The sequence below is a fragment of the Nocardioides sp. AN3 genome, from assembly GCF_054653495.1.
On the sequence record NZ_BAAIGC010000036.1, the window covers coordinates 1 to 49,573 of the forward strand.

Here is a 49,573-nt window from a genome sequence, read left to right on the forward strand (position 1 = left end):
GGGCCAGGTCGACACGGACGGCGAGCGGCCGGCATCCCGCAGGAAGCTGTTCACTTGCGCCTCTCCAGTCGACGCTGTCGCGAAGCTCGAGTGTCTCGACGGTGCCGCCGTACGAGGTGACGGTGAGGGCCCAACCGGCGGCGGACGGCGAGGCGCCCGCGATCATGCGCACCGGGCGGGAGCGTCTCCGAGGTGCCGTGACCGGCGGCGCCGCTGGCTCGTTGATCGCGGCGATCTCTGCTCGGTCCGCCAGCACGGTGATCGTTGCCATGTGGCTTCCTCCTTCACGGTCGTCGGGCTAGCTCACGACGCGTGGTCCGAGCCGCGACTTAATGTGAACTATGCTTAACGTTAATGGGCTTAATGTCTGCTATGATTTGCACTAACGTCGAGGAGGGGACGATGCCAAAGCGGCCACCACAGGCCCGTCTCGTCCGTGCTGGCAAGCAGTTGGGCGGTCAGGTTGCCGCCTGGCGCAAGCTTCAGAATCTCACCGCTGAACAGCTCGCCGAACGCGCAGGCATCTCGCGTCCCACGCTCAGCAAGCTCGAGTCCGGCGACCTCGGAGTCACTCTCGCGACCTACCTGAACGTGCTACGCGCCCTCGGCCAGATGGACCGAGCCGTTCAGGCCATCGACCCTTATGAGACCGACCTCGGTCGCGCCCGCGCTGACGAGGTGCTGCCGAAGCGGGTTCGAGGACCGGGCCGATGAGCATCACCCGCCCCGACGCACTCGACGTACACGTCGCTCTCCCAGCGCGCACCGTGCACGCCGGCACCGTGACCTTCCGCTACCGTGGCGCGACGACGACCACGGAGTTCACCTACTCCGCCACGTACCTGGCCACCCGTGGTGCTTACGCCGTCGACCCCGCGCTTCCGCTCGCCAGGGCTACGGCCATCGTCGAGGGTCTCCCCGCGGCGTTCTCCGACTCCACGCCGGACTGGTGGGGCCGTCAACTCGTGTCCAGGACGCTTCGCTTGGAGGCGTCCGCGGCCGGACGACAGCCACCACTGCTCACCGAGCCCGACTACCTCGTCGCCGTCAGTGACCAGACCCGACAGGGCAACCTGCGGTTCGCAGCACCAGGAACGACCGCGTTCCTTGACCCGGGCGCGTCGATTCCGAAACTGGTCAGCCTGCCCGAGCTTCTCGAAGCCTCCGACCGCGTAGCTGCCAATGACGACGCCGGGGCGGCGGACGCTCTCAAGATCCTCCTCGCCGCCGGGAGCGCCACCCTCGGCGGTGCCCGCCCCAAGGCGTCCGTGCAAGACGAGGGCCAACTCCTCATCGCCAAGTTCCCCTTCCGGGAGGACGAATGGGACGTCATGGCCTGGGAGAAGACGGTTCTCGACCTCGCCGAACACTGCGGTATCGACGTGCCAGAACGTCGGCTGGTCGACGTCAGCGGACGGCAGGTGCTGCTCGTCAGTCGCTTCGACCGGGACCCAGCCGGGGGACGGATCGGCTACGTCAGCGCGCGCACCCTTGCCGAAGTCGGCAGCAGCGCGAGCAACGACTACCTCGACCTGGTTGCTGCCATCGAGGACCACTCGTCCAACGCCGTCGATGACCTACACGCGCTGTGGACCCGAATCGCGTTCACCGTCGCCACGAACAACACCGACGACCACTTCAACAACCACGGCTTCTGCCGCGCACGCGGCGGATGGACGCTCGCGCCGGCATTCGACATCAACATCAACCCCCAACTGGCCCAGCCTCGCACGAGCACGTTGGCAGGAGCTGACAATCGCGAGAGGACGCTGCAGACCCTGGTCCGTGAATCGGCCTACTTCGGCCTCGCTGAAGGCGAGGCGCGGGATGGCCTGCTCCACATCAGCGACCGTTTGAACGGCTGGCGCGACGTCGCACGGGCAAACGGCGTACCGGACCGAGAACTCGACACGGTGGGGTGGGTGCTCGACGACTATCGCGACAGGGTTGCTGCCCACCCTCGGCGCGGTCGGTAGTGCTGCCCAGTGGTCATCGCCGTTGATTCGTCGTCGGTCTCCGCGGCCCGGGCACGCACAACGCTGTGTTGGCGTCGCTCGACAGGCTTCCAGCCTGCCAGCGCTTTGCCGCCTTGCGCTGCACGCACCTGTTCCACGCATACCCCGACGAATCAAGAGCGATGACCACTCCGTCGATCCGCAGGTTCTCGGTTGGCTCGGATGGGTGTGGCTTTGCCTTGATCGCCCCTGAGGCTCTGATGCATCGCCCGCCCCGCACGCCCATCGCACCGCAGACGGCCGCTGGCCAGGCGAGGTCCGACGAACGGTCGATGAGGCGGTCCCATCGGACCGCGGCGTCCGTCGGGAAGGGAGCGGCTCTGCGGGTGTCCATGTCCACGTGCACCGCCAGGATCTCGAGCGTGTTGGCCAGCCGCTCGTTGCTTCGATCGAGCGGATACGTCAACAGGTGGACGGACTTGTCCGAGCGCGCCAGTAGACGCGGGTGCACGGAGAACGTCTCTCCCTCGCGCCTCTCATGCATGTAGCGCAGGTGGAGCTCGACGGTGAAGACCCCCAGCCGGCGGGTGCGGCGGTACTCGTCGTCGATGCCGACCTCACCGCACAGGGCGTCGGCGCTGATCGCGCCGTGCCCCAGATAGTGCCGGATGTTCATGTGACCGTTGATGTCGATGAAGTCCGGGCTCACGCGCGCCTCGAGAGCGCTCGGAATCTCGAGGACCTGGTCGTACAACGGCGGAGCGATTCGTATGGCGGCTCCTCGTCGGAGCGGTTCAGGAATCCGGAGGGCGAGGCCCGCGACACGAGACGTGTCGCGGGCCAGCACTCTCCCCGGGTCCATCAGGGGCGGCTGATCATCGGGGGATGAGCAGCGCGAGGACGGGGGCGACGCAGGCGGGCTTGTCGATGCAGGTTGCCCTCTGGTCCTGGGCATCGCGGTCTCGGACTCCACGACCGGCGCGTTCGCGACGGTGGGCGTGCTCGCCGCGCTCCTGGAGCGGGAGCGGACGGGCAAGGGGACGACGGTCGAAGCCTCGCTCCTGCAGTCGACGATGGGGATCATCAACTACCGGGCGCAGATCGCCCTCTGCACGGGTGTGGCACCGGGCCGCAACGGAAATGACCATCCGATCCTCTTCCCGCAGGCACCTTCAAAGCGGGGTCGTCCGCGATCACCATTGCCTCCGGCAACGAGAAGATGTGGCGCAAGCTCTGTGCGGCACTCGGCCTGGATGAGTTGGCCGAGGACCCGCGCTACGCCGACAATGCCGGGCGGATGCATCACCGCAAGGAGCTCCGCCGCATCATCGAGACGGTCCTCGCGACTCGGCCGGCGACCGAGTGAATCGAGAGGATCAACGCCGCCGGCGTCCCGGCCGGACCGGTCCTGGACCTGCGCGAGGCGCTCGACCACCCGACGACCCGTGCGCTCGGACTCGTCCAGCAGACCGAGCATCCGCGCTTCGGGCAGATGGACGTCGTCGGCAAGGCCGTCACCGTCGGGGATGACCCCCGCGACATCGACCGGCACGCGCCCTTGCTTGGCGAGCACAGCGCCGAGATCCTCGCCGAGATCGGTGTGGCGGCGGATGTCGTCGAAGCGCTCGTCGCGGAAGGGGTCGTCGTGCGCACTGAGGAGGTCGCGCCCGTGTGAGCGTGCAGGTCGACCGGATCAGCTCTCGGCCAGCACCCCGCTGAGCGCTTCCAGCGACGGCTTGCGCCCGCGCGCAACATGCGCGAACGCCAAGGCAGCCGCGACGTCCTCGTCGCCGTCGCGGATCGCCTCGAGCAGCGCGTGGTGCTCGGTGCGCTGACCGAGGTCGGCGCGGAAGTGGGTCAGCTGGAAGAGCCAACGCACGCGACCAGACACCATCCGCATCAAGGACTGCAGCAGGTCGCTGTCGGTGATCTCCAGCATCACCTCGTGGAAGGCCGCGTTGGCGGCCGCTATCGCGCGTTGGTCGCCGCAGCGGTAGGCGTCCTCCGCTGCCGACAGTGCCTCCTCCAGCCTGGCGACCCCGTGCTCGGAGACGTGGCGTGCGGCGAGCCGGGCGACGAGCACCTCCAACGACTCGCGGACGTCGAACAGCTCTTCGACGTCCTTGAGAGTCAGGTGCCGGACGGTGGCGCCCCGGCGCGGCAGGATCTCGACGAGCCCGTCGAACTCGAGTCGCCGCAGAGCCTCGCGGACCGGCACCCGTGAGACGTCCAGCAGCGTGGCCACCTGCGCCTCGCGCAGTCGTTCGCCGGACCTGAGGGTCCCCGCGAGGATCCGCTCTTGGAGCTCGGCGTGGATGCGGTCTACGACGAGCCGATCCGGGATCTCGGTGTCGGTGTCCATCTGGGTGTCGTCCTTGCCTCGCGATGCCGGGTCGTCTGCTGTCCGGCGAACCGGACTCCTCTTCTACACCACGTTGACCCGCAGGCAGAGCTTGTTGAGCTCCTCGACGCCCTCGGCTGTGACGAGGACCGTGCCGCCGATGCTCACCCGGGACCGGTCGAGGCAGGCGTTCGGCTCGAAGGCGAACGCGATGCCGGGAACGATCTCGAAGTCGCCGTCGCGAGGCGACGTGTGTGGAAGCGGCACGCCGGCGAGGCCCGCCTGCTCATCGAGCCCCACATGGGTGGCGCCGTTGAAGATCACCGGCGAGACGGTCTGCACCACCGGTCCCATGTTCCACGCTCCTGCGGCTCGCAGGGGCGCCTCCATCACCGCGCAGAGCTCGGCGAAGGTGCCGCCGGTGCGCAGATACTCGACGCCGCGGCTGTAGGCGTCGACGGCGATCTCCTCCAGGCGACGGTGCACCTCGTCGGGACGGCCGATCGAGATCTCGATCTGCTGCTGGGACTCGAAGCCGCCGTAGAAGGTGAAGAGCTCAGCGCCGAAGACGTCGCCCTGTTCCAGCGCCCGGCCGCCGCCGCCCATCCAGAGCCAGTCCGCGCCCGCCCAGCCGAGCCGTTCTGCGCCAGATCGCTGTGGTCCGTTGAGCCAGAGCCCGCCGCCTGCGGCTGTGGCGTGCATCCCGGCGCCGATGATCTCGGACTCGCGCACCCCCGCCGCGGCCGCGTCGATCATCGCAGCGCATGCGGACTCCCCGATCCCGGCGGAGAACCGGATCATCTCGAGCTCCTCGTCGCTGTGCACCAGCATGAGCTGCTCGAACTCGGCGTGGAAGTCGACGAAGGTGGCCGAGGGGAGCCGGTCGAGCACCCGCTGCCAGGTGCCGAACGGGATCACGCCGGCGGTGCTCGCGGGTGCCCGGCTTCGCAGGCCGACGACTCCGATGTGCCCTTGGCCGAGACCGAGCTCGTCCAGCACCTCGCCGAGCTGGTGCCCGGGCCGGGTCAGGCGTTGATCGGCGACCCATCGCTCGTAGCGGCGCCCGGGCTCGTCGTACCGCCCGAGTGTGACGTTCCCGGTCGGCACCACGGAGACGGGGTCGCCGTGCCGGGGGAGCACGCAGTAGCTCCGGGTGCCCTCGTTGGTCAGGTAGCGGTCCAGCTGGTCGCGACCCAGGCCGGCGACGAGGACGGCGTCGAGACCCGCCCCGTCCATGAGTGTGCGCAGGGCCGCATACCGCCGGTCACGCTCGGCCGTGGTGAGTGTCGGGAAGTCGTTCACGGGGTTCTCCTCCGGGCATTGACGATGTTTAGTATACCGAGCGCATCGAACTGGACTGATGCGAAATGAGACGTTCCGGGCTGAACAAGGTGGGACTGTACGCTCAAATTACGCTTGAGCCAGAAGATTAAGCCATAAAAAGATTAGGTAGAAGGCTTGTCAGGAATCAGTGGGATCTGCTTGTCTGGTATACCGAGAGCGTGATCTGGTTCACGTCTTCGCCCCCAGCAGAAGGAGCACGGAGTGAGAAGGATGAGGTGCAACACCCGCACGCGCTTGGCCGGCGTAGGTCTCGCTGTCCTCGCGCTCGGCGGAGTCGCCGCCTGTGGATCGAACCAGGGGTCGCCCGGGTCCGGGGGTGAGACGACACTGACGTTCGGGGTCGACGGCACGGTGCCCAACATCGACCCGGTGCTGGCGGACAACAGCACCGTCGACGAGTCGGTGGTGCCGATGTACGAGCCGCTCGTCGACTACGACCCGGACGGCACCCTGTCCGGTCGCCTCGCGGCCTCGTGGACGGTGGCTCCCGATGCCAAGTCGATCACGTTCAAGCTGCGTGAGGGTGCCGCGTTCCACGACGGCGCCGCGGTCACTGCCAAGGACGTCAAGTACACCCTCGATCGGGCTAAGACGCTCGGTGTCGGCGTGGCCCAGTACCTCGCCGACTACGACGGCACCGAGGTCGTGAGCGACAGCGAAGCCGTCGTCAAGCTCAAGGACGCCTCCTCGCTCTTCCTCGGCGGCCTCGCGAAGGTCTACATCGTCAACTCGGCTCTGGTCGAGAAGAACGCCGGCTCCGACCAGGGCCAGAAGTGGCTCGCCTCGAACGAGGCCGGCAGCGGCCCGTACACGCTGGCCGACTTCAAGCCGAACCAGCAGATCATCTACAAGCTGGACCGCGGCTTCACCGGGCAGGTGAACAAGGATGCCCCCGACAAGATCGTCTACCGCCTGATCGCGGAAGGCTCCACCCAGCGTGAGGAGATGCTCGCCGGCAACATCGACGTCTCGGACGGCATCGAGTCCCAGGATCTCGACACGGTGCTGACCGACGATCGGTTGACCTCCGTCGAGCTCCCCAAGCCCCAGGGCATCTACGTCTTCTTCAACACCCAGCGGGCGCCCTTCAACGATCCCAAGGTTCGTGAGGGGATCCGGCTCGCCTACGACTACGACGCCCACCTGAAGACCATTCTCGGCGGCCACGGAGCTGTCGCGACGGGGGTGACACCGGCCGTCATGAGCTGCCGCCCGGACATCGCGCCGTTCGCCCAGGACCTGGGGAAGGCCAAGGAGCTGCTGGCGGGAGTCGCGGCCAGCGGCCGAACGCTCCAGCTCGCCTACCAGTCGTTCGCGTCCGAGTTCACGGACGCGGCGACGGCGCTGCAGTCGACGCTCCGCGACCTCGGCGTGAAGGTCAAGCTGGTGACGGTCGACTATCCGACCTACATCGAGGACCTCAAGTCGGTGGAGACCACACCGGACATGGCAGTGGTGTGGGACAACCCGCCGACCCCCGACGTCGGCAGCCTGCTCACCACCCGCTACGGCACGGCGTACCAGGGGACGTCGACGAACTTCGGCCAGTATTCGAACCCCGCGGTCGACAAGCTGCTCGCCCAGGCCCAGGCGACCGGCGACGACAAGGCTCGCTGCGACCTCTACAAGCAGGTGCAGCAACTGCTGGTGGACGACTCGGCCAGCATGCCGATCGCCGATGAGGTGACCACTGTCGTCATGCCGAAGACGGTCACCGGCGTGGAGCTCTATCCCGCCCACGTCGGCTACATGCCGCAGACCTACCACATGGCGGGCTGATCGGACGATGTCTCCTCTGCAACTCGCCGCGTACGTCGGCAGACGGCTCGTGCTGCTGCTCACGACCTTGCTGGGCGTCGTCACCATCGTCTTTCTCATGGTCAAGGCGATCCCGGGCGACGAGGCGCAGGCAGCCGCCGGCGTCACGGCCACCCCCGAACAGGTGGAGGCCGTGCGCCAGCGGCTGGGACTCGACGAATCGGTGCTTCGCCAATACCTCGCGTACCTGGGCCGGATCCTCCACGGCGACCTCGGCACCTCGATCTTCACCTTCCAGCCGGTGGTCGGGGACCTGGCGAGGCTCATCCCCTACACCTTGGAGCTGGTCGGCCTCGCGATGGTGATCAACCTGAGCGTCGGCATCCCCGCAGGCATCTGGGCCGCGGCCCGGCATCGGTCCCGCGTCGACGACTCCATCCGCCTGCTGGCGATCTTCTGCGGTGCCCTTCCGACCTTCTGGCTTGCGATGATCGCGCAGTCGGTGATCGGGCGACGCATGGGTCTGGTGCCGATCTCCGGAGTGCAGTCCGTGGGGACGCAGATCCCGCGCGTCACCGGCTTCCCCACGATCGACAGCCTTCTCGCGGGCGACGTCGCCGCCTTCGTCGACGTCTTCTCCCACCTCGTCCTTCCCGCCGCGGTGCTCGCCATCCCCTTCATGTCCTTCGTGATCCGGGTGGTCCGCTCGTCGATGATCACCGCGCTCGAGGCCGACCATGTGACGGCGGCCCGAGCGAAGGGCGTCCCCGAGCGCCAGGTCCTGATCCAGCACGGCCTGCGCAATGCGATCGCGCCGGTGAGCACCCTGATCGGTCTCCAGGTCGGCTGGATGATGGGTGGCGCCGTCCTGGTCGAGACCGTCTTCAACCGGCCGGGGTTCGGCAGCTACCTCACCGAGGCCGTCTCCCACCAGGACACCTTCGCCGTCCTCGGCATGGTCCTCGTGATCGGCGTGATCGTCACCTTCGTCGGACTTGCGGTCGACATCGTCCAGCTGGTCGCCGATCCCCGGGTCCGCCAGCTCGAGGCCAGGAGGGCCGCATGACCACCGCCCCTGCCACCATTGCGCCGCATCACCAGGTCCGCATCAAGCGGCGCCGGCGCCGGCTCCCCGTGATCGACCGGATCGCGTTCATCGCGGTCGGCGTTCTCCTCCTGCTCGCGCTCATCGGCCCGCTCCTTGCCCCGCACGACTCCTACGCCGTCAAGCTCAGTGATGCGCTCCAGCCGCCGTCGGGCGTGCACTGGCTCGGCACTGACGGCCTCGGCCGCGACCTGCTCAGCCGGATCCTCACCGGCGCCCGCCCCTCCATCCTCGGCGCGTTGATGGCGGTCAGCGGCGCCGCCGCGATCGGCATCGCGGTCGCCGCGATCGCCACCATCGGACCCCGTTGGCTCGATGACCTGCTCATGCGGATCTGCGACATCACCTTGTCGCTCCCAGTGATGGTCATGGCCCTCGGCGTCGCCGTCGCCCTCGGGCCGAGCCTGCGGTCAGCGGTGATCGCGATGATCGTCGCCTGGTGGCCCGGCTTCGCTCGCCTCGCCCGGGCCGAGATGCGCACGGTGCTCACCTCGCCCTACGTCGAGGCGGCCCGCGTCCTCGGGGCCAGGAGGAGCAGGATCATGGTCCGCCACGTGCTGCCCAACTCCCTCGATGGCGTCTATGTGCAGGCCACCCTCGAGATCGGTGGCGCCACCCTCATCATGGCGGGTCTCTCGTTCATCGGGGCCGGCGCCCAGCCGCCCAGCGCCGAATGGGGCGCCATGGTCGAGAACGGCGCCCGCTACCTGAGCACGGCATGGTGGATCTCCACCTTCCCCGGCCTGATGATCACGCTCACTGCGCTCGCCTTCGCGCTCAGCGGCGACTCGCTGCGCACGCGCAACAACGCGGATGCCACGCTGACATGAAAGGTACCGACACTGTGCGCTCCCGCGCGGACGCCCGCCTCCATGACCCCCGTCCAACGACCACCGGCCCCGTGCCGCAGGCTCCCGGCCACACGCCCTTGCTCGAGGTGCAGGCCCTCACCGTCACCTATCCCGGGCCGGAGGGCCCTCTGGAGATCGTCTCGGACTTCGACCTGACGGTCGGACGCGGTGAACGGGTGGCCCTCGTCGGCGAGTCCGGCTCCGGCAAGTCCGTCACTGCGCGAGCGGTCATGCGCCTGGACCGCCGGGCGACGACCACAGGCCGCATGCTGCTCGACGGCACCGATCTGCTCACCCTCGACGCGGAGACGATGCGCGGCTACCGAGGCCGGCGGATCTCGCTCATGCTCCAAGATCCGATGACCACCCTCAACCCGGTGCACACCATCGGCAGCCAGGTGATGGAGTCACTCCGAGTCCATGGCGTCGGCAAGGCCGAAGCGCACCGTCGCTCGGTCGAGACGCTCGACATGCTCGGGATCCCGGACGCGGCGCGCCGCATGAGGGCCTACCCCCACGAGTTCTCAGGCGGGATGCGACAGCGGGTCTGCCTCGCCATGGCCATCATCGCGAAGCCGGACCTGCTGATCGCCGACGAGCCCACCACAGCGCTTGACGTCCGAGTCCAAGAGCAGGTCCTGACCCTGATCGACTCCCTGGTCGCCGACCTCGGCATGGGCGTCCTGCTGATCACTCACGACCTCGGCCTGGTCGCCGGCTTCGCCGAGCGCGTCGCGGTGATGTATGCCGGGCGAGGTGTCGAGACCGGGCGCGTCGATGACCTCTACCGCAACCCCAGGCACCCCTACACCGCCGGACTGCTCGCCGCGGTGCCGCGCATCGACCACGACGTGCCGCTTGCCCCGATCCCGGGCAGCCCCGCACTGCCGACCGCGCGTCCCGGCGGATGCGCGTTTCACCCGCGCTGCGGGCGCGCCGAGCTCGACTGCGCCGAGGTCCGGCCCCACAACCGCCGGATCGGGTCTCTCCGAGTCGCCTGTCACCACCCGCTCGCAACGGAAGGGGAGAACCAGTGAACGCCGTACCGCTGCTTGCCGCCCGTGGACTGACCAAAGCCTACGGACACCGCGGGAGCGGCCACCGAGCCCTCGACCGTGTCGGGTTCGAGGTCGCGGCCGGGGAGATCCTCGGCATCGTCGGCGAGTCCGGCTCCGGGAAGTCGACCACGCTGCGCTGCGTCGTCGGCCTGGAGACTCCCGACTCAGGCGAGGTCCTCTTCGACGGCACGTCGCTCGCCGAGGCCGACCGAGACGTCCGCCGCCGGTTCCGCCGCGACGTCCAGATGGTCTTCCAGGACCCCTATGCCAGCCTGAACCCGCGGATGACCGTCGAGCGAGTCGTCGGTGAGGGTCTCGACATCCACCACATCACGAGGACCAAGTCCGAACGCCGCGACCGGGTCGTCGAGGTGCTCGAGCTGGTGGGACTCGACTCCGCCGTGCTCGACCGCTACCCCCGCTCCTTCTCCGGCGGCCAACGGCAACGGATCGCGATCGCTCGTGCGCTTGCGGTCGGACCCCGAGTGCTGCTCTGCGACGAGCCGGTCTCCGCGCTGGACGTCTCCGTGCAGGCCCAGGTGGTCAACCTGCTGCTCGACATGCAGCGCCGGCTGGGGCTCTCGATCGTCTTCGTCGCTCACGACCTGGCACTGGTCCGCCATCTGTGCCACCGGCTGCTGGTCATGCAACACGGCGTCGTCGTCGAGGATGGTGCCTGCCGGCGGGTCTACGACGACCCGCAGGCCGACTACACCCGCAGCCTCCTCGCTTCGATCCCGATCCCCGACCCCGAGCGCGATCGCGCTCGTCGGGTCGCCGCCGCAGCCGAGCGGAGGTCCGCGTGAGCATGGCGACCCGGGTCCGGGTAGGAGCCGACGTCAAGCTGCCCTCGCCACACCGCGAACTGAAGGGCACTGTCGATCTGCCCTGGACCGACGTGCTCGCGGACACCGCCGCCCTCGGCTTGGACGGCGTGCTGATCCGCACTCTCTACGAGCTCTCGCCGACACTCGATGCCGGTCTGCTGGCCGAAGTTGCCGCAGCCGCGCGCGATCTCGGGCTGTCGGTCGAGATGGGCGTCGGCAAGGTCAACCCCTACATGACGGCTGAGCTGCCGGAGGTACGCCGGCTCGGGCACGGCAGCTATATCGCGGGCATGACCCGGATGATCGAGGCAGCAGCGGCGATGGGCTGCCACGAGCTGTGGACCGCCACCGGGAGCTTCCATCCCGGGCTTCCTGGCATCCACAAGAACGACCGCTACCGCCGAGACGCCCCGTGGGCCGACCAGCTGGCGGCCACCGAGCGACTCCTGCGCCAGCTCGCTCCGGCGCTGCGCGCGACCGGCTCACACCTGAACATCGAGACCCACGAGGAGATCACGACGTCGGAGGTCGTCGGGCTCGTCGAGGCCGTCGGGCCCGACGTCCTCGGGATCACCTTCGACACGGCCAACGTCTACGTCCACGGCGAGACGGCTGAGGCCGCGGCCGCCCGCGTCGCGCCGTACACGCGCAGCTGCCACCTGCGCGACGTCGCCATCATCGAAGGCCCCGAGGCGCCGGACCGCTACCTGCTGCCCTGCGGTGACGGGGTCATCGACTGGGCGCAGGTGCTCGACCTCCTGCTGAGGTCCAACCCCGACCTGATGCTCACCATCGAGCCGGCCGGGCCACACCAGCCGGCCATGCAGATCTGGCACGGGGACCCGCGCTGGCAAGCGCTCCACCCGGACCTCGACCCCCACGAGCTAGACGCGGTCCTCGACTGCGTCGGTGCCGACGTGCACCACGTCCGCTCCTTCGACCGTCCCGACGCAGCAGCGCTGCGGGCGGGCGGGCTGTTCACGCGGGAGGAATTCCTCCGCCGAAGTGCCGGGCATCTCCGCAGCGTCACGGCTGCCGGACACGACACCCACCCCACGAAGGAGAGCACCCGATGACCATCACCGCGAACACGCCGAAGTCGGACATCGCCGGTTTGAAGAGCCATGTCTCCTGCCCGGTGATCCTGCCGGGAGAGAAGCACTACGACCTCCAACGCCACGTCTGGAACGCCGACATCGACCGCAACCCGGCAGCCATCGTCTCCTGCCGCACCGCCGAGGACGTCTCCCGTGCTCTCACCTGGTCGCTGGACAACGGCTACGAGATCACCGTCCGCGGCGGCGGTCACAACCTCGCCGGCACCGCCGTGATCGACGGGGCCGTGCTGCTCGACACCGGGCCGATGAAGGAGGTCTCCTTCGATCACGACGCAGGCACCGTGACGGTCGGTGCAGGATGCCGTCTCGGCGACCTCGACCGAGCCTGCGCCGACCACGGCGTCGTGGTCCCAGCGGGCACCGTCTCGCACACCGGCGTCGCTGGGCTGACTCTCGGCGGCGGCACCGGCTACCTGTCCCGGATGTACGGGCTGACCACCGACCACGTCGCGTCGGTCGAGTTCGTGGTCGCCGACGGCCGCATCCTCACCGTCGATGCCGAGCACCACCCCGAGCTGTTCTGGGCGGTCCGCGGCGCCGGCCACAACTACGGGATCGCCACCAAGTTCACGTTCCGCTACCTGCCGTTCGCGCTGAAGGCCAACATCCGGCAGGCCTTCTACGTGGGCGATGACCGCAAGAAGGTGCTCCAGCACTTCCGCGACTGGAGCTACGACGCCCCGGACAACGTCGTCACCTATGCCCGCACTGTCGAGGTCCCGGAGTTCTGGACGGTCGTTCCATCGCAGTACCGCGGCCAGCAGGTCGTCTCCGTGGCCACGGTGCACTGGGGCGACCCGGAGGAGAGCCTGAAGCTGACCGACGCGATGATCGGCGCCGGGTCACCGGTCTGGCAGACCAGCTATCGGACGCCCCACGTCGAGCTGCAGCGGGCCTGCGACGACGACTTTCGCTACGGAGTCCGCCGCTACTGGAAGAACGGGATGCTGAACGACTTCCCCGACGACGCGATCGACACCGTCCTGAAGTACTCCGACGCCTACCCGGGGCGGCCGCTGCAAGCCCGCTCGACGATCGCCCCGCACTTCGCCTGCCCCTACCAGCTCTACCCCCGCGGGGGTCAGGCGGCACGAGTCGACCCGATGGCGACCTCGACCAGCGACCGGACGACGGCCAAGTTCATGGCCAGCGCCGGCGCGGAGTGGGAGTTCGAGTCTGAGGCACCGGAGCTGATGGACTGGGTCACCGCCTTCGACGAGGCGATGGACCCGTTCAAGAACGGCACGTACATCAACTTCACCAGCGTCGCCGGCGACGAGGCCACCGCGCGCTACGCGTACGGCGACAAGTACGACCGGCTCGTGGCGGTCAAGCGCGAGTACGACCCGCACAACGTGTTCCGCCGTGGCCTGGTCGACCTCTCCGACCACGACGGTGACGTGGATGAGGACTGACACCGACTTCCGGATCGGGACCGACAGCTCGAAGTTCCCGACGCCGGAAGGCGCCGGGGCGTCGTGGCTGCTCGAGCACGCGTCCGCTGCGGGTCTCGAAGGAGTCTTCTTCCGATCGGCGCTCGAGCTCAGCCCGACCCTGGATGTCGAAGAGCTGACCGCCCTCCGGCAGATGGCCGACGACCTCGGCCTCTACCTCGAGGTCGGCGCTGCGAAGATCAACCCCTTCGCCGCGCCCGAGGCCCCCGAGATCCGGGTGCTCGGGGACGGTGACTACCTCGCCGGGATCGAGCGGATCCTCGCCGCGTGCTCGGCCGCGGGCATCCATGAGATCTGGTCGGCGACGGCGAACTACAAGTTCGACATCGCCGGTCGGATGGCGTGCGACCGGTTCCGCAGCGACGTGACATGGTCCGAACAGCTGGCCGCCAGTGCCAAGGTGATGACCGTGCTCGCGCCGGTGTTGCGCGAGCACGGCTGCCACTTGAACATCGAGACCCACGAGGAGATCACCACCTTCGAGCTGGTGCGGCTGGTCGAGGACGGTGGTCCCGATGCCTTCGGGATCACCTTCGACACCGCGAACGTGCTGATCCGAGGTGAGGACCCCGTCGCAGCAGCGCGGCGGGTGGCGCCGTACACCCGGCAGACCCATGTCCGCGACTCCGCCCTCTTCTTCACTCCCGACGGCCTGTGCCGTGTGCTTGCTCCGTGCGGTCAGGGGATCATCGACTGGCCCGGCCTGCTCTCGGCGCTGAGCAGGGCGCCGCGCAAGGCACTGTCGATCGAGGGCATCATGGGCCGGCGCTTCCAGCTGCCGATCCCGATCTACGACCCGGCGTGGCATGCGGGACAGCCCGACATGACGGCACTGGAGATGGCGGTCCTGGTCCGGGGCGCCGACGAGTACGCGGCCGGCGTGGCCGACGGCACCCGCCGGTCCCGCGAGTCGCTGGCCGAGCCGGCCGATGACCATGAGCGCGAGCGGTTCGTCCTCGACAGCGTCGCCCACCTGCGCCGCGTGGTTGCCGAGCTTCGCGACGAGGCGGCGGCATGAGTAGCCTCATCCTGAGCCGCGGAGACATGGTCGATCTGGTCACCCCCGGCGAGGTGCTCGCGTTGGTCGAGCAGGCACATGCCGACCTCGCCGACGCGTCGTCGTTCCTCGCCGAGCCTGCGGCGATGCCGTTCGCCGGCACAGACCACGGGTTCATCCCCATGGGAGCGGTCAGCGGCCGGTATCGGCTCGCCGGTGTGAAGCTGCTGGCCGACATGCCCGGCAACCGGGCTCGTGGGCTGGCCACCCAGCGCTCGACCGTGCTGCTCCTCTCGGCCGACACCGGGGAGTGCGTCGCCGTCCTCGACGGACGGCTCCCCACCCAGCTGCGGACCGCGGCCACCAGTGCGGTGGCCACCCGCCATCTTGCCCGTCCGGACGCAAGCGTGCTCGGTCTGATCGGGGCGGGTGCCCTGGCCGTGCAGCATGTGCGTGCGATCCGACTGGTCCGGCAGATCGGCACGGTGCTGGTCTGGTCACGCTCGCTCGAGACAGTGGCCCGGTTCCGGACGCAGGTGGCCGACCTCGACGTCGAGGTAGTCGCGATGCCGACCGCCGCCGACGTGGTCAGCGGCGCCGAGATCCTCTGCACGCTCACCCCGGCCCGCGAGCCGGTGGTCGAGGGAGCCTGGATGACGGCCGGCCTGCACGTGAACGCGGTCGGCGCGCCGCCGCGCCCGGACCACCGCGAGATCGACACGGTCGGAATGAAGCGCGCCACCGTGGTCGTGGACAGCCGGCTCACCCGCACCGAGACCGGGGATCTCATGATCCCGCTCGCCGAGGGCGCTCTCACGGACGACGACATCGACGTGGAGCTGGGCGACGTGATCACCGGGCGCCGTGCCGGCCGCGTCTCCACCGACCAGATCACGCTGTTCAAGTCCGTCGGCATCGGTCTGCAGGACGTCGTGCTGTGCCAGTTGCTCGTCGAGCGTGCGCGTGCCGCCGGCGCCGGCCTCGAGGTCGACCTCTCCCTCTGAGCGGCCCTCGCAGGCCCTCTCCTTCCCGAAAGCGAGTCCACGTGTCCCAGCCCAGCCCCGGATACTCGATCACCGTCCGGCTCGAGGCGCCCCCCGACCGCGGCGCCACCGGCATGATCGTGAGCGCGGTGCACGAATCGGGCGGCGCTGTCACCGCTCTCGACGTCGTCGAGTCCGGCCCGCGCGCCCTCGTCATCGACATCACCTGCGACGCCGTCGACGCTGCACACTCTGCGCGGATCGCCGACGTCCTCGGCGCCCAGCCCGGCGTCGTGGTGCGCAAGGTCAGCGATCGGACCTTCCTGATGCACCTGGGCGGCAAGCTCGAGGTGATGCCCAAGGTCACGCTCCGGCACCGCGACGACCTCTCCCGCGCCTACACCCCGGGGGTGGCGCGCGTCTGCGAGGCGATCGCGGCGAACCCGGACGACGTCCGCCGGCTCACCATCAAGCGCAACACCGTCGCCGTCGTCACGGACGGGTCCGCCGTCCTCGGCCTCGGCGACATCGGCCCCGCTGCCTCCCTCCCCGTGATGGAGGGCAAGGCCGCGCTGTTCAAGCAGTTCGCCGACGTCGATGCGTGGCCGGTCTGCCTCGACGTCCGCGAGGTCGACGAGATCGTCGCCGTGGTGAAGGCGATCGCGCCGTCATACGGCGGCATCAACCTCGAGGACATCGCCGCCCCGCGCTGCTTCGAGGTGGAGCGCCGGCTGCGCGAGGAGCTGGACATCCCGGTCTTCCACGACGACCAGCACGGCACGGCGATCGTCGTGCTGGCCGCGCTGGAGAACGCGCTCGCGGTCGTCGGGAAGAAGCTCGAGGAGATCCGTGTCGTGGTCAGCGGCGTCGGAGCCGCCGGACACGCGATCATCCGGTTGCTGCTCACCCAAGGCGTGGGCGAGGTGGTCGGCTGCGACCGGAGGGGAGCGGTGCACCGCCGACGCGAAGGTCTGATCGGCGAACGGCTCTGGCTCGCCGAGAACACGAACCACGACGGTCGCACCGGCTCGATGCGCGAGGTGCTCGCCGGAGCCGATGTGTTCATCGGCGTCTCGGCGCCCCACCTGCTCACCGGCGAGGACGTGGCCAGGATGGCCGACGACGCGATCGTCTTCGCACTCGCCAACCCCGTCCCCGAGGTCGACCCGCTGGAGGCTGCCCAGCACGCCGCTGTCGTGGCGACCGGCCGCTCGGACCACCCCAACCAGATCAACAACGTGCTGGCGTTCCCCGGTCTCTTCCGCGGGATGCTCGACGCGGGCGCGCGAGAGATCACCGACGACGTGCTGCTCGCGGCCGCGTCGGCGATCGCGAGGTCGGTCATGCCCGACGAGCTCAACGCCAGCTACATCGTCCCCTCCGTCTTCGACCCCGATGTGGCGCCCGCCGTCGCCGCCGCGGTGCAGAGCGCCGTCTCGCCGAGCAGGCGCACGCGCAGCGACACAGAAAGGAACCTCGCATGACCATGGAGCTCACCGCGCCGGCCGAGGGCAGGTCACGTGACATCCTCACGCCCGAGGCGCTCGACTTCGTGCTCGCTCTGCATCGCGGCTTCGCGACCACTCGCAGCCAGCTGCTGCGCGCCCGCGCCCTGCGCCGCGAGGAGGTCGCCCGGACAGGGCGCCTGGACTTCCTGGCCGAGACCGCTCAGGTGCGCAGCAGCGAGTGGACAGTGGCGCCGATCCCCGCCGACCTGTGTGACCGCCGAGTGGAGATCACCGGGCCGACCAGTCGGAAGATGACGATCAACGCCCTCAACTCAGGAGCCAAGGTGTGGCTCGCCGACCTGGAGGACGCCAACACCCCCCACTGGGCCAACGTCCTCGACGGTCAGGTCAACCTCTATGACGCTGTCCGCGACCAGCTGGCCTTCACCTCGCCGGAGGGCAAGCGCTACACCGTCACCCGCGCTGACGTGCCCGTGACGGTCGTCCGCCCGCGCGGCTGGCACCTCGACGAGGTGCACCTGCGGATCGACGGCCGGGCAGCTGTCGGCGCCCTGGTCGACTTCGGACTGCACTTCTTCCACAACGCGACCGAGCTGGTCGCGGGCGGCACCGCGCCCTACTACTACCTGCCCAAGATGGAGAGCCACCTCGAGGCGAGGCTGTGGAACGACATCTTCGGCTTCGCCGAGCGCACACTCGGGGTCGCGCCGGGCACGATCCGCGCCACCGTCCTCATCGAGACCATCCCGGCCGCGTTCGAGATGGACGAGATCCTCTATGAGCTACGCGACCATGTCGCGGGACTGAACGCCGGGCGTTGGGACTACCTGTTCAGCATCATCAAGTACTTCCGCGACTGCGGCGCGCAGTTCGTGCTCCCGGACCGTGGCCTGATCACCATGGACGCGCCGCTCATGCGGGCCTACACCGATCTGCTGGTGAAGACCTGCCATCGTCGCGGGGCCATGGCGATCGGGGGCATGGCGGCGTTCATCCCCAACCGCCGCGACCCCGACGTGAACCGGGTCGCCTTCGCCAAGGTGCGCGAGGACAAGGAGCGAGAGGCACGAGCCGGCTTCGACGGCTCGTGGGTCGCCCACCCGGATCTGGTGCCGCTCTGTGCCGAGGTCTTCACCTGTGCCCTCGGCGACGCGCCGAACCAGCTGGACCGCCGACGCGGCGAGGTCGACGTCACCGCCGCCGACCTGCTCGACGTCGCCTCCATCCCAGGCGCGGTGACGGTCGAGGGACTGCGCGGCAACGTGGAGGTCGCCTTGCGCTACCTGGAGGCATGGCTGCGGGGCAACGGTGCCGTCGGCATCCACCACCTGATGGAGGACGCCGCCACCGCGGAGATCTCGCGTGCGCAGGTCTGGCAGTGGCGGCACAACCAGACGAAGCTCGACGACGGATCGATCGTCACCAACGCGCTCGTGCGAGCACTCCTCGAGGAGCAGCTCGCGCAGCACCAGGACCGCCTCGGCACGGCGTACGCCGAGAGCCGGTTCGACGACGCCGCTCGGCTGTTCGCCGAGGTGGCACTGGCCGACGAGTTTCCTGACTTCCTCACGGTGCCCGGCTACGCAATGGTCGCCCATGGGTAGTCCGGCGGCGCCGAAGATGCCCGGCGGGGAGCTCGCCGAGCTCTCCGCACGTCTGGATCACCTTCTCGCTGATGTCCGAGCACGTCCCCGCCCGCGTCGGCTGGTGCGTCAGCCGGTGCACACCGTCTACGTCCCTGCGGACCAGGTGGCCCCGGGGCTTCCGGCAGCATGGGGCCGGGCTGCGCTGGAGCTGGCCGATCAGCATCTGCCTGACGATCGCGCGCTCGCGGCGGTGCTCGGTCGAGGGTCCGACACCCTCGCAGGCCTGCTGACGAAGGTACGAGACAAGCTCGCCCGCGAGCCGGTCGAGGACCTCCGCATCGACCTCGAGGACGGCTACGGGCACCGCTCCGACATCGAGGAGGACGCACACGTGCGGGCGGCGGCGGCGATGCTCGCCGACGACCTCCACCGTGGCAGCGCGCCGGCTCGGCACGGGATCCGGTTCAAATGTCTCGACTCCGAGACCCGCGAGCGGGGACTGCGCTCGGTGGCGCTCTTCGTGGCGGAGCTCAGCTCCCGCGGGGCGGTGACGCCGGGCCTGGTGCTGACCCTGCCCAAGGTGACGTCGGTGTGCGAGGTCCAGGCCATGGTGCAGATCTGCGAGCACCTCGAGCGCCGGCATGCGCTCGCCGCGGGAAGCCTCCGGTTCGAGCTGCAGATCGAGCTGCCTGAAGCGATCGTTGACGACGATGGCCGCCACCCGGCCGGCGCGATGGCACGAGCCGGAGACGGCCGTGTCGTCGGACTTCACTACGGCACCTACGACTACTCCGCCGCGTGCGGCGTGGCGGGCCCGTTCCAGGCCGCTGACCATCCGGTGGCCGACTACGCCAAGGCGGTCCTGCTCGCCGGGGTCGCCGGCACCGGCGTGGACGTGGTGGACGGCTCGACCAACCGACTGCCGGTCGGCAGGCCGGACCAGGTGCGACGCGGCTGGGCCGAGCATGCCCGGCTGGTCCGGCGCGCTCTCGAGGGTGGGATCTACCAGGGCTGGGACCTTCATCCCGGCCAGCTGGTCACGCGCTTCGCGGCGACGTTCGCGTTCTACCTGGCCGCGGTCGACCCGGTCATCGACCGGTTGAGCGGCGTCGGGGGCGACCACATCGACGAGCCGGCGACGCGCGCGGCGATGCGCGACTTCATCGACCGGGCGATCGACTGCGGCGCCGTGGATGAGGGACGCGCGGTGCCGCTGTGACTCAGGCGCCGGTCCCGTCAGCTCGTGCGGACGGCCGCCTCGGAGGCGATGATGGCGTCCTCGAGCTTGCGCAGCAGGCCGGTCAGCGCAGTGACGTCGCGCTCGCTCAAACCCTCCAGGAGTGCATGCTCGCGCTCGAGATGGGTGACGATCGCGCGGTCGATCACCCCGAGGCCCTTCTGAGTCAGCTGGGAGTAGACGACACGTCGGTCGTCGGTGTCGCGGATGCGCTCGATGAGGCCGGACTTCTCGAGCCGATCCAGCCGGAACGTGATGCCGGCGGAGGACAGCAGCGACTCGGCCGCGAGCTCCGTGCCGGACATCCGGTAGGGCTTGCCGGCTCGGCGCAGGGCCGCGAGGACGTCGAACGAGGCGGGGTTGAGGTCGTACTTCTCGAACTCCTTCGTGACCACCGCCTGATACCGCAGGTAGATGCGGTGCACCCGGCCGAAGAGGGCGATGGGGGAGGGGTCGAGCTCGGGCCGCTGCTCGATCCACTGCCGGACGAACCGGTCGACGTCGTCGGTCACGCGGGGATGCTAGCAACATCTCGCCGATGTCTTCGATAGAACTTGCTTGACACAAAATGGTTTAGCACATAATGATTAAGCACCAAGTCAATTCGGAGGTGTCATGAACCAGCCGGTGGTGCGACTGCACTCCCTGCGTTCGGTGGAGCTGCGTGTCCCGGACGTCGCCATGTGCACCGACTTCTACTCCGAGGTGTGGGGACTGTCCGTCGTCGAGCGCGACGTCGACGACAGCTGGCTGCGCGGCACGGGCGCCGACCACCACGTCCTCCGGCTGAGCCGTGCCGAGCAGAACGCGCTCGGCCGCATCAGCTTCGCGGTCCGCACGCCGGCCGAGGTCGACGAGGCCGCCCGGCGCCTCGTCTCCGCCGGGGTCCCGTTGCTCTGCGAGCCGGGCCGGCTCAGCGATGTGGGAGGTGGCTACGGACTGGTGCTGATGGACCCGGAGGGTCGACGCATCGAGCTCAGCTGCGACCTGCACGCGGTGACGCCGATGAGCCGGGACCTTCCGGTGCCCATCGGGGTCACCCATGTCGTCCTCAACACGGTCGACATCGACCGCGCGGTGGAGTTCTACACGACGGTGCTGGGGATGCGCGTCTCCGACTGGTCCGAGCACCAGATGGCGTTCCTGCGCTGCAACAGCGACCACCACAGCATCGCCTTCAACCAGGCGGCGTGGACGTCGGTCAACCACGTCGCCTACGAGATGGCGTCGATCGACCACTTCATGCGCGGGATCGGCTCGCTCAAGCACCACGGGAGCACGCCACTGTGGGGTCCCGGGCGCCACGGCCCGGGCGACAACACGTTCTCCTACTTCTCCGACCCTGCCGGGCTCGTGTGCGAGTACACCTCCGACGTCGCGCAGGTCGTGGAGGACCAATGGCTGTGCCGGGTCTGGCGCCGCGTCCCCGAGCTGTCCGACCTGTGGGGGACCGCGGGCCCGCCCTCGACGCAGGTGCGCGAGCACATGGCAGGACTCGAGGACCGAGGGGCGCTCGAGACGGCGGCTGAATCGTGAGCGCCGACTCGGGCACGGGGGATCGGCCCTCCTCCGAGATGCGCGCCGCGGTGATCGGCGCGGGCGCCGTCGGCCGTGCGGTGATCGCGGCGCTCCTCGACGAGCAGGTGCCCGGCGTGCGCGCCGTCGGAGTGGTCGACAACCGTGCGGTCCTCGACACCGGCGTCCCGCAGATCAGCCTGGCCACGGCGGTGCACGAGGCCGACGTCATCGTCGAGTGCGCCAGCCAGGCCGTGGTGACCCAGTCCGCCGCGGACATCCTCGAGCGCGGTGTCGACCTGTTGATCACCTCCGTCGGGGCGCTCTGCGTCGCTGAGGTCGCCGAGCGCATCCGCGCGGCCGGTCCCGGCCGCTACCTACTGACGTCCGGCGCGGTCGGCGGCCTCGACATCCTCTCGGCCGCCGCGGCGCAGGCACCGTTCACCCGGGTGTGCGTGACGACGACCAAGCTGCCCGAGACACTGGTGCAGCCCTGGATGGATGACCACGCCGCCGAACGGCTGCGAGGCGTCACCGCGCCGGTCGAGGTCTTCAACGGCGATGCCGCCGAGGCTGCCCGGCTCTTTCCACGCTCGCTGAACGTCGCCGCGACCGTCGGGTGTGCGGTCGGTGACGTGGACCTCGTGGAGGTCCGGCTGCTGGCCGACCCGGGCGCTGTGCTGACGCGCCACCTGATCGAAGCCGAGGGTCCGTGCGGGAGCTACCGCTTCGAGATCAGCAACCTGCCGTCGCCGGAGAACCCGCGCACCAGCGGGGTGGTTCCGCACGCGGTGCTCCGCACGCTCAGGGCCCTGGTGGGCCGGCCCCAGGGGGTGATCTGAGTGATGCCTGCCTACCGGCGGGCGGGCAACGGCGAGCCGGTGCTCCTGCTCCACGGCATCGGGTCGTCCTCGGCGTCGTTCGCCCCGCAGTTCGACGCGCTCGCCGACGAGCGCACCCTGGTGGCCTGGGACGCACCCGGGTACGCCGCGTCGCCCGATCCGGTCGGCCCGCTCGGTCACCTCGGCCTCGACGGGTACGTGACCGCTGCTCTCGGGGTGGTCCGCGCCGCCCTCGGTCTCGGTCCGGTGCACGTGGTCGGCGTGTCCTGGGGTGGCGTGATCGCGCTGCGCCTCGCCGCGACGCACCCTGAGCTCGTCCGCACCCTGACTGTCGTCGGTGCCAGCCTGGGCTCGGGCACGGACCCCGTGAGGGCAGCGCAGATGCGCGCCCGGGCGGCCGACCTGCTTCGGCTCGGGCCAGACGCGTTCGCCCGGGCCCGCGCGCCGAGGCTGCTGTCCCCGCACGCGCCCGCCGACCTCGTCAGGACCGCTGTCACGACCATGGCCGAGGCGATCCGGCTTCCCGGCTACGCCGAGGCCGCCGAGTCGATGGCGACCGCAGACCTGAGCGGCGACCTCGCCCGGATCACGGCGCCGACGCTCGTTCTGGCCGGTGAGGCTGACACCGTCACCGGACCGGAGCGCGCTCGTGAGATCGCCGCCGGCATCCCCGGCGCACTGCTCGCCACCCTGCCGCGCGCCGGTCACCTCGCCAACCAGGAGCAGCCGGAGGCGGTCAACGACTGGCTGCGCCGGTTCACCCGCACCCCTGGGGCACGACGCCTCGCTGAGCCGCTCGACCACCGCACGACCCTTCGCCCGACCGCCGCACCACACCGAACCAGAGAGGAACCGACATGACCCTTCAGTACGAGGACGCCGATCTCGCCGCGTTCACCGACTCGATCATCCTGACCAGGTCGACGCGCCACGAGGACTGGGACACGCTGGGCTTCCAGGCCAAGGCCGGCGACCAGTTCAAGCGGGCGCAGATCCGCTACGTCGGCTCGGGAGCGACCGGCAACCACGAAGGGGACCGTCGCACGATCCCCTCGCAGGGCTTCACCTTCTCCAACATGCTGCTGCCCCCCGGCGCCGAAGGCCCCGAGCACACGCATCACGATGCCGAGGAGGCCTTCTTCGTCCTCGAGGGCGAGGTCGAGGTCGGGATCCATCGCGACGGCAAGGTCGAGAAGCGCACCCTCGGCTACCGAGACATGATCGTCGTCCCGGCTGGGGTGCCGCGCAGTCTGAAGAACAACGGCGACTCCGACGCTCTCTTCTGCGTGATCATCGGCGCCCAGAAGCCTCAGGTGCCGACCTACCCGGAGACGTCGGCCATGCATGGTGTCTCGCGGGACTGAGGACGATGGACCTGCTACTGCGCGACCGCACCTATCTCGTCACCGGCGGGAGCTCCGGCGTCGGCCTGGCGACCGTGGCCCTGCTCCTCGCCGAGGGCGCCCGTGTCGTCACCTGCGGACGCCGGGCGGACGCGCTCGACGCCGCAGCGGACCGGTTGGCCGCGGAGGTCCCTGGTGCGCGCGAGCGGCTGCTCGCCCGGCCCTGCGACGTGCGCGACGAGACTGCCGTCGCAGGGCTGGTCACCACCGCGGCCGAGGAGTTCGGTGGCCTGGACGGTGTGGTGAACAACGCGGGCCAGTCGCGGATGGCGGGGCTGGACGTTGCCGGGCGGGATGCCTTCCGCGACGAGCTCGACCTGAAGTTCAGCAGCGTCCTCAACGTCCTCGACGCCGCGCTGCCCTGGCTGGAGAAGTCCCTGGCAGCCTCCGTGGTCAACGTGAACGCGGTGTTGGCCAAGCAGCCCGAGCCGCGGCTGGTCACCACGTCGGCCGCCCGTGCCGGCCTGCTCAACCTGTCCAAGTCGATGTCGATCGAGTACGCCGCCCGCGGAGTCCGGGTGAACTCCGTCTGCCTCGGGCTGATCGACACCGGCCAGTGGCGCCGGCGCTATGACGCGAGCGGCACCGATGCGACGTACGCGGAATGGGAGCGCGACCTGGCCGCGGACCGCGGCATCGCACTCGGTCGCTTCGGCACGGCGGACGAGGTCGCCGCTGCGATCGCGTTCCTGCTCTCACCCCGCTCCTCCTACGTGACCGGCGCCGCCCTCGACGTCTGCGGCGGCGTCAACCGCGGACTGTTCTGAACCGATACCCCAGATGACCAGGAGCTCGAGATGACCACACGGACCGGCGGAGACCTGCTCGTCGACCTGCTGCGGGCGCACGACGTCGACACGGTCTTCGGGATCGTCAGCGTGCACAACCTGCCGCTGGTCGAGGCGGTGGACCGTGACCTCCGGTTCGTGCCGGTGCGGCACGAGGCGACCGCTGTCAATGCCGCCGACGGCTACGCCCGGGCCCGCGGCGGACTCGGCTGCGCACTGACCAGCACCGGCACGGGTGCGGGGAACGCGGCCGGCTCGCTGGTCGAGTCGCTCAGCTCCGGCACCAGCGTGCTGCACGTGACAGGCCAGGTCGACTCGCCCTACCTCGGCTCGGGCCGCGGCTTCATCCACGAGACCAAGGACCAGCTCGGCATGCTCACCGCCGTCTCGGCGTACGCGGCGACCATCACCGACACGGACAGTGCGGCCACGGTGCTGACCCAGGCCACGGCCCGTGCGCTCGCCGTGCCCGGTGGTCCGGCCTCGGTCGAGTGGCCGATCGACCTGCAGTACGCCGAGCACTCCGTCGTGCCGATCAGCGCTGCGGTGCCGCCCCCGGCGGGCGGCCCCGAGGGTGCTGCCATCTCCGAGGCCGCCCGGCTGCTGGCCGCCTCGGAGCGACCGGTGATATGGGCCGGAGGAGGCGTCGCCGGCGCCGGACGCCCGCTCGAGCGGCTGGTCGAGCTGCTCGGTGGGGGACTGCTCACGAGCAACTCCGGTCGCGGTGCCGTGCCCGAGGACCACGACCTCTGCATCGGCAACTACGGCACCGCCCCAGGCGCCCGGGCGCTTCTGCGCGACTCCGACCTCCTCGTCTCGATCGGGACCCACTTCCGCTCCAACGAGACGGCCGACTACACGATCCCGGTGCCCTCGGCGCACGTGCAGGTCGACGTCGACCCGGCTGCGTTGGGCCGGGTCTTTCCCGTGACGCTCGGGGTCGTCGCCGACGCAAGGGAGTTCCTCGAGGCGGTGATCGCCGAGCTCGCCGCCGTCCGGACGCAGCCGCCGAGCGTCGCGTGGACCGACCGCGTGCGGGCGGTCCGCGCGGACGTGCGGGCCCAGCAGCGTGCCGGGCTGGGCGACCATGCCGTCTTCGCCGACTCGTTGCGTGCAGTGCTCCCGCGCCGGGCTCCGATCGTGCGCGACGTCACCATCGCCTCGAGCTCGTGGGGCAATCGCCTCCTGGAGATCCGCGACCCGCGCGACAACATCTTCCCCCGCGGTGGCGGCATCGGGCAGGGGCTCGGGATGGCGATCGGCGCCGCCCTCGGACGGCCTGGGGAGCCGTCGGTCTGCATCGCCGGCGACGGCGGCCTGGCCGTGCACCTCGGCGAGCTGATGACCCTGGCGCAGGAGTCCCCGTGGCTCGTCCTGCTGGTCTTCAATGATCGGGGATACGGCGTGCTGCGCAACATGCAGGATCAGATGGGCCGGCCCCGGGCCGGCGTGGACCTGGCCACCCCGCACTACGGCACGCTCTGCCAGGCGCTGGGACTGCCGCATCTGCTCGTCGACGACCCGAGCGCGCTGACAGCCGCCCTCGAGAAGGCTGTGGCGCTGCGCGGACCGGTGATGGTCGAGGTCGACCTCACTGTGTTCCCGCCGATGGCGAGCCCCTTCACCCCTCCGGTCCACGTCCCAGGAGCGTCGTCATGACCCAGACCGCATCGACACACGCCGACCCGAGCAGCACGCCCACGAGGATCGCTCCCACCGGCCGGATCCTGGTCGGTGGGGAGTGGGTCACCGGTGGCGGCGAGGAGATCAGCTCCATCGACCCGTCCGACGGCCACGTGATCGCCACGCTCGCCGGAGCCACCCCGGCCGACGTCGACCGGGCGGTGCGAAGCGGCGAGTCGGCCCGGGCCGCCCGCGCCTGGCGCGACCTGCTCCCGCACCAGCGTGCCCGCTATCTTTCCCGCACCGCGGACCTCATCGAGGACCGTGCCGACCAGCTGGCGCTGCTGCAGAGCCACGACAACGGCAAGCCGATCACCGAGACCCGGGCGTTGGTCGCGAGCGCGGCCGGCACCTTCCGCTACGTCGCGGCGGTCCTCGAGACCCAGGAGGGCGCGCTCCCGCCCGCGCGTGGAGAGTACGTCGCCGCGTCGGTGCACGAGCCGATCGGCGTCGTGGGCGCGATCACCCCTTGGAACAGCCCGATCGCCTCCGACGCGCAGAAGGTCGCGCCTGCCTTGGCCGCCGGCAACGCTGTGATCCTCAAGCCGGCCGCATGGACGCCGCTGCTCGCCCTCGAGCTCGGCGAGCTGCTGCTCCAGGCTGGGTTCCCCGAGGGCCTCATCAGCGTGCTTCCCGGCCCCGGCCGCACCGTCGGACAGCGACTGGTGGAGCATCCCGAGGTCCGCCACCTCTCCTTCACCGGCGGCACGGACACCGGCCGTGCCCTCGCCGCCACCGCGGCGAGGATGCTGAAGACCACCTCCCTCGAGCTCGGCGGGAAGTCGCCGACCATCGTGCTGCCCGACGCCGACCTCGACCTCGCCATCAACGGCGTGCTCTTCGGGATCTTCAGCTCCCAGGGGCAGTCCTGCGTCGCGGGCTCGCGACTGTTCGTTCACGACGCCGTCTATGACGAAGTCGTCGAGCGGATCTCCGCGCGGGCCGACGCGCTTCGCGTCGGCAACCCCCGCGCAGAAGACACCCAGCTGGGGCCCCTGATCACGACCGGCCACCGCGCCGCCGTCGAGCAGTACATCGCCGCTGGGATCGCCGAGGGCGGCACGGTGCGCGCCGGGGGCGTTCGCCCCGACGACCCCGCACTGGCGGCCGGCAACTACCTGCGGCCCACCGTCATCGAGGGCCTGGCCGCCGATGCCCGCGTCGTTCGCGACGAGATCTTCGGTCCGGTGCTGGCCGCGCTCCGCTTCTCCGATGAGGACGAGCTGGTCGCCGCGGCCAACGATTCGGCGTACGGGCTCGCCTGCGGGATCTGGACCCGCGACTTCGCCCGGGCCTGGCGCCTGGCGCGGGCCATCGAAGCCGGCACGGTCTGGGTGAACACCTACAAGCAGCTCTCGATCGCGTCACCCTTCGGCGGCGTGAAGGACAGCGGTTCCACGCGTGAGAAGGGCATCGACGTGGTCCGTGCCTACCAGCGCCAGAAGAGCATCTACCTGGGGACCGGCGGCCCGATCGCCTGGGCCGACTGAAGCGAGGAGAACACGACATGAGTCAGCACGTCGGCATCGTGGGTGGCGGCATCGGAGGCTTGGCAGCCGCCATTGCGCTCCGGAATCTCGGTCAGGAGGTGACCGTCTTCGAGCAGGCACCCGAGTTCGGCCGGGTCGGGGCAGACATCAACCTGACCCCGAACGCGGTGCACGCGCTCGACGGACTGGGAGTGGGTGAGGCCATCCGGGAGACGGCGGCGCGCCCCAGCCATCGGATCAGTCGTACCTGGGACACCGGCGAGGAGACCTCGCGCTTGGCGATGGGCAACACCGCCGAGCAGAAGTACGGCGCACCGCAGCTCACCATCCACCGAGCCGATCTGCTGGCCGCGCTCGAGCAGTCGCTGCCGCCGGCGGTCATCCGTCTCGGGCATCGGCTGACGACTCTCGAGGCTGCGCCCGCCGGCGAGCCGGTCCGACTCGTCTTCGACGGTGGTGCGAGGGCTGAGGCCGATGTCGTGGTCGGCGCGGACGGCATCCACTCCAGCGTGCGGACTGCGCTGTTCGGCCAGGAGTCGCCCGAGTTCACCGGGGTCGTCGCCTTCCGGGCCGTGGTCGCGACCGAACGTCTCGATGTGCCCAACCTCGACGCGTTCACCAAGTGGTGGGGCCCGGACCCGGAGACGCAGATCGTCACGTTCCCGCTCAACCGCGGGCGGGACACCTTCGTCTTCGCCACCGCCCATCAGGACAGTTGGACCGAGGAGTCGTGGACCACGCCGGGTGACGTGGAGGAGCTCCGTGAGATGTACCGGTCCTTCCACCCCGAGGCGCGCGCGCTGCTCGAGGCGTGCGACAGTGTCCTCAAGTCCGCGCTCTACGTGCGCGACCCGCTGACATGCTGGTCGGTCGGTGCGGTGTCGCTGCTCGGAGACGCGGCTCACCCGATGATGCCGTTCATGGCGCAAGGCGCCTGCATGTCGATCGAGGATGCCGTGGTCTTCGCCCGCGCCGTCGCCAGTGCGGCGGAGCGGACCGAGGACGTCGAGGGTGCGCTCAAGCGATACGAGGAGGCGCGCCGGCCGCGGACGAGCCGGATCCAGATCGGCTCGCGGGGCAACGAGTGGCTGAAGAAGCCTGGCGACGCGGACTGGGTCTACGGCTACGACGCGTGGAACGCGCCGCTGGCATGAGCGTGGTCGAGCCCGGAGAGCATGCCTGATGCTGGACCTCGTGGTGCGTGCACGTCGCGCCGTCGTCGGGGGACGGGAGCGCCCGATCTCGCTCGGGATACGCGACGGCACGATCGTCGACGTCGCGGACTTCTGCGCGAGCCCAGCGACGCTGGCCACCCTCGAGCTGGCCGACGACGAGGTGCTGTTGCCCGGCCTCGTCGACAGTCACGTTCATGTGAACGAGCCGGGGCGCACCGAGTGGGAGGGCTTCGCGAGCGCCACCCGCGCAGCCGCGGCAGGTGGCGTCACGACGATCATCGACATGCCGCTGAACAGCATCCCCCCGACCCTCGACCCGGGCGCGCTCGCGGTGAAGCGGCAGGCGGCGAAGGCCAGCGCCTGGGTCGACGTCGCGTTCTGGGGCGGCGCCGTGCCCCAGAACCTGGGTGCCTTGGACCTGCTCTGGGACGAGGGCGTCCTCGGGTTCAAGTGCTTCCTCGTCGCGTCGGGGGTCGACGAGTTCGGTCATCTCGACCGCGCACAGCTCGAGCACGCGATGATCGCGATCGCCGCCCTCGACGGCCTGCTGCTCGTGCACGCAGAGGATTCAGCGGCGATCGACGCCGCACCGGCCGCGGTGGGCCGCTCGTATGCCAGCTTCCTCGCCTCGCGGCCCCCGGCCGCGGAGACGAGCGCCGTCGGCGAGGTGGCCGCGCTGGCGAAGCGCACGGGCTGCCGAGTCCATGTCGTGCACCTGTCCAGCGCGGAGACGGTGGACGTCGTCGTTGCCGCACGGCAGGACGGCGTGAGGATCACGTGCGAGACGTGTCCGCACTATCTGACCCTGGACGCGGCCGAGGTCCCCGACGGGGCGACGACCTACAAGTGCTGCCCGCCGATCCGGGACGCCGGCAACCGCGACCGCCTTTGGGACGCGCTCCGAGCCGGCCACATCGACCTCGTGGTCAGCGACCACTCGCCAGCGCCGCCGGACCTCAAGTGCCTCGACAGCGGCGAGTTCGGAGCAGCGTGGGGCGGCATCGCCTCGCTCCAGCTCGGCCTTCCGCTGGTGTGGAGCGAGGCGCGTCGGCGCGGAAGCGACCTGACCGACGTGGCCCGCTGGATGAGCACGGCGCCCGCCCGGATGGCTGGCCTTCGCGACCGCGGCAGGCTCGACCTCGGCGCCTCGGCGGACTTCTGCGTGTTCGCGCCCGACGAGGAGCTCGTCGTGACCGCCGAGTCCCTCCACCACAGGCATGGCCTGACTCCCTACCTGGGCCGGCAGTTGACGGGCGTCGTGCGCGGCACCTGGCTCCGCGGCGCTCGACTCGACCTGGCCGGCGAGCCGCGGGGCCGGCTGCTGACCAGGCCGTGTGAGAGGCAGATGGCGTGACGTCGCCCTACTACGTCCCACGCGGGGGACTGCCCAGCCAGCACGAGCTGACCACCGACCGCGCGGTGTTCACGACGGCGTACGCCGTGCTGCCGCGCGGCACGATGCGCGACATCGTCACGAGCCGGATTCCACACTGGCAGGAGACCCGTGCCTGGGTGCTCGCGCGTCCCCTGTCGGGATTCGCCGAGACGTTCTCGCAGTACATCGTGGAGGTGAGACCCGGCGGGGGCTCGGATCGGCCCGAGCCGGATGTCGGCGTCGAAAGCGTGCTGTTCGTCGTCGACGGCGAGCTGGTCCTCGAGGTGGACGGCGCCGCGCACGGACTGCGGCCGGGCGGCTATGCCTACCTGCCGCCCGGGACCTGCTGGACGCTCCGCAACGACAGCGGAGCGACCGCGACGTTCCACTGGATCCGCAAGGCCTACGAGGCGGTCGACGGGATCGCGCTGCCGGAGCTGCTGATCACCCATGAGTCCGACGTGGCACTCGAGCCGATGCCCGGCGTCGATGGCACCTGGTCGACGCAGCGCTTCGTCGACCCCGACGACATCCGCCACGACATGCACGTCAACATCGTCACCTTCGAGCCCGGCGGCGCGATCCCCTTCCCCGAGACCCACGTGATGGAGCACGGCCTCTACGTGCTCGAGGGAAAGGCGGTCTACCTGCTCAACAAGGACTGGGTGGAGGTCCAGGCTGGGGACTTCATGTGGCTGCGGGCGTTCTGCCCGCAGGCCTGCTACGCGGGTGGCCCGGGCCGGTTCCGCTACCTGCTCTACAAGGACGTGAACCGGCACGCGGCCCTCGCGGCCCCGAGAAGGAGGAGCCTCTCGTGACCACCCCCGAACATCCCTACTCCGAGGCCTACGACGACGACGGCGTCGTCTACGTCTCCGGCGCGCTCTCGGTCGATTCCGAGGGCCGCGTCGTGCATGGTCGCCGGGAAGCCCTGGACGCCGCGCTCGCGAAGCTGCGGGCGCGGCTCGGCACCGTGGGGCTCGACCTCGAGCACGTCGTGAAGACGACGTACTTCGTGACCGACGTGTCCTTGCGGCAGGAGGCCAACGAGCAGTATGTCGCCTCCTTCTCCGAGCCACGTCCAGCGCGGTCCTTCATCGAGGTGAGTCGGCTTCCCTACGGCGCGACCGTCGAGATCGAGGCTGTCGCCCGGCGCGTCTGAACGCCTGCCGCAGAAGTCGATGCCGTCGTATGTGCTCAGACAATTGCTTTAGCCATTGACGATTAAGAACTTAGATTGTCATCGTTTGTCGCGTCACCACTCCGCGCCACCAGCGCGGTGCGTGCAAACCGGCCCGGCCAGCGGCACGGGGCCTTCGCGCAACGAGGAAGCGAGTTCTTGTATGGGAAGCACGCCACGTCCCGCGATCGTGACCGACGAGGCCGTGGGGTCTCCCGCCGCGCCGACTGCCGGGGCGCCGGCCATCCAGGTCGTCGACGCGAGCAAGGAGTTCCATTCCAAGCGCGAGACGGTGACCGCCATCGAACGTGCGAGTCTCGAGGTGGCCGAGGGCGAGATCATCTCTCTCATCGGGCCGAGTGGATGTGGCAAGAGCACCCTCCTCATGCTCATCGCAGGCTTGGAGCTGCCCACGAGTGGTGCGGTGTACACCTTGGGTGAGAAGGTCTCCGCACCCAGCCCCGAAGTCGGCGTGATCTTCCAAAGGGACTTGCTGTTCGACTGGCGAACAGTGGTCGACAATGTCCTTCTTCCGTTCTCGATGCGGGGCGAGAGCACTGAGCCCCACCGCGAGCGCGCGCTGGAGCTGCTCGAGCGCGTCGGACTCGAGGACTTCGCGAGCCGGCGGCCGTTCGAGCTCTCAGGTGGCATGCGGCAGCGTGTGGCTCTTTGTCGGGGGCTCATCCCCGACCCGCAGCTGATCCTGCTCGACGAGCCTTTCGGTGCACTCGATGCCCTGACGAAGGAGCAGATGCAGCTCGACCTCCAAGCGCTGTGGGCCGGTGAGCAGAAGACGGCCGTCATCGTGACACATGACATCCCTGAAGCCGTCTTCCTGTCCGACCGGGTCATTGTCATGAGCGCTCGTCCGAGCCGCATTCACGCCGACGTCCGCATCGACCTGCCGCGACCGAGGAGCGCCGAGATCCGCGAAAGCAAGCAGTTCTCCGCCTACCACGCGCAGATCCACGGCATGTTCAAGGAGCTCGGAGTCTTCCATGACTGAACGCGTCGCCAGGCGGATCACCACTCTCGGTCGGACGTCGGCTGGGGTGCCCAGGAGTCGAGCCACGTGGGTGTCCGAACGGTTCGGCCCACTGACCTGGACCGCGATGTCGGTGATCGTTCTCATCCTGCTGTGGAGCCTGGTCATCGTCGTCTTCGAGCCCAAGGAGTACCTGCTCCCCGCGCCATGGGCCGTACTGGACCGGCTCGTCACGAGCATGGGGTCACTGGTCGCGGACTCGCAGCCGACGCTGTATGTGGTCTTCGTCGGCTACCTCGCCGGTGTCATCGTTTCCGTTCCGCTCGGCATCCTGATCGTCGCGAGCAAGTGGGTCGAGCGCCTGGCCTACCCCCTCCTCGTGGGCTTCAACGCGATCCCGAAGGTTGCTTTGGCCCCGCTGTTCGTGGTCTGGTTCGGATACGGTTCAACGCCGCGCATCGTCGTGACGTTCTCCATCGTCTTCTTTCCGATCGTCGTCAGCACGGTGACCGGACTGCGTAGCACCGATCCTGAGATGCTGCGCTTGGTGCGTTCGATGGGCGCCAAGCCGTCGCGCACGTTCCTCGGTCTGCGCCTCCCCAACGCACTCCCCAGTGTCTTCTCCGGCTTGAAGATCGCGACCAGCATGGCAGTGATCGGGGCGATCATCGGCGAGTTCGTGGCGTCCGACGAGGGCTGGGGCTACCTCCTCATCCGCGCGCAGGGCGAGCTCGACACCACCCTGATCTTCGCGATCGCCATCCTGCTGGCGGTCGTCGCCACAGTTCTCTACTACGCCGTGGAGCTGATCGAGCGCGTCGTCATGCCCTGGCACGCGTCACACCGTGCTCGCTGAAGCGCACGGACCAGAAACTGCCGCCAGCCTTCCCGGGTTCACCGGGTGCGGTGATTCACCCTCATCTCAAAGAACGGAAGTGTTCCATGTCGAGAGCAACTAGGTTCACGGCGGCAACTGCCGCATTGGTCGCGAGCGTTGCCGGACTCGCCACCACTGGATGTGACTCGCAGGCTGATGCCCGGCAACCTGTCAAGCTGCGGCTTTCGTTCACGGCGACCGGCATGGAGTCCCCGTGGGTCTACGCCAAGGACCACACGATGGCCGACGCCGGCATCGACCTCACCGTCAACGAAGGCAAAGGATCGGCCGTCACTGCTCAGACTGTCGGGAACGGCTCGGATGACTGCGGGATCGTGGACGCCGGCACGTGGCTCACCCTGGCGAGCAAGGGGATCGCAGCGAAGGCCGTCCTCAGCGTCTATGCGCAGAACACCCTCGCCGTGCTGAGTCCTGCTGGGTCGCCCATCGCCAGCCCGGCCGACCTCGAAGGCAAGGGTCTCGCCATCACGGCGGGCGATGGTCCGTCCACGCTGCTGCCGGTGCTCATGAAGCTCAACGATGTCGACGCCAAGAAGGTCGAGCTCGTCAACATGCAACCTGGTCCGAAGCTGACGTCGCTTGCCACCGGCAAGGTCGATGGAGTCGTCACCAACAGCGTGGTCGCGCCGGGGCTGGCAGCCAAGGGGGTCGAGACGAAGGCCCTCATGTACTGGGACTACGGAGTTCACACGCCTGGGTTCTACATGGTCTGCTCGGACAAGTTCCTTGCGAAGAAGGACGTCGCAACAGACTTCGTCCACGCTGCTCAGAAGACGCTCGAGGCGGCGCTCGAGCATCCGGATGCGGTTGCCAAGAGCTTCAGCGAACAAGACAAGTACAACGACGACCTTGCGGTGGCCGAGCTCAAGTCGGTCCTCGGGTCGATGCCATCCTCCGACGCCTCGGCGCCGCTCGGTTCGATATCCGAGGAGACGCTCGCGACAGCACTGAAGATTCTGACCGACGTCGGGCAGATCAAGGATCCGAAGAGCTTCGACGACTATGCGACGAATGACTTCCTGGACGAAGGCGTGAAGCGACCGAACTAGTCCCGAGCGAGTTGATGGCCGGTGTCTGACCAGAGTCGACCCGGGGCTCGCTGCTCCGGTCGACTCTGGGAGAGGAGAATCGATGAGCGAGACCGTCATCGTCACGGGCGGTTCGTCAGGCATCGGCCTGGCTGTGGCCGAGGCCTTCCGTCGCCACGGCAAGAAGGTCGTGAGCGTGGATCGATCGCCGAGCTCAGCGGCACATCACAGCGTCGTCGGCGACGTTCGCGACTGGCGCCCTCACCAGGAAGCCGTCGCAGAGGCGACGAAGATCGGCACGCTCACGGCACTCGTGGCCAACGCGGGAATGCACGATGGCGGCCTCGACCTCGAGGAGGAGCCGAGCCGCTTCGCGCACTCAGCGAACGACATCGTGACAATCAATGTGGTGGGCTACCTCCTCGCCATTCATGCAGCGGCGAAACAGCTCAGGAAGAATCGCGGGAGCATCGTTCTCACCCTCTCCGACGCGGCCTTCACCGCAGGCCACGTGACCGGCGCAGGAATTGCCTACACGGCCTCGAAGCACGCAGGCCGTGGCATTCTGGCGTGGGCCGCGGCGGCGCTGGCGCCTGAGGTCCGCGTCAACGCGGTTGCCCCTGGCGGCATCGTCACCAACCTCGCTGTTCCTGGAGTCGATCGGGACCGTCCTCGTTTCACCGATCCTGCGGCACAGGCCGAGCTCATTCGAAGTCGAAACCCCCTGGGAACCGTCCAGACACCAGAGGAGATCGCAGAGCTCTATCTCTTCCTCTGCTCGGCCGCGTGCCGCGCGATGACGGGGCAGTCGCTGAGGTCGGACGGCGGACATGGGCTGTGACCGTCGGCACCCTCCCGCCCGAAGGCCCCGGTCTTTCAGCGGAGCAGGCCTCAGGGGACTAATGTCGGAGGCGTGTCAACGACGACGCGCCAGACATCAGAGCAGGTCAAGACGGAGCTGATCGACCAGGCCATCGAGCTGGCCAGGTCAGGGAAGGGGACCGGCGGGCCACCGCACGACCAGATCGCGGATCTGCTGCGGGCGTACTACCGCCACGTGGCGCCCGAAGACCTCGTCGACCGCAGCGACGTCGACCTCTACGGTGCGTTCGCGGCGCACTACAAGCTCGCCGTCGAGCGTCCTCAGGGCACCGCGCGGGTCCAGGTCGGGACCCCGACCCTGGCCGAGACCGGGTGGTCGGCGAGTGGGCACAGCGTGGTCGAGGTGGTGGTCGATGACATGCCGTTCCTGGTCGACTCGCTGACGATGGAGCTGTCGCGCCAGCTGCGCGACGTGCACGTGGTGATCCACCCGAACTTCGACGTCGTCCGTGACATCACCGGCGCTCTGCAGTCGATGGCGGTGGTGGCGGACGGCGTCTTGGAGCCCGAGGGCGAGGCGGTCCGCGAGTCGTGGATGCACGTCGAGATCGACCGGCTGCCCGAGGGGGACGACCCCGCCGCGATCATCGAGGACATCCAGCGGGTGCTCCGCGACGTGCGTGAGGCGATCGAGGACTGGCGCAAGATGCACGTCCAGGTCGAGACGATCGTCGACCAGCTCCGCAGCGACCCGCCGCCGCTCGAGGGCGACGAGGTGCAGCACGCCGCCGAGTTCCTCGAGTGGCTCGCCGACGAGCACTTCACCTTCCTCGGCTACAAGGAGTACAAGCTCGAGCGCCGCGGCGACGACGAGTACCTGCACGCGGTGCCCGGCACCGGCCTCGGCATCCTCCGCGCCGACCAGGACCTGTCGGGGTCGTTCGGGCGGCTGCCCGACGCGGTGAAGGCGAAGGCACGCGAGAGGACGCTGCTGGTGCTCGCCAAGGCGAACTCGCGCGCCACGGTGCACCGGCCCGCCTACCTCGACTATGTCGGTGTCAAGACCTTCGACGCGAACGGCGAGGTCGACGGCGAGCGCCGCTTCCTCGGCCTGCTCGCCAGCGCGGCCTACACCGAGTCGCTGATGCGGATCCCGCTGATCCGCGAGAAGGCCAAGGCCGTCCTCAAGCACAGCGGCTTCGACCCGCGCAGCCACGCCGGCCAGGCCCTGATGGACACCCTGGAGACCTACCCGCGCGACGAGCTGCTGCACACCTCCGTCGAGGAGCTGGCGCCGATGGCGGAGGCTGCGATGAGCGCCCGCGAGCGCCGTGCGGTGCGGATGTTCCTCCGGCGCGACACCTACGGCCGCTACGTCTCCGTGCTCGTGTACCTGCCGCGGGACCGCTACAACACGACGGTCCGGGAAAGGTTCGCACGGATCCTCCAGGAGCGGCTGCACGGCGAGTCCATCGAGTTCACGGTCCGCATCAACGAGTCGACGACCGCCCGCGTGCACTTCGTCGTCCACCTCTCCAAGGGCGACCAGATCGCCGACGTGGACACGGCCGACCTGGAGCGGCGGCTCGTCGAGGCATCGCGCTCGTGGCGTGACGACTTCACCCAGGCTGTCATCGCCGAGTACGGCGAGGAGGTCGGCGCCACCCTCGGCCGCCGTTACGCCGACTCCTTCCCGGAGGGCTACAAGGAGGACTACTCCCCGCGCACCGCCGCGGTCGACCTCGGCCGGCTCGAGGGGATCCGCACCGACGGACCGGCTGACAGCGGCCTAGACCTGTCCCTCTACGAGCGGCTCGACGCCAGCCCCGGCGAGGTCAGGCTCAAGGTCTACCGGATCGGCGACCCGCTCTCGCTCTCCCAGGTGCTGCCGATGCTCGCCTCGATGGGTGTGGAGGTGGTCGACGAGCGGCCCTACGAGCTCGAGGGGCTGGAGCGGCACTCCCTCATCTACGAGTTCGGCCTGCGGTACGGCAAGAAGCTGCCGCGCGGCGCCCGCGAGCTGTTCCAGGACGCCCTTCGCGCGGTGTGGGACGGGTTCAACGAGACCGACGGCTTCAACGGGCTCGTCCTGGCCGCGGGGCTGACCTGGCGTCAGGCGACGGTGCTGCGCGCCTACGCCAAGTACATGCGCCAGTGCCGCAGCCCGTTCGCCCAGGACTACATCGAGGACGCGCTGCGCGGGAACGTCGACATCACTCGGCTGCTGGTGTCCCTCTTCGAGGCGCGGTTCGATCCGGCCCAGATCGACCCTGGCACACCGAAGCCGGACCAGCAGGAGCGGCTCGAGCAGCGGATCCTCCAGGCGCTCGACGGGGTGGCCAGCCTCGACCACGACCGGATCCTGCGCTCCTATCTCACCCACATCAAGGCCACGCTGCGCACCAACTACTTCCAGACCGACCCCGCGACCGGCGGACCACATCCCTATCTGTCCCTCAAGCTCGAGCCGTCGGCGATCCCCGACCTGCCCCAGCCGCGGCCGAAGTTCGAGATCTTCGTCTACTCGCCCCGCGTCGAGGGCGTGCACCTGCGCTTCGGCGCGGTCGCCCGTGGCGGGCTGCGCTGGTCGGACCGACGCGACGACTTCCGCACCGAGGTGCTCGGCCTGGTCAAGGCGCAGATGGTGAAGAACACGGTCATCGTCCCGGTCGGCGCCAAGGGCGGCTTCTTCGCCAAGCTGCTGCCCGCTCAGACTCCCTCAGGGGCGACCGACCGCGACGGGTGGCTGGCCGAGGGGGTGGCCTGCTACAAGACCTTCATCTCGGGGCTGCTCGACATCACCGACAACCTCGTCGACGGCGCGACCGTGCCGCCGCGCGACGTCGTACGCCACGATGGCGACGACTCCTACCTGGTCGTCGCCGCCGACAAGGGCACGGCGACCTTCTCCGACATCGCCAACGGTGTGGCCCAGGACTACGGCTTCTGGCTCGGCGACGCGTTCGCCAGCGGCGGCTCGGTGGGCTACGACCACAAGGCGATGGGCATCACGGCCAAGGGCGCGTGGGTCTCGGTGCAGCGCCACTTCCGCGAGCGCGGCATCGACTGCCAGTCCGAGGACTTCACCGCGGTCGGCATCGGCGACATGAGCGGCGACGTGTTCGGCAACGGGCTGCTGTGCTCGGAGCACACCCGGCTGGTCGCCGCCTTCGACCACCGCGACATCTTCCTCGACCCCGATCCCGACGCGAAGGCGTCGTACGCCGAGCGGCAGCGGCTCTTCGACCTTCCCCGGTCGAGCTGGCAGGACTACGACAAGAGCCTCCTGTCTGAGGGCGGGGGCATCTACTCGAGGTCGCTGAAGTCCATCCCGCTGAACGACGCGGTCCGGTCCTCCCTCGGCATCGACGCCGGCGTCGAGAAGATGACGCCAGCCGAGCTGATGAAGGCGATCCTGCAGGCGCCGGTCGACCTCCTCTGGAACGGCGGCATCGGCACCTACGTCAAGGGCGAGGAGGAGTCGCACGGCGACGTGGGCGACAAGGCCAACGACGCCATCCGGATCAACGGCTCGCAGCTGCGCGCGCGATGCGTGGGGGAGGGCGGCAACCTCGGCCTCACCCAGGCCGGCCGGATCGAATATGTCCTGCGGGGCGGCGACGCCGCCGGCGCCAGCGGCGAGGGCGGGCGCATCAACACCGACTTCATCGACAACTCCGCCGGCGTGGACACCTCCGACCATGAGGTGAACATCAAGATCCTGCTCGACCGGGTGGTCAGGAACGGCGACCTGACCGGCAAGCAGCGCAACGCCCTGCTCGCCGAGATGACCGACGAGGTCGCCGCGCTCGTCCTGCGCGACAACTACGAGCAGAACGTCGCCCTCGCGAACGCAGTGGCGCACGCCCCCTCGCTGCTGCACGTGCACGAGGACTTCATGCGCCAGCTCGAGCACGCCGGGACCCTCGACCGCGAGATCGAGGGCCTGCCCTCCCGAGCGGAGGTGCGCCGCAGGCTCGAACGCGGTGCCGGGCTCACCCCGCCCGAGCTGGCGGTGCTGATGGCATGGACCAAGATCGTGCTGGCCGACAAGCTGCTGGCCAGCGACCTGCCGGACGACCCCTACCTCGACCTCGATCTGCGGGCCTACTTCCCGTCGCCGATGCGCGAGCGGTTCCAGAGCCAGATCGAGGCGCACCCGCTGCGCCGGGAGATCATCGTCACCCAAGTGGTGAACGACCTGGTCAACGGCGCCGGGATGACCTACTGGCCGCGGCTCGGCGACGAGACCGGTGCCAGTCTGGCCGACCTGACACGGGCCAACTTCGTGGCGCGCGAGGTCTTCGGCTCGCTGGCGCTGCGCAACGAGCTCAGCTCCTGGGACAACAAGCTGGACGCGTCGGTGCAGACCCGGATGCGGATCGAGATGCGGACGCTGGTCGAGCGTGCCTCGCGCTGGCTGGTCACGAACCGTCGCTCGCCGCTGGACAGCGTGGCCACCGTCGAGCAGTACGCCGGCCCCGTGCAGGCCACCATGGCGCAGCTGCCCGAGCTGATGACCGGTCGCGAGCTCGAGGCGTTCGGTGAGAGGCAGGCGAGGCTCGAGCGGCGTGGGGTGCCAGAGGATCTCGCGCGGCGGGTCGCGGTGCTGTCGCCGGCGTACATGCTGCTCGGCATCGTCGAGACCGCCCAGCGTGACGGGCTGCCGCCCGACGAGGTCGCCCGCGTGCACTTCGCCCTCGGCGAGCGGCTCGGCCTGCCGGTCCTGCTGCAGAAGATCGTGGCCCTCCCGCGCGACGACAAGTGGCACACCATGGCGCGCGCCGCGCTGCGCGACGACCTGCACAGCGTGCACACCCGGCTCACCGCGCAGATCCTGCGCAGCACGCCGGCCGAGAACTCCACGCTGGCGCGGATCGCCGAGTGGGAGGAGGGTGAGGCCGACATGGTCAGCCGCGCGGCCGCGACGCTCCAGCAGATCTGCGCCGAGGAGGAGGCGGATCTGGCCCGGATGTCGGTGGGGCTGCGGGTGGTGCGCGGGCTCCTGTCGGGGTGACGATGGCCGGGGGCATCGGTCTCAGGGGGTGAGGGATGGTCACGTTGATGATCAGCCAGTTGGATGAGCCTACCCACGATCGGCTGCGGGCTCGGGCCGCCCTGCACGGCCGTTCGGTGGAGGCCGAGGTTCGGGGCCATCCTCGATTCCGCCGCCTGGCGTGACCACCTTGACGCCAGCGTGCTGTCGGAGCTCATGAAAGTCACTCCCGAATCGACAGCGCTGGCGTGGGCGCAAGGCATCGACCCCGCCGATCTGACCGTCTGCGTCGTGACGGTCGAGGAGATCGAGCGCGGCTTGGGCCGGTCGCCCGAGGGGCGACTTCGCATCGACGGCAGGGCTGAGGATCATCAACCCGTTCGGGTAGCGGTCCCGTCGTGCGCTGCCATCCGTTGAGTCTGACCATGGAGGGCGCCCGCTGCCGTCGAAAGGATCTCTCTCGCCGGCGACGAGAGCGCTCGCGCAGTCGCGGGCCGACTACGTACGCAAGGAAGTACGTATCCGAGGCGTAGTTCCACGACTACCGGCCATGTCTGCGGCGAGCAGACCATGAGGCATGACTTCAGATGTGATGGTCGGCACAGTCGTCGGCAACCGGCAGCTTGAGCACGTGCCCGAGACCGGTGGTGCCTGGCTCGAGGGCAACTCAGCGTCGCGCCGCGCGGCGATGGGGAAGGCCCCGCTGTCATGATCGAGCACGAGAAGTTCAAGGCGATCATGGCAAGCGCGCCTGGACCTGCTGCGGTCGTCACCGCTTTCGACCCCGACGGCCGGCCGCAGGGTCTGACGATGTCGGCGGTGTGCTCGGTGTCGTTGGACCCACCGTTGATCCTCGCCTGCCTCGACGCTGGGTCCAACACCCTGGGTGCGATCCGGGAGACCGGTTCGTTCACCGTGAACTACCTGCGACGTGGGTGCGAGGCGGTGGCATTCGACTTCGCCTCGAAGTCCCGCGCGAAGTTCGAGGGCCGAGCGTGGGAGCTCGCGTCGATCGGCGTCGGTGGTCCGGTGCTGCGTGAGCACATCGCCGCGTACGCCGTCTGCCGGGTCGCCGACCTGATCCGAGCCGGCGACCACGTCATCGCCGTCGGCGAGGTCCACCATGGCGAAGCACTGGAGGAGCACGATGCGCTCGCCTATGCCCGCCAGCGATTCTTCACCGCGGTCGGCGCTTGAGGCCCGGGCGCGGTCTCTGCCCGAACGCGTCCCCACCTGTCAGCACGTCTCTGAGAGAAGGTCTTCGTGCTCACCACCCTCATCATGAAAGCCGTAGCTTTCGACCCGTCCCAAGTGTCAACGCACGCGCAGGTAGCGACGGCGTACTACGTCATCGGACTCATCGCCATCGTCCTCGCGATGGGAGGTGTCTTCATGTTCGATGCAGGGCTGAGCCGCCGAGGCAACGTCTTGCACACACTGGTCCAGAAGCTCGCGGCGGCCGTTGCGGGTGGTGCTGCCATGGCCGTGGCGGGCTTCGCGATCTGGGACATCCAGTTCACGCAGGCGTTCGGCTCCGAATCGCCGATCGCCGACGCCTTCCGCTCCTGGTGGCTCTTCGGCGACAACATCAACACCTACTCCCAGCGGCTCGACCACACCGTCGTCCCCGACGCTGAGGCGTTCCAGGCCTTCTTCGCGATCTTCGTCGTCTTCGGTGCCTTCTTCGCTGCACTGCTCGCCGGCTCAGTCATCGAGCGGGTCAAGACACGTTCTCTCGTCGTCCTCGTCTCCGTCTTCGCGGGGCTGGTGATCCCCTTCGGGGCCTACCTCGTCTACGGTCCGGTCGGCCCCATGTCCAACTCTGGCACGCATGACTTCGGCGGAGCATACTTCTACATTCTTCTCGGCACCTGGGCCCTCGTCATGGTGTGGCGGGCGAAGCCTCGGCCGGGCGCCGTCGAAGGCGACCACGCTCGCGCGCCGATCCCGCACAGCATGCCGTTCGTCATCCTCGGACTGATGCTCTTCATGGCGGGCCTGTGCGGCTACGTGCTCCTCAACGGCTTCCTGGTGGACGGCGCCGGCTTCTTCGGCATCACCCTCAACGAGTCCGGCATGGGGATCGTGCTGACCAACCTCATGCTCACCATCATGGTCGGCGGCCTCGGGGGCCTGCTCGCCTGGAAGATGACGAAGAACGTCTTCTTCCTGCTCACCGCGCCGATCGCCGGATGGGTCGCCGCCTCCGCGTCGATGGACGTCGTCAAGCCCTGGCAGAGCGGCGCCATCGCCTTCTTCGCACCGTTGGTCGTCGTCGGGTGCCACAAGGTGATGATCCGGGCGAGGCTCGACGACATCAAGATCGTTCCGCTCACGCTCGGCCCCGCTGTCTACGGCGCACTCGTCACCGGGATCGTCGCAGGCGGGACGAAGCAAGGCGGATACGTCGGTCTCAAGGGCAAGTACGCGTTCCAGCACGCCTCGATCGGCCTCGGTCACCAGGCCTTCGGCGTCGTCACGTTCCTCGTGCTCGGTCTTGTCACCGCACTGGTCGTCGTGTTCATCGTCGAGCGTGTCCTCGGTCTGCGCGAGGAGCAGATCGACCACGGCTTCGATCAGGACCTGGATCTCACCATCATCGCTTGGCCCGGATACGGCGCTGACGCCTCGACCGTGATCCAGCACCCGGTGGCCGTCGACGACTGAACCGGCGCGCCCACACCCACGCACCCATCCCCTGTCCAGCGCAGCACCGCCTGAAAGGACCCATTCATGGAGTTCGGAATCTTCATCCCCAGCGCCCGCAACGGCTACATCATCTCGGAGACGGCGCCCCAGTACTCGCCGACCTACGATCACATGCGCGAGATCTGCCAGACAGGTGAGGAGAACGGCTTCTCCTTCGCGCTCTCCCTCTCCGCGCTGCGCGGGCACGGCGGAACCACGGGATTCTGGGATGACGCCCTCGAGTCGATGACGCAGATGGCCGCACTGGCTCGCGATACCCAGTTCATGAAGCTGATCGGGTCGGTCAACATCCTGGCCATCCATCCGGCCATCGCGGCGCGCATGGCCGTCACGATCGACCAGATCAGCAACGGCCGCTTCTCTCTCAACATCGTGCCGGGCGGCTGGCACCCCCGTGAGCTCGAGGTCATGAAGGTGTGGCCCGGGTATGAGTACAACGAGTATCGCTGGAGGTACGCCGGTGAGTACTGCCAGGTCGTGCGGGAGCTGTGGGAGAAGGGTGTGTCGAACTTCCAGGGTGAGTACTTCCAGTACGACGACCTGAGGATGGGGCCGCAGCCTGGCCACCACATGAACATCGTGTGCGCGGGTGCCTCCGACGATGCGATCAAGTTCACGACCGAGTACGCCGACTACTCCTTCCGTCTGGCGTGGGGAGGCCAGGACGCCCTCCGCGAGGTCGTCGACCGGTTCAACGGCCAGATGGATGAGGCAGGACGTACCATTCGGCCCTACGTCGCGCTCGGTGTGGTGATGGCTGACACCGACGAGGAGGCTGAGGCGAAGCTGCAGAACTACATCGACCACCCGGACATGGGTGTCATGGAGTACATGCTCGGGCAGGCGGCGACCGACTCCGCCCAAGGTGGGACGTCCGAGATCCTCGCCAGCGTGGACGCGAAGGGCTTCGTCCAGTTCTCGACGGACTTCATCACAGGGTCACCAGAGAGCATTGCGCGGCAACTCGATGAGTGGGCAGAGATCGATGTCGCCGGCTACATGCTGGTGCTCACCGACTACGTCGAGGACATCAAGCGGATGGGCCGAGAGGTGTTCCCGCTGATGAAGAACTTCACCCCGCCCACGAAGCCGGCGCAGGCCGCGGCTCAGGCCTGAGAGGGACATCATGACGCTCACCACCACACTCCCGCCCGATCTGCGCTCGCAGGTCGACAAGGCGGAGAAGATGCTCATCGGCGGCGACTGGGTCGACGCCACGACCGGAGACACTCTCGAGGTATTCAACCCCTCGACCGGCGAGGTGATTGCTCGGTCGGCTGCCGGTGGCACCGCCGACGTCGACCGAGCGGTGGCTGCGGCCCGGGCAGCCTTGGCCGGGCCGTGGAGCAAGGTGACGCCGATCCAGCGTGGCCGGATGATCGCCAAGCTCGCCGAGCTGGTCGAGCAGGATGCCGAACGGCTCGCGCAGCTCGAGTCGCTGGATGTCGGGATGCCCATCGCGGAGGCGCGGTACATCGACGTGCCGTTCTCCGTCGACATCCTTCACTACTACGCCGGCTGGCCGACGAAGATCACCGGCGACACGATCCCCGTCTCCTTCCCGCGCAACTTCGGCGGTCCCTACCATGCCTACACCCGGCGGGAGCCGGTGGGCGTCGTGGCGGCGATCGTCCCCTGGAACCTTCCGTTCATGATGGCGATCAAGAAGCTGGCGCCGACGCTCGCCACCGGCAACACCATCGTCATCAAGCCCGCGGAGCAGACCCCGCTGGCGATGGCCCGTCTCGCAGAGCTGGTCCTCGAGGCGGGGATCCCCGAAGGCGTCGTCAACTACGTCACCGGTCTCGGTGAGACGGCCGGTGCTGCTCTCGTGAATCACCCCGGTGTCAACAAGGTGACGTTCACCGGCTCCGTGGACACCGGGAAGGCGATTGCTCGGGCTGCCACCGGCACGCTCAAGCGGGTCTCGCTCGAGCTGGGCGGCAAGTCGCCCCACATCATCTTCAACGACGCTGACCTGGAGCGCGCCATCTTCTCGGCGGGCATGGCGATCTTCGCGGGTCAGGGCGAGAGCTGCATCGCCGGCTCGCGACTGTATGCGCAGCGTGACGTCTACGAGGAGGTGCTCGCTGGTCTCGCGTCTCGTGCTGACAGCATCAAGCTCGGTCCGGGGCTTGACGCCGCAAGCGAGATGGGACCGCTCATCTCTGCCGAGCACCGGGACAAGGTCCTGGGCTACATGGAGCTGAGCGAGGAGGACGGACGCATCGTCGCCGGTGGCAAGGCGTGGGGTGAGCAGGGCTACTTCGTCCGACCGACGGTCGTCACGGACCTGCGGCCCGACTCTCGGGTGCTCCGCGAGGAGATCTTCGGGCCTGTCCTCTCCGTCGTCCCGTTCGACACCGAGGAGGAGGTCACCCGGCTCGCCAATGCCACGGACTTCGGGCTCGGCGCCGGCGTCTGGACGCGCGATGTCGGCAGGGCTCATCGACTGGCGGGGTCGATCGAGTCCGGGCAGGTGTGGGTCAACTGCTACCAGGCTGTCGATGCCGCACTCCCGTTCGGTGGGTACAAGCAGTCAGGTTGGGGCAGGGAGACCTGCAAGGAGAGTCTCGACGAGTTCCTCGAGCTCAAGACCGTGGTCGTCCACCTCTGAGGCCGGATGTGTCGACCTTCGACTACGTGATCGTCGGCGGGGGCTCCGCGGGCTGCGTGCTGGCCGCGCGGCTCACGGAGCGCCCCGACGTCTCCGTCCTCCTCATCGAGGCGGGCGGCGACGACCGCCGTCCTGACATCGCCGACCCGGGCGCGTGGCCAGCGCTCCTCGGCAGTGACCTCGACTGGAACTACGCCACGGTTCGGCAGGTCGGCACGGGGCGATCCGTGCCGGCACATCGAGGCCGCGTTCTCGGAGGATCTGGCTCCATCAATGTGATGGCACACCTTCGTGGCCATCGATCTGACTTCGACGGATGGGCCGAAGGCGGAGCGACGGGGTGGGGCTATGCGGACGTCCTGCCCTTCTTCATGCGATCGGAGTCGGTCCCGCACGGCGACGAACGCTTCCGCGGCAGGCATGGCCCGCTCCGGCCGAAGCCGGCAGCCGAGCCGCATCAGCTCACCCTGGCGCATCTCGAGGCGGCACGTCTCGCGGGCCACCGGATCGCCGAGGACCTGAATGACGGCGACCTTCTGGGTGCCGCAGCACACGACCTGCTGCTGGTTGACGGTCGCCGACAGAGCACCGCGACGGCCTACCTCCGCCCCTCCGAAGGCCGTCGCAACCTCACCGTTCTCACCGGGGCGCGGGCGCACTGCCTGCTCATCGCAGGCGAGCGATGCACAGGGGTGGTCTATTCCCAGGAGGGCGCCTCGCATACGGCCTACGCGGCGGAGGAGGTCGTCCTCTGTGCGGGTGCGGTCGACTCGCCGCGCCTCCTGATGCTCTCGGGTGTCGGTCCGGTCGATGAGCTCGCTTCGATCGGCATTCGCCCGGCGCTCGACCTTCCCGTGGGCCGGCATCTGCAGGACCATGTCATGCTCGCTGGCGTCAGGGTGAAAGCGGAGCGGCCACTGCCAACGCCGAGTGGGCAGTACGCCGAGTCGACCCTGTTCCTCAGGACAGATCCGGCCCAGACCGGTCCCGAGCTCCAGATCGTGCAGGTGCAGGTCGACTACCACCTGCCCTGGCAGCAGCCCGTCGAGAACAGCTTCTCGTTCGGCCTCGGACACATGCGCCCACGGAGCACGGGCTCGGTGAGGCTGATCTCCGGCGACCCCGGCGTCGCGCCTTTGATCGACCCGGGCTATCTCACTGAGAGCTATGACGTCGAGCAGCTGATCGCAGGCCTCGAGGAGGTCGAACGGCTGGTCCGGACGGGAGCGTTCGGCGAATGGGGCGGACACTGCCAGACGGAGTCGCTTCTCCAGCTGCCCCGCGCCCAGCTCGAACGGTTCGTGAGGGACGCGGCGAGCAGCTTCTTCCATCTGTCGGGAACCTGTCGGATGGGAGCCGGGGATGAGACGGTCGTCGACCCTGAGCTCCGTGTCCACGGTGTCGAGGGGCTGCGCGTCGCCGACGCGTCTGTCATGCCGACGATCGTGTCCAGCAACACCAATGCGGCAACCGTGATGATCGCCGAGCGAGCCGCTGAGCTCATCATCGGTTGATCGGCGCATCGCACGGACGTCCCTGTCGCTGAGGGATGCGCTCGGAAAGTCCGTAGGATCCGTGCCACGGATGGCTGCGGTGGTGGAGACTACGACGGTGGCCCAGCCATCCTCCGGCTCACCCCGCTCAGCAGAGTCCCTCGGCGACCTGCCGCTGGAGCTGACTCGCTTCATCGGCCGGCGGCGGGAGCTCGCGCTGACCCGCGACGCGCTTGCGCGCTCGCGCCTGGTGACGTTGACGGGGATCGGTGGAGTCGGCAAGACGCGGCTCGCGATGGAGGTCGCCGGCGACGTCGCGACAGACTTCGACGACGTCCGTGTGGTTCATCTCGCTGACGTGCTCGAGTCCGCACTGTTGGGTCACACGCTGAACATCGCGCTCGGAGTCCGCGAGCACTCGGCGCGCTGGCAGTTGACCACCGTGTCCGAGTCCCTGCGAGGCCGGCACGTTCTCCTGGTGATGGACAACTGCGAGCACCTGGCCGAGCACGTCGGTCCGTTCATCGACGAGCTGCTTCGCGCGTGTGCGGGGCTGAGCGTGCTCGCGACGAGCAGGCAGCCACTGGGTGTCAAGGGTGAGGTCGTCGTGCAGGTGCCACCGCTCTCGGTGTCTCCCGACGCCGGACCCGGGGCGGGATCGGTGACGCCGAGCGAGGCGGTGAGTCTGTTCCTGGACCGCGCGGCGGCGGCGATCCCGGGGCTCGAGATCGGTCCGGCGGAGCACGCGCATATCGCCGAGCTCTGTCGGCTGCTCGACGGCATTCCGCTCGCCATCGAGCTGGCCGCTGTTCGGCTGAGGCTCCTGCCGCTCCGAGAGCTGGTGGCTCGCACCGGCGATCGCTTCCGACTGCTCAACCAGGGAAGTCGCACGGCCCCGCTCAGGCATCAGACGCTGCGCGCCTCGATCGACGGCACCTACGAGCTCTGTTCGGCCAAGGAGCGGCTCGCCTGGGCACGGCTGTCGATCTTCGCCGGGGGCTTCAGCCTCGAGGCGGCCGAAGCCGTCGTATCGGATGCTGACGTGCCCCACGATGCTGTTCTCGACCTGGTGGCAGGCCTGATGGACAAGTCGATCGTCACCCGGGTCGCATATGAGGGTGAGCCGCGCTACACGATGCTCGAGACCATCAGGCAGTACGCCGTCGAGCACCTCGATCCGGCGGCCGCACGTGAGCTCAGCCGCCGTCATCGCGAATGGTTCCTGACTCTTGCTGAGCGAGCGGATGAGGAGTGGTCCGGTCCGGACCAGGTCGCGTGGCTCTCTCGCTTGCGCTGGGACTACGCGAACCTCCGTGTCGCTCTCCAGACATGCCTGCTGGATGCGCCGCAGCAGGGGATGAGGATGGTGTGGAGCATCGAGAACTTCTGGCTCGCTCGCGGCTTCCTGAGTGAGGCACGTCTCTGGCTCGACCAGTTGCTTGCGGTCGACCGCTCGCCTGCCCTTGACCGGGGACGTGCACTCCGTCTGAGTGCGTGGCTTGCGATTCTCCAAGGTGACCACGACGCGGTTCCGGCTTTGCTCGAGGAGGCTCAAGCGATCGCGGAGGAGGTCGGTGATGCGATCCTCGAGGCGTATGTGGTCCAGAGTCGCGGACTGCTCGCGATGTTCCGAGGCGAGCTGCAGTCGTCGATCGACCAGCTCGAAGTGGCGGTTGAGGAGTTCATCCGCATCGGCTATCGCACCGGGGTGATCCACTCGATGTTCGAGCTCGGTATCGCCTACGGGTTCGCGGGAGATGGCGAGCGCGCCGCCGGATGGCAGCAGAGGTGTCAGGAGACGGCGGCGGCGGTCGGCGAGTCGTGGTGGCGATCCTTCTCGCTGTGGGCCTATGGAATCGACAAGTGGCGCCAGGGGGACATCGCCCAGGCAGAGAAGATCGAGCGGGAGAGTCTGCGTCTCAAGCGGGAGCAGGACGACCAGTTGGGCGTCGGGGTCTGCCTCGAGGCCATGTCGTGGATCGCGGCAGCCGAGGGAGACGCCGCGCGCTCGGCACGTCTCATGGGGGCAGCCGACTCCCTGCTGCGGAGAGTGGGGATGTCGATCGAGGGCAGCTACTCGATGTGGGACTATCACCAGTCGACGGCGGAGAACCTGCGGACGTCGTGGGGAGAGGAGCGCCTTCAGCGTGCCTACGACCAGGGCGCGGCCTGGACGGCCGAGGACGCGGTGAGCTTCGCCTTGGGTGAGCGCGACGCGGGCGCGCCGCACGGCGCGCATCCGTTGACCCCTCGCGAGCGTGAGGTTGCCGATCTCGTCGGGGCGGGTCAGACGAACCGTCAGATCGCAGCGACACTGTTCATCTCGGTGCGGACCGCGGAGAAGCACGTGGACCGCATCTTGAGCAAGCTCAATCTGTCGAACCGCAGCCAGCTCGCAGCCTGGACTGCAAGCCGGCGCGCTGACGAGACGTGAGGGCGCTGATGACGGGAACAGCTCAGCCCACGCTTTGCTGCGCATCCGGTGAGGGCA

Annotated in this window: 44 protein-coding genes and 1 pseudogene; 40 read left to right on the forward strand and 5 right to left on the reverse strand. The window is 68.9% G+C overall.

Annotated features, from left to right (window positions below):
• The coding region (locus ACYQ1K_RS24500) for a hypothetical protein (protein WP_459986059.1) at positions 1–271 on the reverse strand (271 nt) is incomplete at its 3' end.
• A 131-nt stretch (positions 272–402) separates the two neighbouring features.
• Between ACYQ1K_RS24500 and ACYQ1K_RS24505 the strand changes: the two genes are divergently transcribed.
• Positions 403–714: a helix-turn-helix domain-containing protein gene (locus ACYQ1K_RS24505; protein ID WP_459986060.1), complete on the forward strand. Its 312-nt coding sequence runs from the start codon at positions 403–405 to the stop codon at positions 712–714.
• On the forward strand, positions 711–1,976 hold the full coding sequence (locus ACYQ1K_RS24510; RefSeq protein WP_459986062.1) for a type II toxin-antitoxin system HipA family toxin: 1,266 nt from the start codon (positions 711–713) through the stop codon (positions 1,974–1,976). Before ACYQ1K_RS24505 ends, ACYQ1K_RS24510 begins: the two co-directional genes overlap by 4 nt.
• A gap of 13 nt (positions 1,977–1,989) precedes the next feature.
• Here ACYQ1K_RS24510 and ACYQ1K_RS24515 read toward each other — a convergent pair whose 3' ends face one another.
• Positions 1,990–2,709: a thioesterase family protein gene (locus tag ACYQ1K_RS24515; RefSeq protein WP_459986063.1), complete on the reverse strand. Its 720-nt coding sequence runs from the start codon at positions 2,707–2,709 to the stop codon at positions 1,990–1,992.
• Positions 2,710–2,947: 238 nt separating this feature from the next.
• On the opposite strand from ACYQ1K_RS24515, the pseudogene ACYQ1K_RS24520 reads away from it, so the two are divergent.
• Positions 2,948–3,630, forward strand: a pseudogene (locus tag ACYQ1K_RS24520) (CaiB/BaiF CoA transferase family protein).
• A gap of 18 nt (positions 3,631–3,648) precedes the next feature.
• Here the strand turns inward: ACYQ1K_RS24520 and ACYQ1K_RS24525 are convergent.
• Both ACYQ1K_RS24525 and ACYQ1K_RS24530 read right to left on the reverse strand, forming a co-directional pair.
• Positions 3,649–4,317 (reverse strand): GntR family transcriptional regulator, encoded by a 669-nt coding sequence (locus ACYQ1K_RS24525; RefSeq protein WP_459986064.1) that lies wholly within the window; start codon positions 4,315–4,317, stop codon positions 3,649–3,651.
• Between the two features lie 63 nt (positions 4,318–4,380).
• Positions 4,381–5,598: a M24 family metallopeptidase gene (locus ACYQ1K_RS24530; protein ID WP_459986067.1), complete on the reverse strand. Its 1,218-nt coding sequence runs from the start codon at positions 5,596–5,598 to the stop codon at positions 4,381–4,383.
• A gap of 252 nt (positions 5,599–5,850) precedes the next feature.
• Here ACYQ1K_RS24530 and ACYQ1K_RS24535 point away from each other — a divergent pair, with 252 nt between their 5' ends.
• From ACYQ1K_RS24535 to ACYQ1K_RS24590, 12 genes are all read left to right on the forward strand, one after another.
• Positions 5,851–7,419, forward strand: a complete 1,569-nt coding sequence (locus ACYQ1K_RS24535; protein WP_459986116.1) for an ABC transporter substrate-binding protein — start codon at positions 5,851–5,853, stop codon at positions 7,417–7,419.
• Between the two features lie 7 nt (positions 7,420–7,426).
• Entirely contained in the window at positions 7,427–8,464 is a 1,038-nt protein-coding gene (locus ACYQ1K_RS24540; RefSeq protein ID WP_459986069.1) for an ABC transporter permease, read from the forward strand.
• On the forward strand, positions 8,461–9,333 hold the full coding sequence (locus ACYQ1K_RS24545; protein WP_459986070.1) for an ABC transporter permease: 873 nt from the start codon (positions 8,461–8,463) through the stop codon (positions 9,331–9,333). The genes ACYQ1K_RS24540 and ACYQ1K_RS24545 overlap by 4 nt, the downstream gene beginning before the upstream one ends.
• Before the next feature lie 71 nt (positions 9,334–9,404).
• Positions 9,405–10,391, forward strand: a complete 987-nt coding sequence (locus ACYQ1K_RS24550; RefSeq protein ID WP_459986072.1) for an ABC transporter ATP-binding protein — start codon at positions 9,405–9,407, stop codon at positions 10,389–10,391.
• Positions 10,388–11,218, forward strand: coding sequence for an ATP-binding cassette domain-containing protein (locus tag ACYQ1K_RS24555; protein ID WP_459986073.1), 831 nt, complete (start codon positions 10,388–10,390; stop codon positions 11,216–11,218). Before ACYQ1K_RS24550 ends, ACYQ1K_RS24555 begins: the two co-directional genes overlap by 4 nt.
• Positions 11,219–11,220: 2 nt before the next feature.
• Positions 11,221–12,315: a sugar phosphate isomerase/epimerase family protein gene (locus ACYQ1K_RS24560; RefSeq protein ID WP_459986118.1), complete on the forward strand. Its 1,095-nt coding sequence runs from the start codon at positions 11,221–11,223 to the stop codon at positions 12,313–12,315.
• Positions 12,312–13,772: an FAD-binding oxidoreductase gene (locus ACYQ1K_RS24565; RefSeq protein WP_459986074.1), complete on the forward strand. Its 1,461-nt coding sequence runs from the start codon at positions 12,312–12,314 to the stop codon at positions 13,770–13,772. The genes ACYQ1K_RS24560 and ACYQ1K_RS24565 overlap by 4 nt, the downstream gene beginning before the upstream one ends.
• Positions 13,762–14,829, forward strand: coding sequence for a sugar phosphate isomerase/epimerase family protein (locus tag ACYQ1K_RS24570; protein WP_459986075.1), 1,068 nt, complete (start codon positions 13,762–13,764; stop codon positions 14,827–14,829). Before ACYQ1K_RS24565 ends, ACYQ1K_RS24570 begins: the two co-directional genes overlap by 11 nt.
• On the forward strand, positions 14,826–15,812 hold the full coding sequence (locus ACYQ1K_RS24575) for an ornithine cyclodeaminase family protein (RefSeq protein ID WP_459986078.1): 987 nt from the start codon (positions 14,826–14,828) through the stop codon (positions 15,810–15,812). The genes ACYQ1K_RS24570 and ACYQ1K_RS24575 overlap by 4 nt, the downstream gene beginning before the upstream one ends.
• A gap of 41 nt (positions 15,813–15,853) precedes the next feature.
• Entirely contained in the window at positions 15,854–17,275 is a 1,422-nt protein-coding gene (locus tag ACYQ1K_RS24580) for an NAD-dependent malic enzyme (RefSeq protein ID WP_459986081.1), read from the forward strand.
• Positions 17,272–18,864 (forward strand): malate synthase A, encoded by a 1,593-nt coding sequence (aceB, locus tag ACYQ1K_RS24585; RefSeq protein ID WP_459986082.1) that lies wholly within the window; start codon positions 17,272–17,274, stop codon positions 18,862–18,864. The genes ACYQ1K_RS24580 and aceB overlap by 4 nt, the downstream gene beginning before the upstream one ends.
• A complete protein-coding gene (locus tag ACYQ1K_RS24590) occupies positions 18,857–20,065 on the forward strand; it encodes a DUF6986 family protein (RefSeq protein ID WP_459986083.1) in 1,209 nt (402 codons plus the stop codon). The genes aceB and ACYQ1K_RS24590 overlap by 8 nt, the downstream gene beginning before the upstream one ends.
• Before the next feature lie 17 nt (positions 20,066–20,082).
• On the opposite strand, the gene ACYQ1K_RS24595 is transcribed toward ACYQ1K_RS24590, so the two are convergent.
• Positions 20,083–20,595 (reverse strand): MarR family winged helix-turn-helix transcriptional regulator, encoded by a 513-nt coding sequence (locus ACYQ1K_RS24595; RefSeq protein WP_459986084.1) that lies wholly within the window; start codon positions 20,593–20,595, stop codon positions 20,083–20,085.
• 103 nt (positions 20,596–20,698) lie between these two features.
• Between ACYQ1K_RS24595 and ACYQ1K_RS24600 the strand changes: the two genes are divergently transcribed.
• The 25 genes from ACYQ1K_RS24600 (at position 20,699) to ACYQ1K_RS24720 (ending at position 49,516) form a co-directional block, all read left to right on the forward strand.
• Entirely contained in the window at positions 20,699–21,619 is a 921-nt protein-coding gene (locus ACYQ1K_RS24600) for a VOC family protein (RefSeq protein WP_459986085.1), read from the forward strand.
• Positions 21,616–22,440, forward strand: a complete 825-nt coding sequence (locus ACYQ1K_RS24605) for an aspartate dehydrogenase domain-containing protein (protein ID WP_459986086.1) — start codon at positions 21,616–21,618, stop codon at positions 22,438–22,440. Before ACYQ1K_RS24600 ends, ACYQ1K_RS24605 begins: the two co-directional genes overlap by 4 nt.
• 3 nt (positions 22,441–22,443) lie before the next feature.
• Positions 22,444–23,301 (forward strand): alpha/beta fold hydrolase, encoded by an 858-nt coding sequence (locus ACYQ1K_RS24610; RefSeq protein WP_459986087.1) that lies wholly within the window; start codon positions 22,444–22,446, stop codon positions 23,299–23,301.
• On the forward strand, positions 23,298–23,804 hold the full coding sequence (locus ACYQ1K_RS24615) for a cupin domain-containing protein (protein ID WP_459986088.1): 507 nt from the start codon (positions 23,298–23,300) through the stop codon (positions 23,802–23,804). The genes ACYQ1K_RS24610 and ACYQ1K_RS24615 overlap by 4 nt, the downstream gene beginning before the upstream one ends.
• Positions 23,805–23,809: 5 nt before the next feature.
• Positions 23,810–24,610, forward strand: coding sequence for an SDR family oxidoreductase (locus tag ACYQ1K_RS24620; protein ID WP_459986090.1), 801 nt, complete (start codon positions 23,810–23,812; stop codon positions 24,608–24,610).
• A 30-nt stretch (positions 24,611–24,640) separates the two neighbouring features.
• Positions 24,641–26,290: a thiamine pyrophosphate-binding protein gene (locus tag ACYQ1K_RS24625; protein WP_459986092.1), complete on the forward strand. Its 1,650-nt coding sequence runs from the start codon at positions 24,641–24,643 to the stop codon at positions 26,288–26,290.
• The gene (locus ACYQ1K_RS24630) at positions 26,287–27,804 is read left to right on the forward strand and encodes an aldehyde dehydrogenase (protein ID WP_459986093.1); all 1,518 of its coding nucleotides are present in this window, start codon (positions 26,287–26,289) and stop codon (positions 27,802–27,804) included. Before ACYQ1K_RS24625 ends, ACYQ1K_RS24630 begins: the two co-directional genes overlap by 4 nt.
• Before the next feature lie 17 nt (positions 27,805–27,821).
• On the forward strand, positions 27,822–28,958 hold the full coding sequence (locus ACYQ1K_RS24635) for an FAD-dependent monooxygenase (RefSeq protein ID WP_459986094.1): 1,137 nt from the start codon (positions 27,822–27,824) through the stop codon (positions 28,956–28,958).
• A 28-nt stretch (positions 28,959–28,986) separates the two neighbouring features.
• Positions 28,987–30,333, forward strand: a complete 1,347-nt coding sequence (gene allB, locus ACYQ1K_RS24640) for an allantoinase AllB (protein WP_459986095.1) — start codon at positions 28,987–28,989, stop codon at positions 30,331–30,333.
• Positions 30,330–31,172, forward strand: coding sequence for a bifunctional allantoicase/(S)-ureidoglycine aminohydrolase (locus ACYQ1K_RS24645; RefSeq protein ID WP_459986096.1), 843 nt, complete (start codon positions 30,330–30,332; stop codon positions 31,170–31,172). Before allB ends, ACYQ1K_RS24645 begins: the two co-directional genes overlap by 4 nt.
• Positions 31,169–31,516 carry a RidA family protein gene (locus tag ACYQ1K_RS24650; protein ID WP_459986097.1) on the forward strand — a complete coding sequence of 116 codons (348 nt, stop codon included), beginning with the start codon at positions 31,169–31,171 and terminating at the stop codon, positions 31,514–31,516. The genes ACYQ1K_RS24645 and ACYQ1K_RS24650 overlap by 4 nt, the downstream gene beginning before the upstream one ends.
• Before the next feature lie 181 nt (positions 31,517–31,697).
• Positions 31,698–32,540, forward strand: coding sequence for an ABC transporter ATP-binding protein (locus tag ACYQ1K_RS24655; RefSeq protein ID WP_459986098.1), 843 nt, complete (start codon positions 31,698–31,700; stop codon positions 32,538–32,540).
• 70 nt (positions 32,541–32,610) lie between these two features.
• Entirely contained in the window at positions 32,611–33,375 is a 765-nt protein-coding gene (locus ACYQ1K_RS24660) for an ABC transporter permease (protein ID WP_459986099.1), read from the forward strand.
• Positions 33,376–33,599: 224 nt separating this feature from the next.
• Positions 33,600–34,466: an ABC transporter substrate-binding protein gene (locus ACYQ1K_RS24665; RefSeq protein WP_459986100.1), complete on the forward strand. Its 867-nt coding sequence runs from the start codon at positions 33,600–33,602 to the stop codon at positions 34,464–34,466.
• A gap of 82 nt (positions 34,467–34,548) precedes the next feature.
• Entirely contained in the window at positions 34,549–35,286 is a 738-nt protein-coding gene (locus ACYQ1K_RS24670; protein WP_459986101.1) for an SDR family oxidoreductase, read from the forward strand.
• Positions 35,287–35,358: 72 nt separating this feature from the next.
• A complete protein-coding gene (locus tag ACYQ1K_RS24675; protein WP_459986103.1) occupies positions 35,359–40,284 on the forward strand; it encodes an NAD-glutamate dehydrogenase in 4,926 nt (1,641 codons plus the stop codon).
• 47 nt (positions 40,285–40,331) lie between these two features.
• The gene (locus ACYQ1K_RS24680) at positions 40,332–40,448 is read left to right on the forward strand and encodes a FitA-like ribbon-helix-helix domain-containing protein (RefSeq protein ID WP_459986120.1); all 117 of its coding nucleotides are present in this window, start codon (positions 40,332–40,334) and stop codon (positions 40,446–40,448) included.
• Between the two features lie 16 nt (positions 40,449–40,464).
• Positions 40,465–40,680: a PIN domain-containing protein gene (locus ACYQ1K_RS24685; protein WP_459986105.1), complete on the forward strand. Its 216-nt coding sequence runs from the start codon at positions 40,465–40,467 to the stop codon at positions 40,678–40,680.
• A gap of 160 nt (positions 40,681–40,840) precedes the next feature.
• Positions 40,841–40,975: a hypothetical protein gene (locus ACYQ1K_RS24690; protein WP_459986106.1), complete on the forward strand. Its 135-nt coding sequence runs from the start codon at positions 40,841–40,843 to the stop codon at positions 40,973–40,975.
• A complete protein-coding gene (locus ACYQ1K_RS24695; RefSeq protein ID WP_459986107.1) occupies positions 40,972–41,460 on the forward strand; it encodes a flavin reductase family protein in 489 nt (162 codons plus the stop codon). Before ACYQ1K_RS24690 ends, ACYQ1K_RS24695 begins: the two co-directional genes overlap by 4 nt.
• Positions 41,461–41,526: 66 nt before the next feature.
• Complete coding sequence (locus ACYQ1K_RS24700) at positions 41,527–42,930, forward strand: hypothetical protein (RefSeq protein WP_459986109.1); 1,404 nt, start codon at positions 41,527–41,529, stop codon at positions 42,928–42,930.
• A 66-nt stretch (positions 42,931–42,996) separates the two neighbouring features.
• The gene (locus ACYQ1K_RS24705; protein WP_459986111.1) at positions 42,997–44,088 is read left to right on the forward strand and encodes an LLM class flavin-dependent oxidoreductase; all 1,092 of its coding nucleotides are present in this window, start codon (positions 42,997–42,999) and stop codon (positions 44,086–44,088) included.
• Positions 44,089–44,098: 10 nt separating this feature from the next.
• Positions 44,099–45,589 (forward strand): aldehyde dehydrogenase family protein, encoded by a 1,491-nt coding sequence (locus tag ACYQ1K_RS24710; protein WP_459986112.1) that lies wholly within the window; start codon positions 44,099–44,101, stop codon positions 45,587–45,589.
• Positions 45,590–45,597: 8 nt separating this feature from the next.
• The gene (locus tag ACYQ1K_RS24715) at positions 45,598–47,103 is read left to right on the forward strand and encodes a GMC family oxidoreductase (RefSeq protein WP_459986113.1); all 1,506 of its coding nucleotides are present in this window, start codon (positions 45,598–45,600) and stop codon (positions 47,101–47,103) included.
• A 97-nt stretch (positions 47,104–47,200) separates the two neighbouring features.
• Positions 47,201–49,516, forward strand: a complete 2,316-nt coding sequence (locus ACYQ1K_RS24720) for a helix-turn-helix transcriptional regulator (protein ID WP_459986114.1) — start codon at positions 47,201–47,203, stop codon at positions 49,514–49,516.
• Positions 49,517–49,573: the final 57 nt, after the last annotated feature.

Coding starts and splice junctions, on each gene's coding strand:
- ACYQ1K_RS24505 (WP_459986060.1), top strand. CDS start 403: ATGCCAAAGCGGCCACCACAGGCCCGTCTCGTCCGTGCTGGCAAGCAG.
- ACYQ1K_RS24510 (WP_459986062.1), top strand. CDS start 711: ATGAGCATCACCCGCCCCGACGCACTCGACGTACACGTCGCTCTCCCA.
- ACYQ1K_RS24525 (WP_459986064.1), bottom strand. CDS start 4,317: ATGGACACCGACACCGAGATCCCGGATCGGCTCGTCGTAGACCGCATC.
- ACYQ1K_RS24535 (WP_459986116.1), top strand. CDS start 5,851: ATGAGGTGCAACACCCGCACGCGCTTGGCCGGCGTAGGTCTCGCTGTC.
- ACYQ1K_RS24540 (WP_459986069.1), top strand. CDS start 7,427: ATGTCTCCTCTGCAACTCGCCGCGTACGTCGGCAGACGGCTCGTGCTG.
- ACYQ1K_RS24545 (WP_459986070.1), top strand. CDS start 8,461: ATGACCACCGCCCCTGCCACCATTGCGCCGCATCACCAGGTCCGCATC.
- ACYQ1K_RS24560 (WP_459986118.1), top strand. CDS start 11,221: ATGGCGACCCGGGTCCGGGTAGGAGCCGACGTCAAGCTGCCCTCGCCA.
- ACYQ1K_RS24565 (WP_459986074.1), top strand. CDS start 12,312: ATGACCATCACCGCGAACACGCCGAAGTCGGACATCGCCGGTTTGAAG.
- ACYQ1K_RS24570 (WP_459986075.1), top strand. CDS start 13,762: ATGAGGACTGACACCGACTTCCGGATCGGGACCGACAGCTCGAAGTTC.
- ACYQ1K_RS24575 (WP_459986078.1), top strand. CDS start 14,826: ATGAGTAGCCTCATCCTGAGCCGCGGAGACATGGTCGATCTGGTCACC.
- aceB (WP_459986082.1), top strand. CDS start 17,272: ATGACCATGGAGCTCACCGCGCCGGCCGAGGGCAGGTCACGTGACATC.
- ACYQ1K_RS24590 (WP_459986083.1), top strand. CDS start 18,857: ATGGGTAGTCCGGCGGCGCCGAAGATGCCCGGCGGGGAGCTCGCCGAG.
- ACYQ1K_RS24600 (WP_459986085.1), top strand. CDS start 20,699: ATGAACCAGCCGGTGGTGCGACTGCACTCCCTGCGTTCGGTGGAGCTG.
- ACYQ1K_RS24610 (WP_459986087.1), top strand. CDS start 22,444: ATGCCTGCCTACCGGCGGGCGGGCAACGGCGAGCCGGTGCTCCTGCTC.
- ACYQ1K_RS24615 (WP_459986088.1), top strand. CDS start 23,298: ATGACCCTTCAGTACGAGGACGCCGATCTCGCCGCGTTCACCGACTCG.
- ACYQ1K_RS24620 (WP_459986090.1), top strand. CDS start 23,810: ATGGACCTGCTACTGCGCGACCGCACCTATCTCGTCACCGGCGGGAGC.
- ACYQ1K_RS24625 (WP_459986092.1), top strand. CDS start 24,641: ATGACCACACGGACCGGCGGAGACCTGCTCGTCGACCTGCTGCGGGCG.
- ACYQ1K_RS24630 (WP_459986093.1), top strand. CDS start 26,287: ATGACCCAGACCGCATCGACACACGCCGACCCGAGCAGCACGCCCACG.
- ACYQ1K_RS24635 (WP_459986094.1), top strand. CDS start 27,822: ATGAGTCAGCACGTCGGCATCGTGGGTGGCGGCATCGGAGGCTTGGCA.
- allB (WP_459986095.1), top strand. CDS start 28,987: ATGCTGGACCTCGTGGTGCGTGCACGTCGCGCCGTCGTCGGGGGACGG.
- ACYQ1K_RS24655 (WP_459986098.1), top strand. CDS start 31,698: ATGGGAAGCACGCCACGTCCCGCGATCGTGACCGACGAGGCCGTGGGG.
- ACYQ1K_RS24665 (WP_459986100.1), top strand. CDS start 33,600: ATGGAGTCCCCGTGGGTCTACGCCAAGGACCACACGATGGCCGACGCC.
- ACYQ1K_RS24670 (WP_459986101.1), top strand. CDS start 34,549: ATGAGCGAGACCGTCATCGTCACGGGCGGTTCGTCAGGCATCGGCCTG.
- ACYQ1K_RS24680 (WP_459986120.1), top strand. CDS start 40,332: ATGATCAGCCAGTTGGATGAGCCTACCCACGATCGGCTGCGGGCTCGG.
- ACYQ1K_RS24690 (WP_459986106.1), top strand. CDS start 40,841: ATGACTTCAGATGTGATGGTCGGCACAGTCGTCGGCAACCGGCAGCTT.
- ACYQ1K_RS24695 (WP_459986107.1), top strand. CDS start 40,972: ATGATCGAGCACGAGAAGTTCAAGGCGATCATGGCAAGCGCGCCTGGA.
- ACYQ1K_RS24705 (WP_459986111.1), top strand. CDS start 42,997: ATGGAGTTCGGAATCTTCATCCCCAGCGCCCGCAACGGCTACATCATC.
- ACYQ1K_RS24710 (WP_459986112.1), top strand. CDS start 44,099: ATGACGCTCACCACCACACTCCCGCCCGATCTGCGCTCGCAGGTCGAC.